Source organism: Mameliella sp. MMSF_3455, assembly GCF_030733205.1.
In the GTDB taxonomy this organism is placed as follows: Bacteria; Pseudomonadota; Alphaproteobacteria; order Rhodobacterales; family Rhodobacteraceae; genus Antarctobacter.
Genome location: NZ_JASHJL010000034.1, coordinates 1 through 55,104 on the forward strand (window position 1 = coordinate 1; position 55,104 = coordinate 55,104).

A 55,104-nucleotide genomic window follows, 5' to 3' on the forward strand; every position below is an offset into this window, starting at 1 on the left:
CGAGTTGATGAAATCCTGGCTCACCTTCGCCTTGTCGTGACCGTAGGGCAGCAGGTGCTCACCCGGAATGTTCAGCGAATCACCAATCTCCTGGATCGGCTTCTTGTTCGCCTCGCGGGCTATTTCGATATCCGTTTTATGTGCCATGATAAGTCCCTGTGGGTTGGAGCTTGGGTTACTCGGCTGCGGTTTTTGCCAAGGCCTCGACCCTCACGGCCGAGAACTTGAACTCCGGGATCTTGCCGTAGGGGTCGATCGCCGGGTTGGTCAGGACGTTCGCCGCCGCCTCGACGAAGGCGAAGGGGACGAAAACCATATCCTCGGACACGGCCCGGTCGGCCCGCGCCATGATCTCGATGCTGCCGCGCCGTGTGGTCAGGCGGATCATCTCTCCGGGCGTGACGCCAAGCGTGCGCAGCGTTTTCGGATGCAGCGAACAGTTCGCTTCGGGTTCCACCGCGTCCAGGACGCTGGCCCGGCGCGTCATCGACCCGGTGTGCCAGTGTTCCAACTGCCGGCCCGTGGTCATGATCATCGGGTAGGCCTCGTCCGGTGCCTCGTCCGGCGGGATGACGGCAGCGGGCGTGAACTTCGCGCGACCTTCCGGGCGCGGGAACCCGTCGCCGAAGACCACCGCCTGCCCGGGATCGGTCGGGCTGAGCGAGGGATAGGTCACGGTTTCGGTTTCCAGCCGGTCCCAGGTGATGTTGTCCAGCGACTTCATCACCAGTTTCATCTCGGCAAAGACCTCGGAGACATCCGAATAGTCCCAGGGCAGGCCAAGGCGCTGCGCCAGGTCGACGGTGATCGCCCAATCCTCGCGGGCCTCTCCCGGCGGCGCGACGGCCGGGCGCACGCGCTGCACCTGGCGGTTGGTGTTGCTGACGGTGCCGTTCTTTTCGTAGAGCGCGGAGGCAGGCAGGATCACGTCAGCGTAGTTCGCCGTCTCGGTCAGGAAGATGTCCTGCACCACCAGGTGTTCCAGCTTGGCAAAGGCCTCGCGGGCGTGGTCCACGTCCGGGTCGGACATGGCCGGGTTTTCGCCCTGGATATACATGCCCTTGATATTGCCCGCATAGACCTGATCGACGATCTCGGTGACGGTCAGGCCCTTCTTGTCGGACCAGTCCTCGTCCCGCCCCCAGACGCCGAAGATGTCCTCGCGCACCGCGGCATCCTCGACCGAACGGTAGTCAGGCACGAACATCGGGATCAGACCGGCGTCCGACGCCCCCTGGACATTGTTCTGGCCACGCAACGGGTGCAGACCGGTTCCCGGACGGCCGACATGCCCGGTCATCAGGGCAAGGCTGATGAGGCAGCGCGAGTTGTCGGTGCCGTGGATGTGCTGGCTGACACCCATACCCCAGAAAATCATGCCTGCCTTGGCGCCTGCGAAGGTGCGCGCCACGTCGCGGATCACGTCGGGCGCAATCCCGCAGATCGGTTCCATCGCCTCGGGCGTGAAGGCCTTGAGGTGTTCCTTCTCCGCCTCCCAGTTCTCGGTGAAGGCTTCGATGTACTGTTGATCGTAGAGCCCCTCTTCGACGATCACGTTCATGATCGCGTTAAGCAGGCTTACGTCCGCGCCCGGGCGGAACTGCACCATCTGGTAGGCATGGCGTTTCAGCCCCTGCCCCCGCGGATCCATCACGATCAGCTTGCCGCCGCGCTTGGCGAACTGCTTGAAATAGGTCGCGGCAACGGGGTGGTTTTCCAGCGGGTTGGCCCCGATGATGATCGCCACGTCCGCGTTCTCGACCTCGTTGAAAGTGGCGGTCACCGCGCCGGACCCGACGTTCTCGATCAGCGCCGAAACCGACGACGCATGGCAAAGCCGCGTGCAGTGGTCGACGTTGTTGTGCTTGAAACCCTGGCGGATCAGTTTCTGGAACAGATAGGCCTCTTCGTTGGTGCACTTGGCACTGCCAAAGCCCGCCACCGACTGCCCGCCATGCGCCTGGCGCAACTTGGCCAGACCACCGGCGGCGGCCTGCATCGCCTCTTCCCACGAGGCTTCGCGGAAGTGGGTCATCAGGTTGCCGGGATCGACGTTCAGACCCTTGGGCGGCGCGTCGTCACGGCGGATCAGCGGTTTCGTCAGGCGGTGCGGGTGGTGGATATAGTCAAACCCGAAGCGACCCTTGACGCAGAGGCGCCCCTCGTTTGCCGGGCCATTGATCCCCTCGACATATTTGACCTTGCCGTCCTTGACCTTGAGCGAAACCTTGCAGCCGACGCCGCAGAAGGGACAGACGCTTTCGGTTTCGCTGTCGAAATCCGCGCTGTCGCCCTGCTGCGCCTCGTCGACGACGGTAGAGGGCATTAGCGCACCCGTCGGGCAGGCCTGAACGCATTCACCGCAGGCAACGCAGGTAGAAGCGCCCATCGGGTCGGCGAAATCGAAGGTCGGATAGGCATCGTGGCCACGACCGGCCATGCCGATCACGTCGTTGACCTGAACCTCGCGGCAGGCCCGCACGCACAGGCCGCACTGGATGCAGGCATCGAGGTTCACGCTCATCGCGACGTGGCTGTCGTCCAGCAGCGGGATTCGGCCCTCCTCCAGTTTGGGAAAGCGGCTGGTATCGATGCCGTTTTCATCGGCCATGTCCCAGAGGTGCGAGGACCGGTCATGCGCGACTTCGCGCTCCGGCTGGTCCGCGACAAGCAGTTCCATGACCATGTTGCGCGCGGCCTTGGCGCGGTTGGTCGCGGTGTTGACGACCATGCCCTCGGACGGCTCACGAATGCAGGAGGCGGCGAGAGTGCGCTCGCCCTCGATCTCGACCATGCAGGCGCGGCAGTTGCCATCGGGGCGATAGCCCGGCGCCGGCTTGTGGCAGAGGTGCGGGATCTTGAGGCCGCGGCCATTGGCCACTTCCCAGATCGTCATCCCCTTTTCGGCGGTGACGTCCTGGCCGTCCAGCTTGAAGGTGATTGTCTCGCTCATCGCTCAGACCTCGTCGGGAAAATGCTTGATTGTCAGGCGGATCGGGTTCGGGGCGGCCTGTCCAAGGCCACAGATCGAGGCGTCGACCATCGTCTGGCTCAGTTCCTCGAGCAGGCCCTGGTCCCAGCGGTCGGCCTGCATCAGCTTGACCGCCTTTTCACACCCCGCACGGCAAGGCGTGCACTGGCCACAGCTTTCATCCTCGAAGAACCGCAGCATGTTCAGCGCGGCAGCGCGGGCGCTGTCCTTGTCCGACAGGACGACAACGGCTGCCGACCCGATGAAAGACCCATGCGGCTGCAGCGTGTCGAAATCCAGCGGTACGTCGTTCAGTGACGCGGGCAAGAGGCCCGAGGACGGACCGCCGGGCTGGTAGGCCTTGAAGGCATGACCATCCAGCATCCCACCCGCTGCCTCGATGATGTCGTTGATCGTCGAGCCCGCCGGCAGGAGATGCACGCCGGGGTTCTTGACACGGCCGGAAACCGAGTAGCTGCGCAGCCCCTTGCGGCCATTCTTTTCGACCGAGTTCAGCACGTCCGGTCCTTCGCGCAGGATGCGGGCGACCCATTTCAGCGTTTCGACGTTGTGAACCAGTGTCGGCCGGTCAAAGACACCGACCTGTGCGACAAAGGGCGGGCGGTGGCGCGGGATGCCGCGCTTGCCTTCGATCGACTCGATCATCGCGCTTTCTTCGCCGCAGATGTAGGCGCCGGCGCCGCGGCGCAGGTCGATATATCCGGGCGCAACGATGCCGGCCTCTTCCAGCGCGGCGATCTCACGGCGCAGGATTTCCAGAACCGCGGGGTACTCGTCCCGCATGTAGATGAAACAGGTTTCCGCCTCGACCGCCCAGGCCGCGATCAACATGCCTTCGAGGAACAGGTGCGGCGTGCGTTCAAGGTAATAGCGATCCTTGAAGGTTCCGGGTTCGCCCTCGTCGCCGTTCACCGCCAGGTAGCGCGGACCGGCATTGGCGCGCACAAAGCCCCATTTCTTGCCCGACGGGAAACCTGCGCCGCCAAGCCCGCGCAGGCCGGCAGACAAGACCTTGTCTTGTACCGCTTCCCAATCGCCACCCTGACGCAGGTCGGCCAGCACCTCGTAGCCGCCACCCGCACGATAGGCCTCGAACCCCTCGTAGTCTGGAATGCGGGCATGGGTCTCGCCTGCGGCGATCGCCGCCTGCACCTTTTCTGGCGTGGCATTGTCGATGTGGTTGTGGCCCAGTTCCAGAACCGGCGCGGTATCGCATCGGCCCATGCAAGGTGCGCGCAGAACGCGAACCTCGGTCGGGTCCATGCCCTTTTCCAGGGCCGCGCGGAGTTGTTCCGCCCCCGCCAGTTCGCAGGACAGCGAGTCGCAGACACGGATTGTCAGCGCGGGCGGCGGAGTTTCGTTTTCCTTGATGACGTCGAAATGCGCATAGAAGGTCGCGACCTCGTAGACCTCGGCCATGCTCAGCCGCATTTCTTCGGCAAGGGCACGCAGGTGTCGGGCCGACAGGTGTCCAAAGTGGTCCTGGATCCGGTGTAGGTGCTCGATCAACAGGTCACGCCGGCGCGGCGCATCCCCCAGAAGAGAGCGGACCTCGGCCAGTGCCTGGTCATCGTACTGGCGGCCCTTCGGCGTATGACGCCCTTTGCCTCGGCCTGTCTTCCAGATACCCACGTCATCGAGCGACATGTCCAACGATCCTCTCGGTTTTAGACCTTCAATACTTTCCCAATAATCAATTTATTTTACCCACGGTCAACACCAAATTTTGGCTTTGGAGGGAATCGGGCATCGCTGACGGAGACCGAACGGCGCCCTTTGCGCCGTTGATCCGTTCGTGCGGCGGCGCCGCGTCAAAACGGATCTCGCGGCCGAGAGGATCAGAATTAGACGCTTGAAATCAGTCTATTGAGATCAAAGGAACGCCAAGGCACCCCCCCACGTTGCACGCACATTGACAGTCTTCGCACGACAGGCCCGGTCGCCAAGGCCCCTTGCCTGCCATTGGCAATCGGCCGACGTGAAGCGCTTTGCCGACAATGCCAGTGAAATTCTTTCGCAAGCCCCGCGGCCTTGGCCTCATCCCGTCCATACCGCAAGGATTGGCGGCCTTAGCAGCCTGCCCATAGCAGGAAACGCCCTGCTGTTCTCAGCCTGACAGCGGCGGGAATCAGGCTAGAGAATCGCCCCAACGGCGAAGGCGCGCGCAGCGCCGGGTGGGCCTGTCTCAGGGCCTGAGCCGTGTTGGGGTCAGCCGGGCCAGTCCACCAATTCCGCCTCGATCTGGCCGCGCAAGGCATTGCACATCCGCAATCCGGTGGCTGTCCGCAGGTCATCTGGCGTCACACTGCCAACCCGCAGCTCTCCGCTCGCCAAGAGATGCGCTCGCATGACCCCGGGCAAGACCCCGTCCGACAGGGGCGGCGTCACCCACTGCCCCTCCTGTCGGACCAGCAAGTTGGTGATCGTCCCCTCGCAGACATGACCTTTCTCATTCACAAAGATCGCCTCATCCACACCGTCGGGAAGCGCGGCGCGCGTGTCATCGTAAAGCCGTCGACGGGTGGATTTCACCCGCAGCCAGGGGTCCGTCGAAGCCAGCCGTACCGGCGCGATGGCAACGCGCCAGACGCCTGCAGGGGACGGCATGGGCGCGGTTGTCGTCTCGATCCGCCCATTGCTGTGCAACACGGTGCGCACCCGCAGCGGTTCCGTGCCCGCAATCCCTTCCAAGGCGTCGTCAAAAGCCCAGGGATCAAAGGGGAAGCCAAGCTTGCGGGCCGAGAGGCAAAGCCTGTCGCGGTGCCGACGCGCCAGGATCACGCCCCGCCCCGGCTGCCACTGCATCGTTTCGATCAGGCTGGTTCCTGCTGGAACGTCGCGAAACGGCTCTTCCACAGCGCCTCCTCATATTCGCTCTCAGCGCGGCTGTCCCAGACGAGACCGCCGCCGACATTCAGCACCGCCGTGCCATTCTCGACCAGCAGCGTCCGGATCGCCACGTTGAATTCCGATCGACCGTCAGGCGCCGCCCAGCCGATGGCCCCGCAATAGGCTTCGCGCGGGGCCGTCTCCAGGTCGTTGATGACTTCCATCGCGCGGATCTTGGGGGCACCGGTGATCGACCCGCAGGGAAACAGGGCCCGAAAGATGTCGGAGAGTTCGGTGCCGGGAGCCAGGCGCGCCTCGATCTGGCTGACCATCTGGTGCACGGTTTCATAGGTCTCTACCTTGAACAGTTCCGGCACACGGACGGTTCCCGGCGTCGCGACCCGCGAAAGATCGTTGCGCAGGAGATCAACGATCATGAGATTTTCGGCCAGGGTCTTTTCATCGCCGAGCAACCAGCTGCGCAGATCCGCGTCCTCTTGCGCCGTTCGCCCCCGAGGCGCGGTTCCCTTCATCGGACGCGTCGCGATGCGGCCATGTCCGTCGACGCGAAAGAACAGTTCAGGCGAGCGCGACAGGATGGCCGGGCCGTCATTCTGCATGACCAGCGCACCATGCGACACAGGTTGGCGAGCGGTGAGCGCCCCGTAGAGAGCCCGAAGATCACCAGAGAACGGCGCACGAAGCGGAAAGGTCAGGTTTGCCTGGTAGATGTCCCCGGAACCTATCCAGTCGTGAACCTGGGTGAAGGCGCTGCCGTAGCGTGAAGCGTCCCAATCGGGCCGGAAGGCCCCCAGAGTGAAACCGCCTGTCGAAGGCGCTGTCGCGGATCGGGGCTCGGCATAGACGCCAAAGCACAAAAGCGGCATGCGCCGCGCGACCGGCATCCGTTCGGCAAGGCGCGGTTCCAGCGCATAGCCGAGTTCATAGCTGGCATAGCCGGCAATCCACTGCCCAGCCTTGCGCGCCGCATCCATGTCTGCGAGCGCCGCCGGCACATCCACTGCCCTGTCTGCACGGATCAGGCGCGACGGGCGCGCAAAGTCTGCCGCTGCGCCGCCGGGGCCGAAATCGAACCGTATTTCCATGCTGCGCCCTGCCCAGAAGACCCGTTTCCAGACTCGGGAGCGATACAGCAGCACAGTGCTTGGTTCAATTTATTTCACCAAAGGGAAATTCACCCGATGCCGGAGCAGCTCTGCCTCATGCGCTCGATCCCTTCGGCACATGGCCGTGCTTCAGAGAAGTTCGGGCAGGCTCTCCCGGGGCGGTCAGGCTGTCCCCTATGCCGCGACAGGACCGCGCCACTCATCAACGCGCCGGCGCCATTGATCTTGAAAGGCCCCGGCCAAAGAGCGCGCGTTTGGTCATGCGCTCGCGTCATCCAGCCAGTTGCCACGCCACAGGCAGACCTCTGTTGGCGACTCCACTTTTGGATACACTCTTAAAGTGTGATATTATCGCGCTGCGTGCAGAAGGTCTGCGCCACATGCTGCCATTTTCATATTTTTCGGATAATGTTCATGGTCCATGTTCTCACCCTTGGTATTTTTTCGATCCAGTCCGACCGCGAGAATTTGCCGGTCCGGCTTGGACGTGAAGCCAGTGATTTCGCAGCGTTTTTGTTCACCCACCCTCACAAGCTCCTGCGGCGCGAACGGCTGCTCGACATGTTCTGGGGCGAGTTGTCGGAAGGTCGCGCGCGCAAGGCAATGAGTCATGCTCTTTGGCAACTGCGCGCTCGGATCGAGGCCGCGAATCAACCAAAAGGCGACAAACGTATCGAGAGCGATCATACGCATGTCGTTCTCACGCTGGGCGACGAGGATTTCATCGATTGCCAGGCTTTCTCGCAAGGCATCACCGAGGCATTGGACCTGGCCTGCGAAGACAGGGCGATGGCGCAGCTTGATCAGGCGCTTCGCCTGTACAAGGGCGAATTTCTGGAACACCTCAGCGACGCATGGGCCGTCGAGATCAGGGAACGGCTGCAAGCGCTGTACGTGCGTGGGATGACCTGCAAGATCGCAGCCTATGCGCGCCGGTCCCAGTACGAAGAGGCAATCGAATGCTCGCGCAGCGTGCTTGCCGTGGATCCCATCCGGGAGACGATGCAGCGGAACCTGATGCGCCTGCACGTCCTTTCGGGCAACCGGGCACATGCGATCTGCGCATTTCAAAGCTGCGCCGACATGCTACGGCGTGACTACGGCATCGACCCGATGCCAGAGACCATTGCGCTTTACCAGCGTATCCGCAGTGGAGATGTCTTTGGGTCAATCGAGGATGAGCGGCGGCATCTGATAGGCTAGCCGCGCACAAATCCGGTCAGATCCACGACGACGCCGCCGGCCTTGCGCCGGTTTTTTTCTGCGCCCAGCTGCGCCGTGGAAATTTCCGAGAGATCCCTGAGAGAATTGCGCGTCTTCCCGGCAATCACGGTTCGTCAACGCCAAGAAATCTCCGGCGGGTCGTGGCGAAAATTCCGTGAACCCTCTGACATCGGCGCGCGACCGGCGCGAGAGTGCAGCCCTCTAGGCTGCCTGCCATGACCGACGATGAACGCCCTCGCAGTGATCCGATGAGCGACGATCTGGCCCGGCTGGATCTGGACGCCGATGCGGATGCCTTTCTGGTTATCCGGGCCTGGCACGAAACCGATGGCGGGAAATCCTCGGATGAGCACTGGCGAGGGCAGATCAGCCACGGCCAGACCACCAGCAAATTCGTCGGGATCTCCATGCTGTTCGACAGGATCTCGACACTGCTTGCCGGATTGGCGCCGCCAACGCGGCCGGAGGACAGGGAATGACGTGCGCGAGGTGCCCCAATGGCTGATACCCGTGCCATCATGGCGGTCGGCGAAGCGATCGCGAACCTGCTGCGCGCCGCCTACGACCCGGCGGATTTTCCGACTCCTCTGGATTTGACCACGACGACAACCGAGCAGATCCGCAATGGCGCTCCGAATGCCGGAGTGACCCTGTTGATCTATCGGGTCACGCCGTCAGGAACCCATCGCTCCCCCGTCGGGCGCACGGATACGAACGGGCGGCGGTTTCGCACGCAATTGCCGGTTGATGTTCATATCCTGATGACGGTCTGGGGCACCGAACCCACGTTGCAGCACGCGATTGCCGGTTGGGCAATGCGCACGCTGGAAGATACGCCCTTGCTGCCGTCCGGCGCCTTGAACGCCGCCGTTGGTGGGTCTTTCCGCGCCGAAGAGGCAGTCGAGCTTGGCCTTGCGGAACTGTCCAACGAGGACATGTTCCGGATCTGGGAGGTCCTGAACCTCAACATCTACCAGCTTTCGATTCCCTATGTGGCGCGCACGGTGCGCATCGAGTCGGTCGAATACCTGTCCGAGCGCGGAGGCCCGCCAGTGCAGGAGCGACGCCAGGACATCGGCGTTCTGGAGCCCGTCGACGCCTTCAACCCGCCCGCGGACGGGGGGCAAAGGCCATGAACGTGCGCATCCTCGAGAGGCTTTCGACGCATTCTGCCCTGGGCATTCGGTTCTGGGACGAGGATTTCGAGCGCCCGGTCGAGGACGCGGTAATCGCCACCGCCCGGCCTTGGGGGCAACAAAACCGGCGCGCCGTCATCGCGCAGCGCACGTTTTCCGGGGCGCTGGTCTTCCAGGGGCTGCCCGGGATGCGAGGTTTCGAACACGACGGACCGCCGGATGCCAATGCCTCGCCCCCCTCACCGCCGACGCAGCGGTTCCTGATCGAGGTCACGGACACCAAGGCGCGCTATGCGCCGGCTGCCTTCGGGGTCGACCTGCCCCTGCCCTACGATGGACCCTATCTGGGTGCGGTGCTGCCGTCCCCTGCCCCACCGGGCTTCATCCTGATCGGTGGGCCGGATCGCCCGCGCGATCCGTCACTGGCCCGCGTCACCGCGACGCTGGCGCGGGCCGCGACCGGAGAACCCGCCGCCTGGGCGCGGATGATCGTCGTCGATCCCGAAGGCCGGTCCTGGCACGGGATCGCGGGGCCGGACGGCCGATGTTCGGTACAACTTCCCTGGCCGGTGCTGGCCGAGGTTGTGCCGGGCTCGCCCCCGACGGGGGACGCGTCCTCGCTGCTAAGCCGCAACTGGCCCCTGACCATTGCCGTAGAGGCCGCCGCCGCCCCCCTGCCCCCGATCACGGCGAGCGAAATACCCGATTACGGCCAGATCCTGTCCCAGCCAAACGCCCAGATCTGGCCCGAGCCGCCGGACGCCTCACCAACGCCGGTGCCGACCCCGACCACAACCGCAACGCTCCATTTCGGCGAGACGCTCACGCTGCGCAGCGGCGCTCGTGCCTCCCGCCTCTTCGTGGGCCCAGGCCCATCACCTTAACGGAAACGCAAAGAAATCAAGTTTGATCAGGAGGTCTCATCCATGCCCGAATACCTGGCTCCAGGTGTCTTCGTTGAAGAGGTCAGTTTCCGTCAAAAGACCATCGAAGGCGTCAGCACCTCCACCACCGGCTTTGTCGGCCCGGCCCGTTTCGGCCCGACCGAGGGCGAACCGCCGCTCTTGACCAGCTTCTCGGACTTCGAGCGTATCTACGGGGGGCTTGATGCAATCCGCCCGGACGGAACCGAGGTCCCCAACTATCTGGCTCATGCGGTGCGGTCCTATTTTGATGAGGGCGGCAGGCGGCTCTACGTGTCGCGGATCTACAACGAGCCGGCTGCCGACAGCCCGCCAACCCATTCGGGCGGTCGGGCGATCTGGCCGGCGCCCGATGCTTCGCCTGCCAACCCGGGCTTCACGCTGATGGCGCGCCACCCCGGGCGCGCCGGGAACATGCGGGTGCAAGTGACGATGCGGGTTGGTCAGAACGTGCTGGCGACCGGCGCCAACGGGCCAGAGCTGCGCGGCATCCGCCCGTTTGACACGGTGATTGCCGTGAACCTGGCATCGCCACCCCCTGCTTCGCCGGGCACGGTCAACGCCGAATTCTACTGGGCAGACCGCTTTCGCGACGAGAACACGGGGCGCGAAACCTTTCGCTTGCGTCAGGACAGCGCCGGCACCGAGCCCGGCCCGGGTTCGCCATCGTGGGTCGATCTGGCGAACGTCTCGGACGTCCGTCTGGTCACCCTGTCGGTTGCCACTTTGCCGCCCGGACGCTTTGCGGACGAGATGGTGTTTGAACGCGTCGCCTTTCATTCCGAGCATCCGGGCGCGGCAGAGACCGTTTTTGCCCATCACTCCGACAGCCGGGCGACCGAGCTGTTCACGCCGCTGGTGCTGCAGACCACAACCGACAACGGCGCCGCTTTGGCTGCGGCCTTTGCCTCGCTCTCCAATGAGGCCGGGCACTCGCTCTTCGAAGTGCTCTCTGCGACGATCGGCGGATTGCCGATGCCTGCCGAGCTCGAAGCAGCCAATGCATCGCCAGCACGCACACCTGTCGTGCGCCTGCCCACGGACGCCGAACTGACCGCAACGCTGGTGTTGCAGGGCGGTTCGGACGGGGGACCACTGGGCAATATCCAGTATCAGGGCGATGAGGACGACCCGAAGTCGGGGCTCGCCGCCTTGGAAGACCTCGAGGATATCTCGATCGTCGCCGCCCCGGGTTCGTCGGCCGATGAAGAGGTCAGCCGCGCGGTCATGGGCAGCCTGATCACCCATTGCGAGCGCATGCGCTATCGGGTGGCGGTGCTGGATGCCGAAGCCGGGATGACACCCGGCGAGGTGCGCGAATTGCGCGGAACGCTCGACAGCACGCGCGCTGCGCTTTACTATCCTTGGGTCACGGTCGACGACCCGCTGGCCATCGGCGCCCCGATGGAGCTGTCGCTGCCGCCGTCCGGCTTCATGGCCGGGATCTACGCGCGCAACGACGTCGAGCGTGGGGTCCACAAGGCGCCCGCAAACGAAGTCTTGCGATCCGCGCTGAACTTCGAATTCCTGATCAACACCCGCCAGCAGGAGGCGCTGAACCCCGAGGGGATCAACTGTCTGCGCTTCTTCGAGGGGCGGGGGTTCCGGGTTTGGGGCGCGCGCACCGTTTCGTCGGACCCCGAGTGGAAATATCTCAATGTTCGAAGGCATTTCGCCTATCTTGAACGGTCGATCGAACGCGGCACGCAATGGGCGGTGTTCGAACCGAACGGTCACCGGCTCTGGTCCAACGTCCAGCGCACGATCGAGGATTTCCTCTACAACGAATTCGTGTCCGGACGGCTGGCGGGGCGGACCCCGCAGCAGGCCTATTTCGTACGCTGCGACGAAACCACGATGAGCCAGAACGACCGGGACAACGGTCGGCTTGTCTGCCTCATAGGGGTCGCGCCGCTCTACCCGGCCGAGTTCGTCATTTTCCGCATCGGACAGAAGACAGCCGACGCGCGATCCTGATCGTGCGCTCCAGAAGACGTCATAGGAGACAATCATGGCGACAGAACGCGAAGCGCTTCCCTACAGCCAGTTCAACTTTCTCGTCACGATCGGAGACGACCAGCCGGACCGGGCCCAGGCCGGTTTCCAGGAAATCTCCGGGATCGGGATGGAGATCAACGTTGCCGAATATCGCGCGGGCAACACCAACGACAACACGCCGATCAAGGTCACCGGCACCTACAAGGTCCCCGACATCACGCTGAAACGCGGGCTCATGGGCTACCTGGACCTCTACGGCTGGCTCGACAATGTCAGGAACGGCCAGCAGGACGACCTGCGCACGGTGAAGATCGACCTGTTGAGCGAGGATCGCGGCACCGTGGCGATGACCTGGAAGCTCTTGATGGCGCGGCCGATCAAATACACCGGTCCGTCGCTCAACGGCAAGGGCACCGATGTGGCCGTCGAAGAGCTGGTCCTCGCCGCGCAGCGGATCGAGGTGAGCTAAGCCGATGAACCTGCCGCTTGCCAGACGCGCTCCCAGGCTGCCCGGCGTCTATGTCGAAACCGGGCGTCCCCAGCGTGCGGACGCTTTGCCCCGGATGGACGTGGCAGGCTTTGTCGGCTTTGCGGCGTCAGGGCCGGTGGACGTACCGGTCCCGGTCGAGGATCTGTCGCGCTTCCGCGACATATTCGGGCCGGACGTCGTGCTGGCGCGCGACCTGGAGAGGCAGACCGATCAGACGAGCCTGCTGGGCCCGGCGGTCGAGGCCTTCTTCGCAAATGGCGGAAGGCGGGCTTTCGTGGTGCGGGTGGCAGAGCCGGAAGGGCCGCAAACGCTGTCGCTCGCCATTCCGCAACTTGTCGATACATCGCGCATCGGCGCGGTTGCGCTGGCCCGTTCGCCCGGACGCTGGATCGCACCGCTTGGAGCTGACACGCGGCTCGTACGGCGGAGATTGCTCCCGTTGATGGGGGGAGGGCTTGTACGGACCAGCGAAGTCCTCTCGATCCGGGTCACCCAGGCCGGCGACGCGCCGGTTCCGGGCGATTTGATTGAAGCAACCTTCAACGACGCCGAACTGCTCGCGCTGCTGGTGGTCGACCGGGTCGAGGGGACCCGGGTCATCGCCCGCGACGACCGGGTCTTCTGGTACCAGCGCCCCGCCTCACCCCCGCCCGAGGGGGCGATTGGCATGGGTGACGACGGGCTCTTTCCCGCGCCGGATGCAAACGTCGATGCGCTCTTTGCGAGCCCGCCGGAGCCGCAACCGGACAGTCTCAGCGTCCTGACCTTTGACCTTGTCCTCTGGGAAGGCGCGAGGATCAGCCGCCGTCTGGACGGGCTTGGCTTTGCCGCCGCCCATCCGCGCTACTGGGCGGCCCTGCCCGATGACGCGGCGCATTTTGGTCCCGCATTCGGGCGCCCGGTGCCGAGCCTTTCTCCGGGCCGTGCGCGGTTCCTGTCCGAGGCTTCGGTCCCGCGGTTTCCCCTGGCAGGACCGGCAGCCGACCCGAACGGTGTCTGGTTGCCGCATGCCATGAAAACCTATGTCGATCGCGAACGGTGCGCCTTCGCGACCCTGCCCCCGGGCCCCCGGCTGGAGACGGAGGGGCTGGAGCACTTTTCCAGCGAGATTTTCCTCGACCCGCGTTTTGCGGCGATCCAGACCCATGCACTGTCCGCCGAGCTTGCGGCGCGTCACTCGATGGAACTGACCGAGGGCGGGCGACCGCTTCGCGGGCTCCATGCGCTTTACCCGGTGGACGAGGTCGCGATGATCGCGCTGCCGGACGCGGGGCATCGCCCCTGGAACCGGCGGCTGGTCGCAGCGCCCGCGCCATTGGGTGCGCCCCGTCTCGGCGTGCTGCCGAATGCGCTGGATGCCTTCGACCGGATCGCACTCAGTTGGACCCCGGTGCATGGCGCGACGCGCTACAGGGTCGAGCTTTCCCCCGATGACAGCTTTGACCCACCCGAGGTCCACATCGTCGAAGCGCCAGAGGCCTTCGTCCCCCGCGCCCCGGATTGCCCCGCGATTGTCTTCGCGCGGGTGCGCGCCGAAACCGCCAGCGAGATCGGCCCCTGGTCGAATGAGCGCGCCTCGATGATCCCCGAGGAAGATTTCGAACCTTGCGCCTACACCGACCCGGACCTGCTGTCGCTTCTGCCAACGCTTGATATCGGCGCGAGCCCCGGCCCGCGTCTAACCTGGACGTTCGAAAGCGGCGCGCTCGCACCGGGCGACGTCTTTGAGGTACAGACCGGCCAGGCCCCGACTCTCGGGGACGCAAGAACCACCCTGCTGGACCCCGGCACTGTCGACTTCTTCCCTGCCCCGGCCATCGACCGCCCGAGCTACATGCGGGTGCGCGTGCTCCGGGACGAAGTCCGTGGACCCTGGTCGATCACGCTGCGGCTTGACCCGGACGCGGTTTCGGCCTTCACCGTGGATCCGAAAGAGGAATACGCCACCGTCGGGACCGCGCCCGAAAGCGGCGAAGAGATCCTGACCGCCGTCCACCGCGCCGCGATCCGGTTTGCGGCGGCGCGCGCCGATGCGGTCGCACTTCTGTCGATGCCGCGCCACTTCCGCGCGGACGAGGCGAAGGCACACCTCGCCCGGCTTTCGCCGCTGTTCGAGGATCTGGAGGGCGATCCCGGCCCCGCCGGTATGCTGCGCGTTCCCGCCCTGCGCTTTGGAGAAGAGACGGCGCTTTCCTATGCTGCGCTGCTCCATGGCTGGATTTCGACGGGCAGCGCCTTCCACCCGCCAGATGGCGCCGCTGCGGGGCTGATCGCGCGGCAGGCCAATGGGCCGGGGGTCTGGATCGCCTCCGCGAACCTGCCTGTCACGGATGCGCTGGCCCTCACGCCGCACCTCGAGGACGCGACCCTTGCCGATCTGATCGCTCATCAGATCAACCCGATCCGCGACAATCCCCGAGGCTTTCTTTTCCTGAATGCCGAGACCCTGTCGGCAAGCGCCGAGCTTAGCCCCCTGCCCGTGCGCCTTCTCATGATCCTGCTACGCCGCCTCGCCGTGCGTGAAGGCATGGCCTATACGTTCGAACCGAACTCCCCCGATTTCCGTGCCCAGGTGCAGCGTCGGTTTGAACGCGTGCTCTCGCTGATCCACCAACGCGGCGGATTCGCAGGGGCACGGCCCGTCGAAAGCTTTCGGGTTGTCACCGACAGGAGCGTAAACCCGCCCGGTGCGATCGAGCTTGGGCGCTTTACCGTCGAACTGCGCGTCGCCCCCTCGCGTCCCATGCGGTTTCTGAACGTGCGCCTGCTGCGCACCGGCGCTCGGGATCTGGCCGTGGAGGAGGCGACATGACCACTCCCTTCACCGCCTTCAATTTCAAGGTCCGCCTCGAGCTTGAGGGCGAAGACGGCATCATCTGCGACGGCGCCTTCTCTGAGGTCTCGGGTCTGGAAGCCACGCTGGAGACCGAGACCATCCGCGAAGGCGGCAACAATGCGCGCCAGATCCACCTGGCAGGCGTCACCAGTTATGGCGAGATCACCTTGAAGCGCGGGATGGCCAAGGGGCTTGGTCTCTGGGCCTGGTTCCGCGCGGTGCAGGAGCGCCGCGAGGCGCGCGCCCATGGCGAAATCGCGATGCTGTCGGCTGACCGTGAACGCGAGGTGGTGCGCTTCAAGCTCACGGGCTGTCTGCCCGTAAAGCTGAAGGCGCCGGCGTTGAATGCCTCGGACGGGCTGATCGCCATCGAAGAAGCCCAGATCGCCTTTGAAACGCTGGATGCGGAGGAGGTGACCGATGCCTGAGCCGCAAGCCCTGCTGAAAGCCCAGATTCAGCCGGTGACCTGGGACGAACAGCAGACCGTGTCGGAGACCGGCGATCCGATCAGCGTCCAGTTCAACCCCGAAACCCTGAAGGTCGCCTATTCCAACAAGAGCGCAGGCGGCGACCAGCGGGGCGGCTCGGCGATCCAGTTCGTCGGCTCGGGGACGACAAAGCTGACGCTGGACCTTTGGTTCGACGTGACGGCCCCGGCGCCCGATCGCCCGGAATCCGAAGGCGAAACCGTCGACGACGTGCGCCGACTGACCCAGCAGGTGGTGCGCTTCATCCAGCCCGAGCCGAGCGACGAGGAAGGCAAGTTCACGCCGCCCGGAATCCGCTTCCTTTGGGGCACCTTCCTGTTCGAGGGCGTGGTGGACTCGATCAACGAAGAGCTTTTGCTGTTCTCGGAAGATGGCAAACCGCTGCGCGCGAAAATCGCGCTGGCGCTGTCCAAGCAGGAAATCCAGTTCCAGTTCGGCAATCAGGGCGGCGCCGGGCTTGGCGGAACGGGGCGTGGCAGCACGCCCCCCACCGCGTCGCAACCCGCCCCCGCCACCCGCGAGGGCGAGAGCGTGCAGGAGGCCGCCGCGCGCGAAGGCCGCCAGGATGACTGGCAGGACATCGCCCGCCAGAACAACATCGACAACCCGCGCAACCTGCCCGCAGGCACGCCGCTTGACCTTAGCCGACCAGGGAGACGCTGATGCCCGTGATCATCAACGACCTCGAGATCATCCTTGAAACCCGGGCCGAGCCCCCCGCCCAGACCGCCAGCGATGGCGGGGCCGGTGCAGAGGCCGATGCGACGGGGCGCGCCATCGCGCCGACCACCCTGGCCCGGGTCGAGACGCATCTGCGTGAACGTGCGGCGCGACTGCGCGGCCACTGAGGACCAATCATGCCCGACCTTGGAACCGTTCCCCTTCTCTACAATGCCCGGCCCAGGCTGACGGTTGACGGCGCTGCGCAGCCCGACCTCGACGCCGGGCTGATGGCGCTGACCATCGAAGAAGACTTCGACGGCATGGCGCGCTGCGAAGCGACATTCGGGAACTGGGGGACGGCCTCGGGCGGGATCGGGTTCCTGTACTTCGACCGGGCGCTTCTGGACTTCGGCACGCCGTTGCGCATCGCCATCGGCGGCGGCCAGGGCGCGGGTGCGGTGTTTGAAGGGCGGATTTCCGGAATCGAGGGGCGTTTCCCGAAATCGCGCCCTCCCGAGGTGCTGGTCCTGGCCGAAGACCGCCTGCAGGACTTGCGCAAGACACGGCGCACCCGGGTCTTCGAAGAGGCCAGTGCCGAAGACGTCATCCGCGCAGTCGCACAGGATCACGGGCTGACCCCGAACACCGATATCGAAGGTCCGACCATGCCGATCGTGGCGCAGTTGAACCAGTCGGATTTGGCGTTCCTGAGGACCGTTGCGGCAAACGTCGGTGCCGAGATCTGGGTGCGCGGCGACAGCCTTTTTGCGCAATCCCGTGCCAACCGCCCCACCGATCCGATCGTGCTGACCTATGGCCAGGGCCTGCACGAGATGCGGCTGTGCGCCGACCTCGCGCACCAATGTTCGAAACTGGTTGTCGGCGGCTGGGACCCAGGCGCCAAGGAGGCCGTGGAAAGCGAAGCGGGGCCAGACAGTCTCTCGGGCGAAAGCGAGGGCGACACCGGCAGCAGCGTCCTTGACGCGGCAATCGGCGAAAAGGTCGAGCGCGTGGTTCACCCGCTGCCGATCAGCACCGCCGAGGGCGACGCGCTTGCGGGTGCCGAATATCGCCGCAGGGCACGCCGCTTCGTTTCCGGCGACGGCATCGCCGAAGGCGACAGCCGGATCTCGGTGGGCTCGGCGCTGACCTTCCAGGGCCTCGGGCCGATGTTCGACGGTGACTTCACGGTCACCGCGGTGCGCCACGTCTTCGACCTGGAACGGGGCTATCAGACCGAATTCTCGGTCGAACGCCCATGGATCGGATCATGAGGGAGCGAACCTGATGTCACCCTTTGACCTTCACCCGCTTGCGGACACCCGGCTGCCCACCGGGCTGGGCGGGCTGTTTTATGGCGTCTATCCGGCGATCGTGACCGATCTTGCCGACGAGGACGGCCAGGGACGGGTGCGGGTGCGCCTGCCCTGGGCGATCGACGCGGACGGCGGGCACGAGGCCTGGGCACGGATGTCGACGCTCTTTGCCGGTCCTGACCGGGGCAGTTGGTTCATGCCGGATGTAGACGACGAGGTGCTCGTTGCCTTCGGCGGCGGAGACCCGCGCCACGCCTTCATCATCGGCGGCCTCTGGAACGGCCAGGACACACCGCACGAGGAAATGGACAGCAGTTCCGAGAACAACATCAAGTCGATCCGCACCCGCAACGGGGTCAAGGTCACGCTCGACGACAGCTCGGGCTCGGAAGAAATGATCCTGGAGACCCCGGCGGGCCAGAAGATCACCCTGCACGACAGCGAGGCAGGGATCACTCTGGAAGACTCCAACGGCAACACGGTGACGATGGAGGCCGCGGGCGTGTCGATCGATGCGTCCTCAAAGGTCTCGATCAGCGCAAGCCAGGTCGAGGTTTCGGCGGGGATGGTCACGGTCGATGCGGGGATGTCGAAATTCTCGGGTGTGGTCAAAGCCGACACGGTGATCTCGAACTCGGTGATCTCATCCTCCTACACGCCAGGGGCGGGCAACATATGGTAGCGCAGGATCGGCACGAAAACCTGCGCTGGATGGCGCCTCACCCGATGTGGCTGAACACCTCGCCGGGGTTGAACGGCGAGGCCCGACGCCCGGCGATCCTGCGCTTTGCAAGCGAAGACTTCATGGAAGAACTGGCGGCGCTGACCGCGACGCGGCCAGAAGCGTTGCCAGCCTGGTTGGCGGTGCCCGAGACCTGGCGCGAACCGGCGCCCACGCCTCCGAAAGAGGGCCTGGCGACCGCGGCGCCGTTGTCGGCGGCACGCGCGCGGGCGACGGCGCTGGCGCGCAAGAAGGGGCTCGTTGGCGGGGCAGCGGCAAAGCCCGTGCCCCAGGTTCAGGCGGATCTAAAACTTTTTCAGCCCGCGCAGGACCGGTTCTACATGGTGGCGGCCCAACTCGTCTGCCCGCGCCCGGGACTGCCGGACCGGACCATCAGCTCTGCCAAGCAAGAGCGCCCCCGCTTCGTCCTGCGCCAATTGGTGCAGAAAGTTGCAAGCGAGGGCGAATTCGACCCCGAAGGCAAGGATGCGAACGGTCTGGACGAAGTCGACGAATACGCCTTCATCCCGCACGGCGAAGACGGCGGCCACTGGCGGCTCCTGGCGCCCGAAGAGCGCGGGCGCCTGATACCGGATGAAGAGCGCCACGGCCTTTTCCCTACCACCTACCACACCGACGGGCGCAGGCGCCGATTGCTGCTGGGCGCCCTGCCGATTGCCCGGCGCGAGACCTATGTCGGCGCCACCCGGTCAAACGAGACGCCCGATCCTGAAATCACCCTGGATGAGTCTCCGCAGGACCCTGTTGCGCTGCTCTGGCATGCAGAGGTGACCGCCCCCTGGACCGTGCTGATTGACCAGGCTGCCATTGTGCAGGAGCAGATCGCGGATCGCCCCGGCGAACCCAGTATGTCCATAGCCAGCGACGGCCACCCGGAGCGGTTCGCTGCTGCCGAGAAGCTGCTGTTCGATTATCGCGCGGGGGCGGTCCAGATTGGCTGGCTGATCCTCGCGGACGCGCGGCGCTTCCTGCAAACTCACCTGCCGGTGCTTTGGGACAATCTGCAAGGGCTACCCACTCCGCGCAGCCTGACCGCTCCCGAAACCATGGTGAAGGGTCTCTTGCAGAGCATCACGATCCACAACCTGCTGGTCAGTGAGATCGGGACCGAGCACGGCGGTTCCGCCGGCCCGGTCAAGGCCGGTTTCGTCGAGGCGCTGCTGGCGCTCAGCGATGACGATGTCCTGGAGCTTGAAAAAGCTGCGACACCATTCGACTGGGATAACCCGCCGAGCCGCCCCGCGTTCCTCTGGATCCCGGCACACCCGCCGGTCAACCCCTCCGCGGTGACAGCCACGGACACCTGGAACAACTGGCCAAGTCGCGCGGGCACATCGAGCGAGACGGTGGCAGAGCTTCAGGCTCTGATCGAGGTCGCGCTGGTCGAAAACGCCGCGACCGAAGGCCGGGCTGGTCCGGTCCCCGATTTGCGCCCGCCCCGCGACGTCAGCCGTCGCGAGGACACTTGGTTCACGGTGCGCTGCGTCTTCGAGAGGCCCAATTGCGTTGGCTTTGCCGCCCCGGTGGTCTCGACACCGACGGCACCGTTCCAGATGGCGTCCTTCTTCGACCCCGATGCACCCGCGCGCGACATCAGGATCCCCATGCCGATTGATCTCTCACCCGCGGGGCTTCGGAAATTCCGCAAGAGCGCGGGGTTTGCCGTTTCCGACATGTTCTGCGGGGAAACGAACCGCTTCAAGAAGGTGACACTCGGCGATCTGATCCGATCGGTCCTGCCCTGGCCGCTGCACAAGGACCTGCCCTCGGCTGACAGCGCGGCCTGCAAGACCGCCGGGGGGAGCGCTTTCGGGCTGATGATTTCGCTGTCGATCCCGATCGTCACGATCTGTGCGTTCATCCTGATGATGATCATGGTCACGCTGCTGGACATGATCTTCAAGTGGCTGCCGTACCTCATGACCGTGATCCCCATCCGACTCAGGAAGGGGGCCAAGGAATGAGCATGGGCGAAAAGAGCCTGGGTCGCGGATTCGCCTTTCCCCCGGGGATCGGGCCGGATGGTCGTTGGGCCTGGTCGACGGGCGTCGACAACATCCACCAGTCGATCGAGCTGATCCTGAGAACCGATCGAGGCGAGCGCCTTATGCGCCCGGCTTTCGGCGGCGGGCTGTCCCGCTTCCTGTTCCAGCCCAACACAGCCGCCACGCACCGGCTGATCGAAGAGGTCGTTACCCAGTCGCTCGGCCGGTTCGAGCCCCGCATACGCCTCCAGTCCGTCGATGTCGGACCGGACCCCGATGAAGCCGACGCGGCGCGCGCCCTGGTGCGCTACCGCGTCATCCGCACCGGCGCCGCGGACAGCGTCGCCCTGCGTGTCCAACTGAGGTGATCAAAGGCCATGCCCCTGCCACCGCCTGCAATTGACACCCGCACCTGGCGCGAGCTGATGGAAGAGGCCCTGCGCCGCAACGCGGTGCATACGCCCGAATGGACCAACCAGTCGGACGCCGACCCGGGCGTCACGCTGTTGCAGCTCTTCGCCTATATGAGCGAGAGCATTATCTACCGCACAAACGCGATCCCCGAGCGCAACCGCCGCGCCTTCCTGCGTCTTCTGGGACTTGCCCTGCGCCCGGCAGGAGTGGCCCGGGGGCTCGTGGCTTTCGAGAAATCCTCGGGCGCGGTCGAGGCACAGACGCTTGACGCAGGCGCCGACCTGCGCGCCGGACAAACGCCGTTCAAGGTCACGCGCGGGCTCGATGTGCTGCCGGTCGTTGCCTCGGTCTTCTACAAGCGCCGCCTGGCGGGGGTCGCCCTTGAAAACGCGCGCGAGTCCTACGGCGCACTTTATGCCAGCTTCACCGATCCTCCAGGGAGTGCGGCAGCGGTGAACGCGCTTGATTTCTACAAGACCGTGGAATTCGAACCACCGCACCCGGGCGACATCGGACCAGGCTTGGACGTCGGGGCAGAGACGATAGACGGCCTCTGGATCGCGCTATTTGCGCAGCGTGAGAACAAGGTCGTGGAGGCACGGGACGCGCTGCGCGGCAAGTCTCTGAGCCTTGGAGTGATGCCGGCGCTGGACGAAGAAGGGCTGTCGCATCTGCCGATCGACAGCGATCCCGAAACCCTGCGTGCGCTGGTCGTTGAAACGCCGAATCCCGCCGCCCCCGGCGCAGGCGCCAACTACCGCGCGCTCACCGCCACGCCGGATGCGAACCCGCTGACGATGCCCGCGCTTCTCGAGGTCTCGCTTGGGGACGCGGAACTCACCACCTGGGACAATCTCGAACCATTGGAACCGGGCACCGGGGCCTACCCGCCGGATCTCGAGGACGACCCGCGGGCCGCGCGGCTGGTCTCCTGGCTTCGTGTCCGGTTGAGGAACGACGGGAATGCCGTGGCGGCGGGCGGGCAGATGTCCTTCAAACTGTCCTGGATCGGGATCAACGCCAGCCGCGTGGAGCAACGCGCGCATGTCACCGGAGAACTCCTGGGCCGGGGCAACGGCGCTCCGGACCAGGCGGCGCGGCTGACCAACACGCCGGTCATCGCTGATAGCCTGGAGCTGCGCATCAACGGCCAGCTTTGGCAGCCGATCGACGATATCCTCGCGGCCCCCGCCGAGGCGGGAGCGCGCGGCGGCGACAGCGAGGCCGACGGGACCGAGGCGATGGTCTATGCGCTCGACCCCGCCACGGGCGAGATCGCCTTTGGAGATGGTCTGCACGGTGCGCGCCCTGCCCAGGGCGCGGTGATCCTGGCAAGCTACGATCACGGCGGCGGGCCCGCGGGGCTCGTCAGCATCGGAGCGATCAAGTCCGGATCCGGGCTGCCGAGCGGGCTGAAGGTTACCAATCCGGTTCCGACCTGGGGCGGCAGCGCGGGCGAAACCGTCGCCGAGGCCGAGCGCCGCGCACCCACTGTCCTGGCCAACCGCGACCGCCTGGTGACCGAAGAGGATTTTTCGACCATCGCCGCCGGAACGCCCGGGGTCGACATGGGCCGGGTCGAGGTTCTGGGGCTGGTGCGCCCCGCGAACCCGGCGCTTGTCGCGCCGGGTGCCGTCACGGTCATGGTGATCCCCGCCAACGATGCGCTGACCCCGCGCGCGCCCAACCCCGATCGACTGTTCCTGCAGGCGGTTTGCGAGCACATGGCCCCGCGCCGCCTGATAACGACCGAGCTTCACGTTCACGGCCCGGTCTACGTCGATGTCTGGGTCTCGATCTCGATCGAGGTGACGCCCGGGCGCGACACACCAACGGTGCGCAACGCGGTCACCGCCGCCATCGAGACTTTCCTTTCGGCGCTCGAAGGCGGCTTTGCGGGGCGCGGCTGGCCATTGGAAACCGCCGTGGACCCGGCCGAAATCCTGGTGCAGGCGGCGCAGGCCGAGGGCGTGCGCCGGGTCGATCAACTGATCGTCGGAGGTGCTTCGGGCCCCTTCACCACGCCCATGGCCCTGAGCGGACTGGAACTGCCGCGCCTCGCGGGCGTGTCGGTGGTCGCCGGAGGAGACCCGATCCCGCTTGATGAGCTACAGGGCCAGGCCCCGCCAGTCGATACGGTTGTCGCGGCGACGCCGGTGCCCGTGATCCCGGACGAATGCTGAGGGCGACATGAAAGACGCAAACGGCACCTCCTTTCATCTGATGCTCGGGCGCCGGGACTGGCAGGCCGCGCTCACCCACGAGGCGCCGTCCTCGGTCATCTGGGACCAGACCGCGGGCGCCGCAGTTCTGCGCCCCGAGGCCAAGCACTTCCCACCGCGCGTGGGTGCGGTACGCCTGTCCCCGGAGGACCGGCGTGGGGCGGATCGCGACGGTTTCGGAAATTGGTATTGGATCACCGAGGACCGGCGCGGGATCCGGACCTGGAGGATTGGTGGCAGCGCCGCAGATTTCTTCGACGCAAGCACGCTGGAGCAAACCGTCTGCCCGCCGAAGGACGGCAGCTTTGCAGATAGCGCCCCGCCCGAGCCTGCCTTCGCCGATCTGACGCTCTCGGGCCTGTCGGTCAGCTGCCGCCATTTCCTGCTGGTCGGTACGCTCTCCCCGAACGGTTTCCTTCTGTTCGACCTCCACAGTGGCGGCACGCCGACGTTCCAGCCCTGGAGCACCCCGGCAGAGATCGCGGTGCGAGACCTTGCGCGGGCGCACGACGGCGGGACCTGGATCCTCGACCGAACGGGACCAGCGGATGCCGGGCGGGTCTGGAAGCTCGACGAGCGTTTCTGCCTTGAAGGTTTCGCCGGGACCACCGCGCTCCCCCTGCCGGCACCGCCCGACTTCACCCCCGAAGGCGCGCCGCCCGAGCCCGTCGTCGCTTCGGAATTCCCCAGGGCGCTGGATCTCGGTGCATCTGGCCCCACGGGCGTGCCCGGCGCCGCCGCCCCGGTTTCGGTTGCCAGCCTGCCGGACGAGACGTTTCTGATCCTCGACGCGCCCGAGGGCGTGCCCTCGCGCATCATCCGCTATTCGCCCGATGGTCCGGCGGCCGAGGTCACGCTGGACCAGGACAAGCTGAGGGAGTTCGAAGACCCGCCGCTCGCCTACCGAGGTCACGACATCGCCTTTGTCGCCAATTTCAAGGCCCCCCCGGGCCGTCTCGAGGGTGCCCTGCTGATCGTCGATGACCACGGGGACAAGGCGCTGCACTTCGACCTCACGGCGGATAGTTGGGCGCCCGAGGCGCCCGCGGTGTCCGAGCTATCGCTAACGCTTGCCCCCGATTACCTGCCGATGCGCCATTTCGCGGGCCGGGCCCTGGTCGAGGCGGGGGGCAAGACCCACTACGACCTTGGCGAGACCTGGATCGCGCTGGCCCCACACCCGCGTCAGAACAGGGTGACCGAGGGGACGATCCGGCCCGCCGTCTTCGATTCAGGCCGACCCGGGACCGTTTGGCACCGGATCATCTTCGACGGCTGCGTGGCGCCGGGAACCTCGGTGACGCTTTCGGTGCGGGCCGCCGATAGCCCGGACGCGCTTCTCGGGACCGAGTGGTCGGTCCTGCCCCGCCCCTACAAGCGCGGCGACGGGGCCGAGACCCCGCATTGGAGCCCCTTCCCCGATGCCGACCCCGAAAGCGCGGCGGGCAGCTATGAAACGCTGATCCAGTCGGCAGAGGGCCGTTTCCTGCAACTGGGGATCGACCTCACCGGCAATGGCAGCACCACGCCGCGCCTGCGCGCGCTGCGCATCTACATGCCCCGGTTCAGCTATCTCGACCGTTACCTGCCCGCGGTCTACCGCGAGGACGAAGTCTCGGGAGACTTCCTGGAGCGCTTCCTGGCCAACGTCGAGGGGCTCTTCACCACGATGGAAGACCGGGTCGCCACGGCGCATGGGCTCTGGGATACGCGGATTGCACCGCCAGAGGCGCTGGACTGGCTTGCAACCTGGATGGGTGCGGCACTGGAGACCGACTGGGACGACGCGCGGAGACGTCTCTTCATCGACCATGTCGAGCTTCTGTTTCGCTGGCGGGGCACGCCCGCCGGGCTGAAGGCAATGATCGACATCGCGACGGATCCCTGCCCGGATGAATGCCTCTTCGACGGCTTGAAGAGCGGCAACCCGCCCGAGCCCGACGGCGCGCGGCAGGGGGTGCGGCTGTCAGAGACCCATGCGCTGCGCGCTTTCAAGAGCGTCACGCCAGACCCTATGGAGACGCTGGTGGGCTGGACCTACGAGGACGGCGCCGAGGCGTTGCACCAGGCTTTCGCGGCCTTCGCCCTCGACCGGCGCGGGGCGACGGTGGCCGAGCTGTCGACGATTTGGGGCGAAAGCCCGGCGTTGCAGTCGCAAAACGAGATCCGCTTTGCACCTCTGGTGCCCGCCAACCCCGCCAAGGCCGAGGATTGGCGGGCCTTTGCCGCCGGTCCGATCGGGTTCACCTATGCGGCGGCCACGGCGGCCGACACGATCCATTGGCAGGCCTACCTGACCCGCCGCCATGGCGCGCCGGATCGCGTCGCGGCAGCCCATGGGCTGACCAGCGCCGACCCTCATCCCCTGTCCCTTCCCGCAAGCCTGCCCCCGGGGGGACCTCGGCTCGAAGACTGGATCGCCTTCGTCTCGGCCATCCTGCCGGTCGAGCGCGACGCGCATCGTTTCACCGTACTGGCCCCGGTTTACCCGGGCGAAGACCGCCAGCGTCGCGACGACCGCATCGGGCAGATCGCCCGCGTGGTCGAGCGCGAGCGCCCGCTTCACACCGCATACGAGGTGCGCCCCTACTGGGCGCTCTTCCAAACCGGCTCGGCCCGACTGGGCCTCGATACCGCGTTGAGCGAGGGCGCGCGGTTCACGGCGATCGAACTCGGTCGCAGCGCGCTCAGCGAGGGATTCATCGGCTACGGCCACCCATTTGCCGTTCGGGACCGCACCGTGGTCGGACGCGACGCAGCAGGAGAGGTAAGACTATGACTTGCGAAACAGGATGCGGATGCCACGGCGCCTGTACGCCTTCTCTGACGCTCGATCCGCACAAGCGGGTGCACTACTCTCAAGGCCAGGTGCTGGGCGTGGATGAGTTCGTGCAGGAGGAGTACTACTTCCTCGAAGGCGCGCGCAGGCACCATCGGACCTTGCACGGTTATGGCACGGTCTGCGGTCTTGGGGTGTCGGCATCGGACAAGGGCAACGAGGTCGAGATCCGGGTCGCGCCCGGCCACGGCATCGACACCCACGGCCGCGAGTTGCACGTCACCACCGCGCAATGCGCAAGCCTTGACGCCTGGATCGCGGGCCAGGCGGCCAGTTCGCCGCCTCTTGCCCTGCCCTCACCGGCCGAGCTCGATGTCTGGGTCGTGCTCTGCTACCGCGAGTGCCTGACCGATCAGGAACCGATCCCGAGCGGCCCTTGCCGCACCCCTGAGGAATCGATGACGCCCACGCGTGTCACCGAAAGCTTCTCGATCCGTTTTGACCTGCAGCGCCCCGATATGGCGCGCTTCGATGCGATCCGCGCCTTTGCTGCGCTGATCGGGCGGCTGGATCCCATGCCTGGCGGCTCTCCCGCGATGTCGATCGACGATTTCCTGGACGAAGTCGAAGCGATCGGGACCTTCACGGGCTCGCCCCCGAGCCCCGCCTCTCCGGCAACCGGGCCGATCGAGGTGCCCGAGGACCAGATGGGGGAGTACCTTGCGGCAGCTTTCCACGCCTGGGTCACCGTGGTGCGGCCCGCGCTTCTGCCGGATGGCACCAATTGCGCGGGCAGCCCGGGTGGCGATGGCTGCATCGCCCTGGCCCGGCTTCGGGTGCCGGTAACGGACGCGGGCGGCGGCGCGGTCGCGCTTGCCGGCAACGCGGCGGCGATCACCGTGGAGGATGTCGATCGTCCGCTGCTCCTATCGACCCAGCTGATCCAGGAATTGCTGATCCCCGCTTCGGATGACGGCGGTGTGATCGACCATGACGCTCTCAACGGATTGGCGGATGACGACCACCTTCAATACCTCCTGATCCAGCCACGCACCGGGGCCGGGCCAAGCACCCTGGTCGAGCACCTCTCGGGCAATGGCACATTCAGACTGCAAGACATTCCACAGGCCGCCGTGCCAGGCGACGCGATGCCATGGGGCCAGGGCGCCGGCGGCGACCTGACCGACAACTACCCGACCCCCACAGTCAAAGGGCTGCACGGGCTCGACATCCCGGCCCCTGACGACACTGGTGCCAACGACGGCATGCACCTGACCGTCGAAAACAATGGGACCCAACTGGTATGGGCCGCAGCCGCGGCCCCTGGCCCCGGAGACGGGGCCGGCGAGGAAAACCTGGTACGCCTTCAGGCGCTGTCCTGGCTGCATGGGGGGGCAAGCGATCTTCGGTTTGACCTGCAGTTCCTGGGGGGCGCCGTCGAAACCCTTCCGGGAATCGCGGTGGCCTTCTGGAACGAACAGGTCGGGGACTCCGTGGTCGAGCTTGGCGTCGATGGTGAGAGAAATCTGGATCTCGGTTCGCTCGACGCCAACAGTTTCCGGATCTACGCGGAGGTTCCCGACGATCGCCTTGGCGCGTCTTTCGCAGAAACCCAACCAAGGGCAAGGCTTCGTCTGCCCCCGGTCGCCCTGATCCCGATCAAACCCGACGTTGCAGTTGGACAGACCCTGTTCGGCTCGGGCTCGCAAATGGACACGAACCTTGCACCGGGCGCCTTCCTGCGCATCGACGACAACACGCATGCCGAGATCGTGGATCGACAGCTCAAGATCTGGGTCGAGCTGGACGGCGATCATGTCCGGGCTTTCACCGACAGTGTGGACCCCGACATTACGCGTGCGGTGGATACGGAATTCCTGCGCTCGCGCCTGCCAACAGGGGATCGCCCGGAAGGCGCGAAACGCGGCACGCAAGGGGGACTGTTCTCGAGCTGGATCAACTTCGCCGACACCGACGGCATTTCCGCCGGGTGGGTCAACGTAAACGAAGCGGACGCCAGCGTTCTCAGCGCGCTCGGGATCGCGAACACTTCCATCGAAGCCTTCCTGCAGCGGCGACGTGCGCTCGGACGGTTCTCCACCTTCGACGAGATCAACGCGATCAACGGGATCAGCGACCGCGCGCGCCGCGTGCTGACCAACCCCGATCACATCATCCTGGGAGCGAGGTAGCGCGATGGCCATCGAACTCGAACAAGCTGTCTTGGATGGCGGCCGGCGTTTCGTCAACTTCTTCGAGGGCCGTATCCTGACAGGCCGCGACCTGCGTGACGAACAGGGCGCCGCGCGACAGGGGCGCACCGCGCTTGGGCGCGCGATCGGTCACGGCATCGTCGAAGGGCTTGAGGTGCGCGATGTCACCCCCTCGGGCGCAGGACAAGTCGCGACGGTCGAAGTCACCGCCGGGTTGGCGGTCAGCCGCACCGGCCAGACGCTTGATCTGGCAGAGACACGCAGCGTGCGCCTTAGTGTCCTGGACGAGGACAGCCCGAACCGGGATGCCGGGGCCTTTGACATCTGCCTAGATCAACCTCCGCCGTCAGAGTCGTCGACGGCGGAAGGCTTTCACATCCTGACCCTGACCACGGCCTCGGGATACGAGGAGGAAGCTCCGAAATCAGGGCTGGAGGACGGCGGGATCGCAGCAGGGTGCGGACGGCGCTACGCGACACTCGGTCTGCAGTTCCGCCTGGTCCGCTTTGACCCCGCGTTGATCGCAGGGGACATGGGGGGCACCGAGATCGGAAATCTCGCGCTTGGATCGAGCGACCAGCAAAGCTCACGCCTGCGAAACCGTGTTGCGCATCTCGGGCTTGGCACGGCGCCGCGCGCGCCTTTCCCTCTGGACCCGTTCGCCGAGACGCCCTCTGGCGCTTCGGCCTGGGCGGACTGGGAACTGGAAACCACTCTTGGTCAGGGCAGCCCGCCGAAACTCATGTCTTGCGAGGTTCCGCTGGCGGTGCTGCGCCTGCAGGGCGGGCAGATCACCTTTGTCGACATGTGGTCAGTGCGCCGCCGCCCACGCACGGACGCGCGTGCCAGCGATTGGCCGCTGATCGCGGCCAATGCGCGACACGCGAGCGACGCGGCCACCCTCTACCAGTTTCAGGAACAGCTCGACTGGCTCTTTGACGGGATCACGGTCCCGGCCAGCACGGCGGCGGTGGACTACTTCGATATCCTGCCACCGGTCGGCTTCCTGCCGATGCCCTCGGCCAGCACATTCCTGCCCGCCGCACCGCCCCCGGTCGACCTCGCACCGGGGCGGCTTATCCCCCTTGTGGAAGAGGCCATGCGCTACCCTGCGGTGGACCTCACCGCCTCGCCGGCGCCGGGGTTCGTGATCTATCGCGTCGATCCCTCCGCGGACTGGCTCTTGTTCGTCTCCGACATCGTACCATCGCCCGAGCTGGAAGCGATCAAATGCGCCGAGCTCGAAGACAGGATCGAGGAACTCGAGGACATCCTGAACACGCCCGGAACGATCACGGGGACGGTCGCCATAATCTACCTCTTCGGCACCGGTCCAATAGAACAGGTGGTCCCCGGCGCAATCGTGACGGCAACCCTGACCGGATCCCCAGCCGGATCCCCGGCAGACACTTTTGCCGCGACCACCGACGCGAACGGCGAGTACATTCTGACCCTGCCCGCCGGAGACTACGAGTTTGTCGTCTCCTTTCCCGGATCGGCGCAGAACTTCGCAAGCAGCATGGTCACGGTTGAACGGGCCACGCCTGCGACGGTGGATTTCAAGCGCAACATCGGGAACTTCATGACGATGATCCTGAACACGTAATGACCGAGCTGACACTAGATAAGGTGCATTTGCACGCAAGCCGGGCGGCGGCTCCAAAGCGCCGGGCGCTGAGGCGGCTCGAACGTGCCTCCCCCACCCAGCCCGGGGCGCCCTCCGAGGTCCTGATCCTGCGCCGTCTTGCGGATCCTGCACCGGGTGCGCTTGGCCGCGCTCTGGGCGAAAACGGGCTGGGGGATTGGGACCGGGCGCTGACCGGGGCGCTTGAAAGGGCCCGGGCGCGGGCACTCAGGCCCACCCCAGGGGTATCGCTGTCCAATGCCGAAGCGGTTGTCTTCGCCGATGAGGCGGAAATGTACGCTTGCCTGGTCGAATGCCTTGCAGGCACCGCAGAGCAGGCCTGGTGGACGAAGGCGCTCTTGCGCCGGGTTCCGACGGGATCCGGCCCCGAGGCGGTGCTGCGCCAGCAGTTCCACCTGCTGCCCGCGATCACCGAGGTGCTGGTCTCGCGCAATAGCGCAAGCAGCGTGTTCTCGGCCCTGCCGCCCGCGGCGGCAGAGGCACTGGCCCGCGACCTCGGGCCATTCGGTGCGGGGCGCCACTCAGGGCCGTCGGACAATGACCAAACCGTTGACACGGGCGATCCATCAGATGACTGCGGTGAGAGCCCCGTAGCCGTAGACGCCCCGCCCGCCTTGAAAAATTCACTCGCCACGCTGTTGCCCCCCCAGGCACGGCTATTGGCAATCGCGTGGGTGCGTCGCAAACGCCCCGACCTTGCGGGGGCTCTGCTGACCGAAGCGGCCGAAACCTTGATGCGCACCGCCCGTGGACACCGTGTTCCCGACGAACCGGCCACAACACGCAAGATGGATCAATCGCAGAGCATCCAGGACAGGTTTGACAGGGGAGCCTTGCCCACGCCCGATGGTTCCGATCCCCAGTCACGCGACCTTGACGCCGAAATCGGAACGGACGGCGCCGACCCCACCGATCAAGGCGGCAGGTCTTCGAAAGTTCCGCCATCCTTGGAACCCGCCCCGCCGCTTGCAGGCGCGCCCTTGGCACAGTCACCGGACCCCGCGGTGGGCCTCGGGCCGGAGGTGTCCCAAGACCGCTCGCCCGCAACAGACGCGGAAACCGCGCCGGTGACTGACCTTGGCGGGATTTTCTTTCTGATCAACGTCTTCTCGACCGATTTTGCCCTGCGAGCCAGGTCATTTGCCAAAGCACTGAAAACGTCCAAGCTGCCAGAAGACGGCCCTTGGGCACGGCTCGAAAGACTGGCGCGGGCGACGTTGGATGAGACCGCCCCCCATGTCGACCCGATCTGGGGGCTTCTTGCGACGCTCGACGGACGCCTGGTCGACACACCGGCCCGTCCTGCCGAACTCGACCGGATCGCGGCCCAAGAACTATGCGCCTGGATCGGCCGTGTGGCCTGGGGTCCGGACGGGCCATCCGAGGGACAGAGCCCGTCAGGCCTCCTTCGTCGTCGCGCCCGGATCTTCGTGGCGCCGATGCACATCGATGTGGTCTTTCCTGCTTCCGCCCAGAGTCTGCCGGTGCGTCGGGCCGGGCTCGATCTTGATCCCGGCTGGCACCCTGCCTTCGGCCGCATCGTCGCCTTTCACTACCGCGAACATGAGGTGATCTGATGAGGAATCCCCCCCCTCCCCCCGATGCCTTCGCGCGGTCCCGACGTGTTACGCCGCCAGCAGCGATGTCACTCCTGCCGCAGGACCCAGCCACGCAGATGTCGCTTTGGTTGACCGCAGCCGCCCTGCGGATCTGCGACTGGGTGGCGCGGGAGCATCCCGCGCTTGGCCTCCACCACCCGTTCCTCGAAGGATATCGCGCCGCCGCCGAGGCCGCTTTGCCAGGCGTTGCGACCACCGCCTGGCCGGCACATTTGATCAGCCGCGAAACCCACGCGCTTCCCTTTGCCCGGACCGCCGACACTCTGGCCTTGACCGACACGCAACGCCTGGCCTTTGCGCTGGTTGCCTTGGCCGAAGAAGACGCGCGCGTCGGCGCATTTCTGGTCGAAGCGCAGGGAGGCGGCGCGCCCTACCCCTCGATCGAGACGCTGGCGCGGGTTCTGTCCGATGGTCCCCCCGTGCTCGGAGCGGGCTGGGATCTCGCAGCGCCGTTGATCGCGGCGGGTCTCTTGATACCAACCGAAAAGACCGGACCACGGGCGCGACAGACACTTGCCCCAGAGCCCCTTGCCTGGGACCTGATACGTGGGGCGGCGCTGCCGGCCTGGCCAAGAGGGGTCCGTCTGAGCACCAAGTCGACAGCGAGGAAATGCGATGGCCTGGCTTACAACCAGTCATTCCGGGACCAGCTGACGCGGGTGCCAGCCGCAATTGCCGCGATCAATGCGCCCCTGATCGTCTTGCGCCACATGCCCGGTGCGGACATCGAAGAGATCTCGGCGAGCCTCGCCCTGGCAATGGACCGCAACCTGCTGATTGCCGGGGCTGCAAACAATGAAAATGCCCATGCCAGGACGATCGGCGCTGCGGCGATCCTATGCGACGCGATCCCGCTGTTGAGTTGCGATCTGGGACCCGGCGAAACGCTGGAGCCGCCCGAACTTGGGCGCTGGATCGGCCCGGTGATCCTGTCGATGGGTCAATCAGGGGGCCTTGACCCGTTATCCGCCGCACGGGCGATCACCCTCGCGGTGCCATTCCCGCGTGCCACGGACCGGGCGCGCGCCTGGCTTGAGGCCTTCGAAGAACGCCCTGTCACGGGAATGGAGGAAATCCGCGACGGTTTCCAATTGCCCTTGGGCTATGTGCGACGCGCGGGCCGCGCCGCGGCCTCGGCGGCGACACTTGCCGGGCGCGCCACGATAACCCCAAGCGACGTCCAGGTCGCGGCACGCGCGCTTGGCCGCGAGCAGCTTGACGGGCTGGCCGAATTCATGCCCGCCAGCGACGGATGGGGAGAGTTGATCGCCCCCGGACAGACAAAGACGCTGCTCGACGAACTCTGCGCCCGTTGCAAGAACCGCGAAAGGCTGCCGCGCCACCTTGGCACCGCGCGGGATGGCTCTGCCGGGCGCGGTGTCCGCGCGCTCTTCACCGGGGCCAGCGGCACCGGCAAGACACTGGCCGCACGGCTTCTGGGGGGCGCGGTGGGGACGGATGTCTACCGGCTGAACCTCGCCGCTGTCGTCGACAAGTTTGTGGGCGAGACCGAAAAGCGGATGGACCAGATCCTGGCGCAGGCCGAGGCGCTGGACGTGATCCTTTTGGCGGATGAAGGCGACGGTCTCTTGGCGCAGCGCACCGACGTGCGTTCTTCCAACGACCGCTTTGCAAATCTCGAAACGAACTTTCTCCTGCAACGCCTTGAAAGCCACGAGGGCATCGTCGTCGTCACCACCAACGCCCCGGACAATATCGACAGCGCCTTCCAGCGCCGTATGGACGTGGTGGTGCCCTTCCCGCGCCCCTCGGCCGAGGCGCGTCTTGCACTTTGGGAACTGCACCTGCCCGATAACCACGCCGTCGATCCCGCCCGTCTGCGCGATTTCTCGACACAGGCCGCGCTCACGGGCGGCCAGATCCGCAACGCGGTGCGCGCCGCCGCCAGCATCGCGCTGAGCGAAGGTGGCCCGATCGACGCCGAAGCCTTGCGCCGTGGGCTCGAACGCGAGTTGCAAAAGGCGGGCGCAATGGGCGGGCTCGCCCCGGGCAGGGGTGGGAGCGGCGCGCAGACCACACGCCTCTCCGCCTTTGCGAAGGCCCTGAACGGAGAAGGATCATGACTCACAAGTCTCGGCGCCCGGCCCGAAAAGTCACTTCTAGCCCTGCACCTTCCAAGGGATCATCCCCCTCCAAGCCTGCAAAAAGCGGCGCCATTGCCACCCAAGGCCCGGCCTTCGCGATCCCGGGTGTTCAGACCAAGCTCGCCGTCGGAAAGGCCGACAGCCCCTTTGAACGCGAAGCCGACCGGGTGGCGGACAAGGTGATCCAGGGCGGCAAGGCTCCGGGCATTACCCCCCTGCCTGCGGACGGTCTCGGCGCGCATGCGCAGCGGGCCAGCAACAAGGAGGAAACCGAAACCGAGGAAACCGACAAGGCGGAAGAAGAACAGGACACCCAGGCCAAGAAGACCAGCGAAGAAGAGGAAAAGCCCGACGAGGAACCGGCCCAAACCAAGATGGCGGGTGGAGAGGAAGAGGAAGAGGCGGCACAGGAGAAATCCGGGGAAGGTGAAGAAAAGGAGGAGGAAGAGGAGGCCGCACAGCCCAAGTCCGTCGAGGGCGAAGAGGAAGAAAAAACCGCCCAGCCCAAGGTCCAGGATGAGGGCGAACAGGAGACCGCCCAGAAAAAGACTGCCGGCGCTGAACGCGATCGCTCGGTCGCGCAGGAGGCGGTCCGGACCCCAGGTCGGGGCGACGAACTTGCAAGCGAGGTCCGCGGTCCGATCGAACGCTCGACCGGCGCCGACCTGAGCGATGTGCAGGTGCACCAGGACGGCCGCGCAGCCCGCGCCGCAGAAAGCATCGGCGCCCGCGCCTTTACCCACGGGCGCGACATCTGGCTTGGCGCTTCGGAAAGCGCGCGTGACACGCGGCTCATGGCCCATGAGGCCGCACATGTGATCCAGCAGACCGGGACCAAGGCAAAAAGCGGCGCGGCCCGTGCCCGACAAGGCCCCTCGACCCCGGGGCCTTCGATGGCGCCAGCCATGGGTCGGGCAGGCCCAGCCCCGCTTCAGCGCGCCAAGAAGAGCGCCGCTGCCCCCCCAGCTGCCCCGGCAGGTCCCCCCACCGGTCCCGCAACGGTGACTGCTGGCGGACATTCCGCCACGCTGGCCACTAGCGCCGAGAAATCCGCGCTGACCGTCAAGGACATCCGCCTGCCCGCCGAAGCGAACAAGCAGTCGGTGTCCGGCCCACTGAAAGCGAAGCGCGAAAAACGGACCTCGGCAGAAAGCAAGCAACGTTCTATCTGGAAGAGCAAAATCAAGGTCGACGCCAACAAGATAAAGCTCAACCAAGACGAGGGCGTCGAATCCAAGAACGGAACAAAGCGCTTTTTTCTGAAAGTCGCCAACCAAAAATCCTACGTCATCGGCACCCCCGATCAGATCGCGGCACAATCGCTCATCCCCAACTGGGCCAAGACCGGCAAGAACGAGATCTTTGAGGTCGACCACATCCACGAGGTCCAGCTGTCGGGCGACGCCAGCGCGATGAGCAATTTTCAACTGCTGGACCCGGCCACGAACGGTGCTTCGGGCTCTGCCATACAGGCCGAGATACGCAAGAAGATCGCGGCCGCCGCAACAAAGCTGAAGGCCAAGGCCACGGCGGACGGTGTCCACCCCGCCTTGATCAAGCAGCTCGACATGGATGCGGGCGACCTGAAGTCCACGTTCAAGGACGTCACTTTCCAGACTGTCTCCGCCTCGCCCCTGAAGCTTTCGAAATCGCGCAACAACTTCTGGCTTGTGAGCGAAATCCAGGACGCAAAGCACATCAACACGCTGAAACAGCTGACCAAGGCGGAGGCAAACAAAGCCGATCTGGTCGGCAGCAACACCAACATCCTGGTCATGCTCGGACGCGGCGCAGGCAAACCGCGACGGATCAACCTTCCAGGCGGACTGGAAAGCCTGCCGACGGGCAAGCCCAGCTTCAAGAACCCCAAGGGGCTCAACATTACCGGCGTTCAGGGCACCAAAGACGGGATCACGAGCTTCTCGGTCGATCCACACGGCAAAGCCCCGAAGATCGACTCGAAAACGACACAGGCCACGCCCTCGATGCTGGGCGGAGACCCCTTCTCCTATTCCCTGATCGATCTGAGCGCCGCGCTGAAGAACAACGTCAAGATGGTCGGCATGAGCCCGATCGACGTCAAGGAATCCGCGATCGAAAATGACCGGCTGGTGACGCGGGCGGTCCTGTTGCCGACATCGAAGATTTTTCGTGACGGGCTCGGGATCGACTTGGCGATCAACGGACACCGGCTTGAGCTGTCCAAGACATTCTCGGGCGGGGATTTCGACCTGCCGGGACCGATCAATGTGACTGGCAGCGAATTGACGCTGACTGCTGGCGCCGGTGCGGGCGGTGCGTCGCTTTCGGCCACGGGCAAGCTCGACTTCGAGGTCGAGCGTGTCGGCAAGGGTTATCTTGAAGGCATGGGCCGGATCGGGGCCGAGGCCGGGTTCTCGGTCAAGGGCGGGTTCGAATTCGACCCCGCGCTCTTCAAGGGGGCCAACGCAAAGATCGACGTGGCGTATGCCAATGACAAGTTTACCGGGAAAGGCACGCTGAAAATCGGGTCCGATCAAATCAAGGGCATCCAGTCCGCGACCCTCAACGTCACCGTCGAAGATGAGACCTGGGAGGCGGCGGGAACGGTCGTGCCCAAGGTTCCGGGTGTCTCCGAAGGTTCGCTTTCAATGAAGTTCGACCCCAAGGGCGGGTTCGAGATCGCGGGCGAATTGACCCTTGGCAAGGGGATACCAAGGCTGAAAAGCGGCAAGCTCAAGGCCAAGCTGGTCAAGGAAAGCGAGGCCTACAAGCTGTCGGGAAGCGGCGATGCCGAGCTTGATATCCCCGGCGTCGCCGCCAAGCTTTCGGCCTCTTACGATGATGGCAAGTTCAAGGCCGAGGCCAGTGCCGGCTATGCGCGCGGGATTGCATCGGGCAAGGTCACCGTCGGCGCGACGAACATGCCCGTCGACCCGGAAACCGGCAAGGTTTCGGACGGCGACCCGGGCGATGCCATAACCATCTTCGGCTCGGGTTCGGTCACGATCAAGTTCACCCCCTGGCTGCAGGGCACCGCAGGATTGAAGATCAAGGCAGACGGCTCGATGGAGGTCAAGGGCAAGGTCGAACTGCCCGACAGCATCGAGGTCTTCCCCGAGAAGAAGCTGGAGAAGGAGCTTCTGTCGGTCAGCGCCGATATTCCGATCGTCGGGGTCGCGGTCGCGGGCCAGCGGATCGGAATTTTCCTCAACATCACGGGCGGGCTCACCGCCAAGGCCTCGATCGGCCCGGGCGAGTTGAAAAACGTCTCGGTCGAAGTGACCTACAACCCCGAAGACGAAAGCTCTGCCAAGATCACCGGATCGGCGCGGTTCGAGGTGCCGGCCGAAGCGGGCCTGAGGCTGACCATCCAGGGTGCCCTTGGGGCCGGTATTCCGGTGGTTTCGGCCCGCGCCGGTCTGGAACTGGGCGCCGAACTTGGGGTCAAGGGGCTGGCCTCGGCCAATGCCGAGGTCGAATGGACGCCATCGACCGGCATCTCGATGGAGGCAGACGTGGGCGTCAAGGCCTCGCCCCAGTTCACCTTTGACGTCACGGGCTTTGCCGATGTGAAGGCAGACCTCTGGCTGACCACGATCGAACTCTATTCCAAGAGATGGAAGCTGGCCTCCTTCACCTATGGCTCCGGCATGGAGGTCGGCGCCAAGCTCAAGGTGAAGGTCGAAAACAACGAGGTGAAGCCGATCTCGATGAACGACGTCGAAATTACCAAACCCGATATCGACCCCATGCAACTCGCCAAGGGCGTGATCAAGCAGGTCGTGTGATGGAGGATCAACAAATGAGCGAACCACAATCCGCAATCGACCGCAGCCGCCAGTTCAACAATGCCGCAGCGATGCTGCACATGAACGGCGAGGCCGAGGCAGCGCGTGCGCAATACGAAGCCGCGCTGGAAGCCGACCCGGAAAACGCCTCGGCGCTGAACAACCTTGGCTTCCTGCTGGCGCAGGAGGGGCAGATCGACGAGGCGATCGAAGCCTATGACTCCGCGCTCCGGCTCGATCCCGAGAACGTCACATGCCTCACCAACCTTGCCTCGGCCCGGGCCACACAGGGCGATCTGGAGATGGGCATGACGCTATTGGCGCGTGCCCTGGACATTGCGCCCGATGACCAGCAGGCCTGGGCCAACCTTGGCCGCCTGTCGCTGGCTGCGGGCGCGTTGGAGCAGAGCGAGAACGCCTTTCGCAACGCGATCTCTCTGTCCGAGCCAAACGTCGACCACCTGGTTCAGCTTGGCGCGGTGATCGCGGCCCGGGGCCGGTACGCCGAGGCGATCGAGGTGCTGGAGGCCGCCTGCGCGCTCGACCCGGCCGACGCGGATGCCTGGCGCCAGCTTGGCGTTGTGCGTTTCGTGCGCCACGATTTCGGCTCGGCCCTCGAGGCGCTCGAGACCGCGCGACGTCTTGCGCCCGAGGACGCCGAGGTGCTGCGCCACCTCCATCTCACCAACATCGCCTGCGGAAAGCGGATTGAGGCCGAGGCCGCGCTGAACACGCTGTTGAGGATCGCGCCCCACAGCGCGGGGCCGCTGACCGATCTCGCGATCATGCGCCTTGACCAGGGTGCCTTTTCGGCGGCCGTCGAACTGCTGACATCTGCTGCCAGCAAGAATGATGCCGGAGCGCGGACGCGCTTCTACCTGGGGCTTGCGCAACTCCTTGGTGACCAGCGCACCGAGGGTACCGCAACACTGAAGGCGCTTGCGGCAGAGGGCGGTTCCTACGGCGAAAGGGCGCTGCAACAGCTTGACGATTTCGGGGCGGCATGACGGCGAAGCACGACATCAGGGCCTGGCGCAATTGCCACGCGGGTGAAACGATCCTCGTCTGCGGCTGTGGCACCTCGCTAACGGACCTCACGAGCAAGCCCGAGATCACGACGATCGGCGTGAACGACATCGGGCGGCACTTTGATCCGGACTATCTTGTCGTGCTGAACCCCAAGTCACAGTTCAAGCCCGAACGGTTCACCGCAATCGAGGCCACGCGCGCGCGCGCAGTCTTCTCGTCCGTCGCCGGCTTCAGCTTGCCGGGGGTGGAGGTTGTGCCGCTGCGCCTTGGCAAGCGCGGAGGGACCGAGGTGTCTGCCGATGGGCGCATCCCCTACACCCGGAACTCGCCCTACGTCGCACTGACGCTTGCGCTGTTCTTCGGAGCGAAGCGCGTAGGCCTCCTTGGGGTCGATTTCACCGAAGATCATTTCTTTGGCAAGACCGGCCCCCATCCGCTCGCCCGCGAATTGCGCGCGATCGACAAGGAGTACCGCAGGCTCTTCGAATTGGCCGCGCAGAATGGCGTCGAGATCGTGAACCTCTCGCGCCGAAGCCGCCTGAGTGCTCTTCCCAAGGCCGACCTCGCGGGTTTCGTGGCGCCCCGCAGAACGCCGACGCGGGTCCTGCACATCGCTTCGACCAATTGCGCCGGGGCGATCTGGAACCTGCACCAACTGATGCAGGCCGACCCGCGTTTCGAAAGCAGGGTTGCGACCGCCTCACCCGTGACCCGTGGGCGGTCCAAGCCACGGACCTTTCCCCATGATCTGCTTTGGAGCCAGAAGTCCGCCGTGCAGGCCGAGATCGAACGTGCCGACATTTTGCATTTCCACAACTTCGTCGATGCAAAAAGCCCGACTTTGTCGCAGTTCGCGGGCGCAATGCGCGGCAAGCGCGCGGTGCTGCAGGTCCACAGCGAGCCCGCTGTGCTCGCCCCGCATTTTCGGGGGCGCGACCCGGTCACACGCACGGACATTCCGGTTCTGGTCATTGCCCAGAAACACGCGCGCTTCTACCCGCGGGCGACGCCGGTGCTGAACGCGATGGATCCGGCGCGCTTTACCCCGCAGGGGGCGAACAACGGTTTTGGCGGCGCCCTGCCCCGCGTCGTCTTCACGCCTTCTGACCTTCACGACTATCCGCAGACCCCGCCAACCTGCCGTGGCAAGGGCTATCGGGCCACGCGCGCAATCCTCGAGCGGTTGGCCCGATCGGGTAAGATCCAGCCGGTCATCGGCTTCGATCTCAGCCATAGAGAGGCGCTGGCCCTGTCGGCAGGCGCCGCGGCCAAGATCGACGAGTGCGTGACCGGGGGTTACCACCTGACCTCGCTGGAAGCGCTGTCTCAAGGCTTGGCAACCTTCGCCTGGCTCGACGAGGCCACCCGCCAGCTCCTTGCCAGGATGACAGGATCCAACGAGACCGCGCTGCCCTGGGTATCCGTCAAACTCGACGCGCTGGAGGCCAAGTTGACCGAGATGGCGCATGCGCCCGAGAGCTTTGCCAAGGCCGGCGAGGCCGGTCGTGCCTGGATGCTGCGGCACTGGACACCGAATGCGGTCCTCGACCCGATCCTCAAGGTGTATGAAACGGAGGCGTGCAGGGGCGTGCGCCCGGTTCGGTCACCGCCTCGCGCCCCGGTCTGTGCGACCGGTCCCGCCCCGGATACGCCCGGCGCCGACGGGGCCGTGCGGGGCCATGTCAAGGGATCGAAACACCCCAGACGGTCTGAAGACTTTGAGCAGCGTGTCTACCTTTCCGCCAAGCTGCTTGCCGCCCGCGGAACGGCGCAAGGCCGCGTCGCTCATGTGTTGGGCAACGGGCCTTCGCTTGCAGACATAGATCTGGCACCCCTGCGGGGGGACATCGTGATCGGTGTCAACGCCGCGCAGATCCTGGCGTCGCGCCTTGGGCGCGCGTTTGATTACTACTGCGTGTCTGACCGCCGCTTTCTGGCAACCTCTGAGGGTCACGAAATGGCCAGGGCCGCGAAGAACGCAACCCGGGTCTTTGCGGGCTATTGCGCGGGTTTCCTGAAGGACGAGGCCGAGATCAACTATGTCCGTATCCTGCCCGGAGATGGCGCCTCAGACGATCTTGCCAGCGGGCTCCACCACGGCTGTTCGGTCGCGCTGTTTGCGGCCCAACTCGCGGCCTGGCTCGGGGCCGATGAGATCCGCCTGCACGGGATGGAGTGCAACTACGATGCCGGGCGTTTCTATTCAGGTGCCGGGTCCAAGGCCCGCAGGCCCGACCCCGGAACCTACCCGCGCGTGGCCCGGTCGGCGGAAGCCCTGGCCGCCCTCCTGGCCCGAAGTGGGCGGGTTCTGAGCGTTTCCGGCCCGTCCCGCCTCACCGGGTCTTTCGGCTCCCCCGCGGTCCAGGGCATCAAGGCCGTTCCGGTGGTGCACAGTAGGGCGCACCCGAAGGTCGCCCAAGCGCTCGGGGAGGATTGAGCGTGGCCGGGAACATGGCCCTATCGCGCACCCTACCTAGCCGGCCCGATGCACAAGCATTGCTCGGCGGAAGAGAAGTTCAGGACCGGGCCGGTAACCCGGCTTGACCAAGAGGACATTGCGGTTTTTTTGCTGCAGTAGCTGCATGGGCGCGGGCATGTCTTGCAACTGATCAAAGCATTCCTTTGCAGTGGGCAAGCAACGCCTTGGCCGCGGATACAGCCTCACTGCAAAGACCTTCGGAAAAGGTTGTACGCCTGATCAATCGACACTCGACAGGAACCTGGCGAAATCTTCGACATGCTTGCGAATGGGGCGGCCCGAACGATGCACGAGGAAGTACCCTTTACCCGTCACGTCGCGGTCTTCGCCAAGCGGCATGAGCGCCCCTGACGTTATCTCGTCTTTCAGCAGCGCGGAACTTGCCAGGGCGATACCGTCGCCCGCGATCGCCCGGCCGATGGACTGGCTGTAGGTCTGGCAGACCTCTCGTCGCAGCTTCGACAGAACGGATGTGTCGTGACGCTTGAGCCAGACCTCCCAGTTGATCCAGTCCGGTGCGATGCGGTGATAATCCAGCAGGCTCAGCCTTTGCGGGTCGGCCTTGAAGGCGTCGAAACGGGCCGGGGACAGCACGGGTGTCAACGCCTCTTCCATGAGCCTCGCGCCCTGCCAGCCATCGGGCGGCGCGCTGGCATAGATGATCGCAAGGTCGTGATCGTCGGAGAGCAGGGTCGCCGGGTCATCCGACACGACGGTCTCGACCGGGCAGGACGTTTCGCTGATGGCAAAGGCCTTGATCCGGGGGAACAGCCAGAAGACCGAGACCGCGTTATTGGCCGCAATCCGAACGGCAGGGTTGGCGGGCGACCTCACCCCATCCAGAGATGCGTTGAGATAATCGAGCGCCATCGCCACCGGCTCGGCCAGCTTTGCGCCGGTTGGCGTGGCTGTCAGGCTGCGCGCGCCGCGCTCGAACAAGGGGGTGCCAAGCCAATCCTCAAGTTGCTTGATCCGTTTCGAGACAGCCGCCTGCGAGACATAGAGCTCGGACGAGGCGGCGGTGAACCCTCCGTTGCGCATGACCGCGTCGAAGAAGACCAGCGTATCCAGAGGCGGCAGAGATTTTCGGGACCGTTCCATTCCTTTTGGTTATCCAGATGCACGATTTTTTCAAGCGTTTACCGAGACTCTGAGTTAGCAGAGGTTGCGCTGAAAACGCAGGAGATCACGACATGGCGAATCTTGATTGGCACGCGGAGCGCAGCGATCTGTCCGGTATTGCACTTCTCGATCGCGCCCCCGAAAGCGAAGGCATCGACCTGCGGGCCGTGCGTCTCTACAGGCAAGCGCGGGTACGCCAAGAGATGGCGCGATACGGCGTCGACGCGGTGATCCTGTCGGACCCGGTCAACATCCGCTACGCGACCGGTGCGCGCAACATGCAGGTCTTTTCCCAGCGCAACGCCCCTTCGCGCTACTTGCTCATGACAGAGCACAAATCCATCCTCTTCGAGTTCACCGGCTGCCTGCACCTGGGCGAAGGCTTTGAGACGATCGACGAGGTACGCCCGTCCAGGACCGCCAGTTTCGTCGCGGCGGGGCCGGAGATCGCGGCACGCGAAAAGACCTGGGCGATCGAAATGACCGCCCTCATCACCGAGCTTGTCGGTGCCGGGGCCACCGTTGGGCTGGAGCGTCTGAACGCGGGTACGGCAATTGCGCTGAAAGCCTGCGGTTTGAACATCGTCGATGCGCAACAGCCCGTGGAAATGGCCCGCGCGATCAAGTCGGACGAAGAAATGAAATGCGTGAACGCCTCGCTCCGCGCGACGGAAAACGGAGTGGCGAAGCTGCGCGCCGCCATCCGTCCCGGCATGACCGAGAATGAACTTTGGTCCGTGCTGCATCAGTCGGTCATCGCGCAGAACGCCGATTACTGCGAGACGCGCCTGCTGAACGCCGGGGCGCGTTCGAACCCGTGGTTCCAAGAAAGCTCCAGCAATGTGATTGGCGAAAACGAGCTTATTGCGCTCGATACAGACGTCGTCGGTTGCCACGGCTATTACTCGGATTTCTCGCGGACGTTTCATTCCGGCCCGGGCAGACCCACCGACACGCAGTGCGAACTTTACAAGGTCGCGCATGAGCAGGTGCATCACAACATGGGCATCCTAAGACCCGGGATGAGCTTTCGAGACTACGCCGACCGGGCCTGGGATATCCCGGAGAAATATTACGCGAACCGCTATTACCTGTCGGCCCACGGCTGCGGCATGACGGGTGAATACCCCTATCTCTACCACCGCGGCGACTTTCCCGATGCCGGCTATGACGGCGAGATCCTGCCCGGCATGACGCTCTGCGTCGAAAGCTATATCGGGGTCGAGGGCGGCAAGGAGGGTGTCAAGCTGGAGCAGCAGGTTCTTGTCACGGAAACCGGGATCGAGCTTTTGTCGCGTTTTCCCTTCGAGGATGATTTGCTGCGGTAAGAGACCGCGGGGCGGAGGCCAGTTCCTGCAAATATCCCGGGTCACCGGTCATCGACCGGTTCGCAAAGGTGGCCAATCCCCGAATTGGCGCTTGCAACGAATGGCCGGAAAGACGGGCCGCAACACGGCGTACATGCCCATTGGTGGACGGCACATTTGCTTGTTTCTCGATGGCTTGAGCGATTGTCAGGCCACTCTCAAGCTCGACGCTGAGGTATCTGGCGGTGCTGTCCTTCTTCGGATGGCCAAGGGCAACTGAACCTTCCTGCGCCGCATCCAGTGGGTGCCATTGGCGCTGGCCTTCAGACCGGTCGAGGTGACCCAGTCGCGGACAATCCGCGTATAGTGGCAGATCGGGATGTGCAGCCACCCGTGCAATCGGCCCGGTCAAAGAGTCTCCGTCCCTATCATCAGCGATTCACGCATCCATCGTTTGAGCATCGTTTGGACGCGCTTCGAGATCTTGAAGGCTACCGGCTTGCGGATCTTGCGTTGCAGTACCGAAGCGCCTGCCTTGATCTGGCCCGACGCCATGACATCGACGGTTTTCATTTTCCCAAGACCATAGCCATGCTGCTTGCTGTCGATGGACAGATTGGACAAGGCCAAATCGCGATGGTTTTCGGCCAACTCGAGTCAAAACCAGATCGCCCAAACGTGCTTGGGCTTGAGCGGTCGACTCTGACCAACGGAACTGGCCCTGTGTCGTGTCTTTCGCAGCATCGTCAAGTCGACCGAATTGCGGACCGCGAGCAAATCTCTCATCGGCTGGTTGGCAGATCTCCAAAGAAGTTCGGATTTCGGCGACGAATTTCCGAGCTTGCCGCGTTTAACACAGGCGAACAAAAGGATTGCCTCATGAAACGCACCACCGCCCCGTCTTTGATACTATTGATCTCCACATCCGCCCTCTCTGCCGAGACCTTTTCCGCTGACGTCTGGGCAGACAACTGGTTCGCGATGCGGATCAACGGGGCCCAAGTCGCCGAAGACAGCGTGCCCATCACAACCGAGCGGTCCTTCAATGCCGAAAGCTTTGATTTCGAAGCAGAGCGCCCCTTCGTGATCGGGCTTGTCGCCAAGGACTTCAAGGAAAATGACACCGGTCTGGAATACATTGGCACCCGTCGCCAGCAGATGGGTGATGGGGGCCTGATCGCGCAGATCAAGGATGCGACAGGCGCAACGGTCGCGGTCAGCAATTCCGACTGGCAGTGCCTGGTCATCCACACCGCGCCGCTGGACAAATCCTGCGAAGGCGCCGCAAACCCCGTCGCGGGCGAAGGGGCCTGTGCCTTCGAGGTGATGGATGAACCGGATGGCTGGGATCAGGCGGGTTTCGATGCCTCGCACTGGCCGCAGGCCAGCATCTTTTCCGAACGCGAGGTCACCCCCAAGGATGGCTATGACCGGATCGACTGGGTGTCGGAGGCCCAACTGATCTGGGGTCCCGACCTTGAGCAAAGCAATACGGTCCTGTGCCGCCTGACGGTCAGGTAAGGCGCATTGAAGGTATCCCACAACATGACACGCCTCCTCGCCGTTTCGATCACCACCTCAATGGCGATTGCCACCGCCTCTGCGGTCTTGGCCCATGACGATCATTGCACAGCCGTCAAGGACTCCGTGACCGACGCGGGCTTTGACGACAGCGTCACCGTCACCTGCACCGACAGCCACGCGATCATCCAGTCCGATACCTACCCCGACCATGAAAAGATGACCGGGATCATCGGCACGAACGAGCAGGTTCCTGTGCCGGGCGACTATGCCGCGCCGATCCTGCTGTCTCCGACGCTTGGCACCAGCCCGCTGACCCGGGATGCCGCCTTGGGCGTCGCCGTGAACGGGGTGCCGATCTACGACTACACGGCGGGCGGTGAGATGACCGAGGCCGACCTGGCCCATCATCAGGCCCGTCACGACACGCTGCAGACACATCAGCTCGATGTTTGCGGCGGCCATGCCGGTCGTGGTGACGACTATCACTACCACGCCAAGCCGACCTGCATGATCGATCAGATGAAAAATGCGGGCGACAGCGCAATCATCGGCTGGGCCTTCGACGGTTTCCCGATCTACGGCGACAACAATCCCGACGGATCGGTGATTGCCGCAGGCGATCTGGACGTCTGCAACGGTCAGGCCGACGAGACCTTTGGCTATCGCTACCACACCTCGGAAGACGCGCCCTATATCGTGCAATGTCTGATGGGCGTCGTGGCAGATTTCGACCGGCTCCCCCGTGTGTCGCCGCTTGTCGCCGCCGATGGAGGTGGCGCCGCGCCGGGCAGGCCACCGCAAGGTGGTGTTCAAAACCTCGTCTTTACCGAAAACCCGGATGGAAGCCGAAGCATGGATTACACCTACGAGGGAGAGGATCACTATATCCGCTACACCCCCTCCGGGACGGCCGGCTGTTACGACTTCACGACCCAAACCGTGACCAACGGCGGCAAGGTTGTTACCGGCGAATTTTGCCGGTAGCACCGCCCCATCCGGGTCGGATCAGCGTTTCGTGACGGAACCGAAAACGTGGATTGCGACCGTCTGAGTGTTGCGAGGGTCAACCGTTCTGGCCGCAGTTTTGCAACCCGCCGACTGATCGGTTGCGAGACCGCAGCGAAAGTCTCCTTTGACGGGCCACATCGCAAAATCCGGTTCCCGATGTGAAAGGCAGCCTAGCGCCGACCTTACCCGCGCGGCTTCGCCTGCGGTTGCGATTTCCGCAACTGCATGTTCGGCAAGGTGGGTTCGCTTACCCGCGCCATCTACAGTGCAGCCCCCGAAGCTGTCTCTCGCGTCGGGCTTGCAGCGAGGCGCAATCAGCGAGCACCAAAGTCGGCGCTGGTCCCGTGGTCGCCCGAAAGGCAGCGTTCCTCGTCCTGGAACTCATCCGTAGTCGGTCAGCGAGCGCCGGTGACCAGAGAGGCTCCTGCCCACTTGGAACAGGATACCAACTCCAGAGCCGCATCGCGGGTCAAGTCAACAACAACGTTGCGGGCCTTGTCGGGCGGAAGCCGTTTGGAGGAAGCCAGACAGACAGTTCGCTGGATGGGCGGATCGACGATTTCCGCGGCACGGATCGATCCGCCAAGCACCTCATGCGCGATGGCTGCCTTGGACACGATCGAATAGCACGAACCTTCCGAGGCGAGTCTGACCAGGACCGACGGTGCGTCTGCCTCGAACCGGAAGTTCAAAGTGATGCCGGCGTCGCTCGACCATCGTTCCAGGACGAGCCGCAACCCGTGCGGCGGTCGCGTGCCGACCAACGGCACGTCGGCAAGCTGACGCGCGCCCACCGTCTCGCCCTGAACAAGAGGTGCGTACGCCGCGCCGATGAGATGCAATCGCTCGGTCAATAGGGCTTCGGACGTGTAATCCTCGGTTTCCTGTACGTTGAACAGCACCGCGATATCCGCACGACCCTCGCGCAGGTACTCTGCCAGATCGCCGCTCATGAGCTCGAATATCTGTAGCCGCACTCCCGGATATTTCTGCGCCGCAGCGAGCATCAGCGGCGGTGCCAGCACCGGACAGACCGACCCGGGCAAGCCCAGCCGGATCTCGCCGGTTATCTCATCGGCGCCGCGGCGATAGCGTCGCTCCGCCCGGTCGACAAGCGTCAGGATCTGGCGCGCATGGGTGCTGAAATCCCGCCCGTTCGCGGTCGCCGAAACACCGTGCGCGCTGCGGTCCAGCAGCCGTGTTCCCAGCGCGTCCTCCAACTTTCGCACATGCTGGCTGAGCGCGGGCTGCGCGATGTTGAGCGACTTTGCCGCCTTCGAGAAACTGCCAAGGTCCAGAACGCGCAGGAAGCTTCGAATATGTTTGTTCTCGATCACGAGGCCATAATGTTTCGGCATACTATAAATATCAATATTGTATTTCTGTATTACTCTGCAGTCACCTACGATGTGGGCAAGGCACGTGCTCTGCGTGCGATTTGGGAGGAGCCAACATGAAACATTCACAGACCCTCGCGTTTGCCGCTGCCATAATGGCGTCTGCCGCACCGGCATGGGCCGATTTCCCGGAAAAGCCCGTCAATCTCGTGGTTGGCTTTCGCGCGGGCGGGGGCAGCGACACCGCAGCGCGTATCCTGGCGACCGAGATGGAAGCCGCGCTGGGACAGAAAATCATCGTCGAAAACCGAGGTGGCGCCGGCGGTGCGGTCGCGACAGAATACGTCCGCGCGCAAGACCCTGACGGCTACACCATCGGGTTTGCAGTGGCGACGACGTTCTCGTTCACTCCGCTCACCGGCAGCGTCGCCTACACGCCGGAAGACGTGACCTTCATCGCCACGACGCATGGCTATCGGACCGTGATGGCCGCGCCGGCGGATGCCCCTTTCGACGACTGGGCCGGTATGCTGGACACCGCTAGGGAACGCGGCTGGATCAATTACGCGTCGATCATCCCGCTGGACCGCGCGATCATGCAGTATGTCGGCAAGAAGGAAGACATCGCCGTCAACATCGTGCCGACCCGGGGCGGTGCCGGTGCGCGGCAGGCCGTGCTGGGCGGTCACGTGGACCTGGCGTTCTCAGGCTCGAACGCGCTGCCGATGATGGAAGACGGCGCCCTGAAGATCGTCGCGGCCCTGAACCCGGAGGGGATCGAGGAACATCCCGACATTCCGACGCTGGACGGGCTTGGCTATGGCGTCAGCGCTGCCGAGGCCGCCGTGTTCTTCGGACCGGACGACATGGATGCCGACGCCTTGGCGATGCTCGAATCCGCGCTGGCGAAAGCCGTGCAATCCGACAGGTTCAAGGACTTCGTGAACAACAAGTTTCGCGGTTTCGAGACCTTCAAGACCGGGTCCGAAACCGCCGAGGGCATCACATTGGACGCCGAGGCCTACCGCGACCTGCTCGACTTCATCTCGGAGTAAGGCGCGATGTCGCATTTTTCCAAAGGGCCCGGCGACGCCGCGGGCCCTGCGACCGACCTGATCCTCGGGATCGTGATTGTCCTGTTCAGCCTGTTGCTGCTGTTCTGGATCATCCCGGCACAGGTGAATGACGCGGGGGCCTTCGGACTTCCGCCCAGCCTTGCCCCCCGCGCGCTGGCCTGGCTCATGGCCGGACTTGGCGCCGTGCTGATTGCCGGGAACCTGCAGCACGGTGGGGATGACCCGCTGGCCGGCAAACTGACATGGCAGGATACCGGGCACCTCGCGCTTTGCATCCTTGCGGTCGTGCTGATGCTGATCGTGATGGGGGTGGTCGGAGACGTGATCGGAAGGCCCTATTCGGGGTTCTGGATCGGCGCTCCCTTGGGATTGATCGCATTCACGCTGATCCACACCCGCGCCCCGCTTTGGGCCTATGCATTCAATGCACTGGCCGCGCCTGCCGTGATCTATGCCGGGTTCTGGTGGGGCCTGGAACTGCCTTTGCCCTGACAGGAGGCATGACATGGATATCATTTTCGCAGCCATGCTCGACGCGCTGTCGCTGACGACGTTTCTGTCGGTTGTGCTCGGCGTCATGATCGGGATCGTGATCGGCGCGGTGCCGGGGCTGAATGCCCCCATGGCGATCGCGGTGGCCATCCCGCTGACGTTCACCATGGCTCCGCTCGCGGCGATCGGCATGCTGGTGGGCGTGATGAAGGGCGGCGGTTTCGGCGGTGCGATCGGGGCCATCCTGCTCAACACGCCGGGTGAGCCGCACTCGGCCGCGACGACCCTCGACGGTCATCCCCTTGCCCGGGGTGGCAAACCGCGCAAGGCGTTGCAGACGGCGTTATATTCGTCTGTCGCGGGGGACAGTTGCTCGGACCTCGTGCTGATCCTGCTGGCGCCAACGCTTGCCGTATTCGCCCTTCGGGCCGGACCGGTCGAGCTTGCGGCAATCCTCGTGATCTCGCTTACGCTGATTGCTTCTCTGTCGGGCCGGTCGCTGACCAAGGGGATTTTTGCCGCGGCCCTTGGCGCTTTCCTGGCCACGGTCGGGGTCGACCCGGAAACCGCCTCGCCGCGCTTTACTTTCGGGCAGGTCGAACTCTTCGACGGACTTCCCCTCGCAGCGGTTGCCATTGGCGTTCTCGCGGTGCCCGAAATCATTCTGAGGTTGCAGGAGGGCCGCCGCCACCGCCCCGAGGCCACCAGCGTCGTCACACCAAGCGAAGGCGATGACCGCCTGCCGTTCCGCGAATTCCTGACCCTGAGACGCACGGTCTTCCGCGGCGCGGGCATCGGCACGGCCATCGGCGCCCTGCCCGGCCTCGGCACGACGCTCGCCGCTTTCCTGAGCTACGCCGCCACCAAGCGCTTCTCGACAGCGCCCGAGAAACTGGGAACCGGCGCGACCGAAGGCATTGCGGCGACCGAAAGCGCGAACTCGGCCGTCTCCGGCGCAAACCTGATCCCCCTTCTGACGCTGGGCATTCCGGGCAACCTCACCGCCGCCCTTCTGGTCGGCGCCTTCCTGATCCATGGCGTGACGCCGGGCCCCTTGATCTTCCAGCGCGACACGTCGCTGGTCTACGGGCTCTTCGCGGCGATGATCATGGCCAATGTCATGGTGCTGATCATCGGCAGCCTCGGGCTGCGCGTCTTTGCGCTGATCGTGAAGGTCCCGCCCTTCGTCATCTATCCGATCGTGCTGCTGCTCTGCGTTGTGGGCATCTACGTGAGCCAGGGCGGGTTCTTTGCCGTCGGGGTAATGCTGACCTTCGCAGTGCTGGGCTTCTTCATGCTGAAGCTGGAGATCTCCATCGTCTGCTTCATCATCGGGCTCGTGCTCGGCCCGATGATCGAACTGTCGATCCGGCAATCCGTGATCCTGCTCAGCCGCAACCCCGCTGCCATCTTCGATCATCCCTTCGCGCTGGTCCTGTTTGCCGCATCGCCCTTCGTGGCGTGGCTGTTGATCCGCGACCGAAACCGCCTGTCCGACGGCTAAAGGAAAGGAATTTCATGAAGACCCCTTACGCACCTGATGCCCAAGGCCCGCTCGACGGCCTGCGGGTCGTCGACATGACGCGACTCGCCGCTGGCAACATGATGACCCACATGCTGGCCGATTTCGGCGCCGACGTGATCAAGATCGAACGCCCCGGCAAAGGCGATGACCTGCGCCGCTTCGGTGAGGCCGAAAGCTGGTGGAAGGTCTATGCCCGTTCCAAGCGGAGCATGGAGCTTGATTTTCGCTCGGAAGCGGGGCGGGCCGTGCTCGACAAGCTGATCGCCAGCGCCGACATCCTCTGTGAGAACTTCGTTCCCGGCACGCTGGAAAAATGGGGGATGGGGCCGGAGGAGCTTTGGCAAGCCAATGAAAACCTGATCATCGTGCGGGTGTCGGGGTGGGGGCAGACCGGACCGTACAAGGACAAGCCGGGTTTTGGCAGCCTGATTGAAGGCATGTCCGGCTTCGCCGCGATGACGGGCTGGGAAGACAAGCCGCCGCTTCTCCCGCCGCTCGCCCTGGCCGACATGGTTGCCGGGCTTGCCGGCTTCGGCGGAGTTCTGTCCGCCGTGATTGCCCGCGACAAGGGCCAGACGAAAGGCCAGGTCGTGGACCTTTCGCTCTTCGAACCGCTGTTCGGCATCCTCGGTCCCTGGGCGGCGGCCTACGAGGCGACAGGCAAGGTGCCGCAGCGTATGGGCAACTCCAGCGAAGTCGCGGCCCCGCGCGGCCTCTACCCTACGAAGGACGGCAAATTTATTGCCATGTCGGCCTCCATGCAGTCGATGTGGGAAAAGCTCGCCGCCGCCATCGGACGGCCCGAGTTGAACGACGATCCACGGTACGCGACCTCGCGCGCGCGGGTCGAGCATGCGGCAGAGCTTGATGCCATCATTGCCGAGAACATGAAGACCCGGACGCTCGACGAGAACCTCGCCTATTTCGAAGCGCAAGGCGTCACCGTCGGCCCGATCTGCGACATCTCGGACCTTGTCGATCATCCCTATATCCGTGGCCGCGGCGTGTTGCAGGATTTCGAATACAAGGGCATGGAGCGTCTGCCGATGCACCAGACCTTTCCGCGTCTGAGCGCCACCCCGGGCGCCGTACGCGCCCCCGCGCCAAGGCTGGGCGAGCACACCGCGGAGATCCTGGCCGAGCTTGGCATCGAAGATCCGGGCAAAGCCTGCTCCGCCAAGGAAGGCGCGTGACCATGTGGCGCTCCCTCCTGTTCGTACCGGTTCTGGAAGAGAAGTTCCTCGCCAAGGCCGCGAGCCGCGGCGCCGATGCCATCGTGCTCGATCTCGAAGCCAGCGTTGACCCCGCCCGCAAGGACGAGGCGCGGGCCGCGCTGCCGGGCGCGGTCTCGCGTCTGGCGTCGCAAGTCGCTGTGACGGTGCGCATCAACGCGCTTTGGGCGCAGGCTTTCCGCGACCTCGAAGCGAGCGTGATCGAAGGCGTCTCGGCGATCCATCTGCCGCTTTGCGAGAGCGCAGCCCAGGTTCGTGCCGTCTGTGCGATGATCGGCGAGTTGGAACAGGAACGCGGCCTTCCGCAAGGACAAATCCGTCTCGTCACCTTGCTTGAATCGGCCGGCGCGGTGCTGAATGCGCCGCAGATCGCGACCGCGTCCCCACGGCTTGTCGCCATGACGGTCGGCGTCGAAGACTACGCGACGTCGATGGGCGTCGCCGCCACGCCTGACGTCCTGAAGCCCGCTGTGCAACAGGTCAACCAGGCCGCGCGGGCGGCCTCGGTCGCCTCACTCTCCATCGCCACGAGCATGTCCGATTTTCGGGATATCGATGGCTTACGGGCCGCTGCCACATACGCCCGCGCCATCGGGTCCACCGGTGGCTACGCGGTGCATCCAGCACAGGTGGCGGTTCTCAACGAGGTCTTTTCGCCCACCGCGGCAGAGCTTGACTGGGCGCGGCGTGTCGTCGAGGCCGCCGAGATCGCCGCGAGGCAGGGTCAAGGCATAACCCAGGTCGACGGCCGGATGATCGATTTGCCGCTGGTGTCCCGCGCCCGGTCCATCATCGCGCGCGGACAGGCGTCTGGCTGATCTATCGGACACACAGCACCGAACTGCGCCCGCGACCAGCGACATCCAAGACGCCAAACAATCGCAACCACAAGGCTGCACACCTAAGGGGTTCCCCGCTTACACCATGCGAGGTTTCCCAATGCGGATTGATCGGACACCAACACAGTCCACACGATGTAACCTGTATCCGGAATTTGACCGCTACACTCAGATCCAATGGTGCTGCGAATGGCGATAATCTCTGGCTGTGCCGCAGCACACTTGGTCAATGGAGGACGACGACCCTGGACCGAAAGGCCACGAGCATCGAAACATCTGTCGACGGACAAGCATCGGTCGATGGGATCAGCTCTCAAGTCCAACACGGGACGTGGCAGAGGGCGGCTGCCCTGGTAGTTTTTATGCCGATAAGCAGCGAGGCAGGAAATCAATCTTCCGCTTGCGACGCACTCGTGGCAAAAGGGTGCCATGCGAAACAGGGCGGCTCTTGTGGCGATCTTGGCCCTCGGCGTGCTCATGGCATTGTCGAGCGTGATTTCTGCTGCGCGGATGGCGCCGGATCGCACGACTGTCCAATTCGAGACACACGCCTTGCTTTTTGGAAGCTCGGCTGCCGATTTGTGCGGCACGGAAACTGGTCACGACCATCACTGTCCGCTCTGCCACGGCCTCCCCGAAGCACCGGTGAGCGCCCACTGCGGCCAGCTTTTCCTGCTCGATCCGCATGATGCTTGGTATCGCCGCGACGATCTTTACCGGGCCGCACAGGCCCGCAATCTCTGTCATTCACCAAGAGCGCCGCCGGTCCAGGCCTGACCGCCCTGCCCCGACTTAACGGACCCACTCCTCGACGAACCTTCGGCCGAGGCGCTTTTCCCATGCCCGGCGTTCTGCCGGCCAATTGGACATTCGAAATGACAGAAAAAACTCCACGCGCTGCTTCCGCAGCGCTCTATCGCGCCGTTTGGCGCTGGCACTTCATCGCAGGGCTGATGATCCTGCCCTTCGTGCTGATCCTCGCAGTCACCGGCGGCATCTATCTCTTCAAGGACGAGATCAACGACGTCGCCTATTCCAAGCTGCGCTTCGTCGAACCAGCTTCCTCGCAACTTGCCCCGTCGACCCTCGTTGCCGCGGCTCTTGGCGCCCATCCCGGCTCGCTGACGGCCTACACCCCGCCCGCTGCCGAAACCCGCACCGCCGAGATCGACATCTTGGGCAAAGACGGTCTCAAGGACACGGTGTTCGTGAACCCCTACACCGGCGACGTGCTGGGAACGCTCTGGGATAGCGGCCCGGCCGGCAGCCCCGCGATGTACGTGGTGCGCAAGCTGCACTCGCTGGAATATGTCGGCTGGATCGGCAACCGCCTGATCGAGATGGCCGCAGGCTGGATGGTGCTGCTGGTTGCTAGCGGCGTCTACCTGTGGTGGCCCCGGGGCAAAGGCCTCGGCACCACGACCATCAAGGCTCGGCGCGGGCGCCCCTGGTGGCGTGACCTTCACGCGGTCACCGGGATCTACACCGGACTTTTCATCGTCTTCCTCGCGCTGACCGGTCTGCCCTGGTCGGCCGTCTGGGGCGGAAAATTCTATGATACCGCCAATGCGCTCGGTCTTGGCATGCCAGAAGGCTACTGGTCCGACCTGCCGGCATCGACACAGCCCTTGTCCGAGGCCACCGATCGGGCGCCCTGGATCATCGAAAAGCAGCCGGTGCCGCTTTCCGGTGCCGCACAAGGCGTGCCGCAGACGCTCGACCAGATTGTCGCAACAGTAGAAGAGATGGGCATCGTGCCGGGCTATTCGGTTTCGATGCCGAAGGGGCCCGAGGGTGTATTCACGGCGTCGATCTATCCGGACGATATCACCTACGAGCGAGTGATCCACTTGGACCAGTACAGCGGCGCCGTGCTCTACGACGCGGGTTTGGCAGATCTCGGGACACTCGGTCGCTGGGCCGAGTGGGGCATCTCGGTCCACATGGGACAGGAATGGGGGCTGGCAAACCAGATCGGGCTGCTGCTCGCCTGCCTCGCCATGGTCGGGCTCTGCGTCTCGGCTGCCGCCATGTGGTGGAAGCGCCGGCCATCCGGGGCACTCGGTGTGCCGACGGTGCCGGCCGACTGGCGTATTCCCCGCACCCTGCTTGTGATGGCCGTGGCAGCAGGCCTGTTCTTTCCGCTGGTTGGCCTTTCGATGCTGGTACTGGCTGCGGTCGAGGTGGCGGTCCATTTGAAAGGACGGGAAAAGAGACTGGCTTGATCACGCGCAGGCGCTCGCGACTGCGGGCGCCTGTTCAACCGCGGCCCGACGCTTGCAGTCCCAACCGGTTTGTTGCCCTCTCGGATTTGTTTCACCGGACTTCGATCTGTCTCGCACCGCTTCGGCTGATATTCCGGGGGACTCGCAACCGCGGCGGGTACTCTCTTTTCACCCGCGAAGGCCTTTGACCTGCCGGAACATGAGGCAGGGCGATCCCCGCAAGATCACCCGTTTGGTGCATGAGGACGCGCGGCAAGTCGTTCCGGACACGGCCAAGACCTCCAACTTGTGAACAGGCGTGCAATTTTGACCCTGTAGAGGGGTTATCGGCGTCCAAAAATGACCCCCTTACACTGATGTGGATGATGCCCCCGAGGTCATCGGGGAGCACA

Annotated in this window: 41 protein-coding genes; 33 read left to right on the forward strand and 8 right to left on the reverse strand. The window is 64.8% G+C overall.

Going from position 1 to position 55,104, the window contains the following annotated elements; translation table 11 throughout:
* The 5 genes from RBB42_RS20465 to RBB42_RS20485 all read right to left on the reverse strand — a co-directional run.
* On the reverse strand, positions 1–147 hold a 147-nt coding region (locus tag RBB42_RS20465), incomplete at its 3' end, for a formate--tetrahydrofolate ligase (protein ID WP_305972051.1).
* A 28-nt stretch (positions 148–175) separates the two neighbouring features.
* Entirely contained in the window at positions 176–2,953 is a 2,778-nt protein-coding gene (gene fdhF, locus RBB42_RS20470) for a formate dehydrogenase subunit alpha (RefSeq protein ID WP_305972050.1), read from the reverse strand.
* 3 nt (positions 2,954–2,956) lie between these two features.
* Positions 2,957–4,639: an NAD(P)H-dependent oxidoreductase subunit E gene (locus tag RBB42_RS20475; RefSeq protein WP_305972049.1), complete on the reverse strand. Its 1,683-nt coding sequence runs from the start codon at positions 4,637–4,639 to the stop codon at positions 2,957–2,959.
* A 561-nt stretch (positions 4,640–5,200) separates the two neighbouring features.
* Entirely contained in the window at positions 5,201–5,848 is a 648-nt protein-coding gene (locus RBB42_RS20480; protein ID WP_305972048.1) for an aminotransferase class IV family protein, read from the reverse strand.
* Entirely contained in the window at positions 5,806–6,927 is a 1,122-nt protein-coding gene (locus RBB42_RS20485; protein WP_305972047.1) for an aminodeoxychorismate synthase component I, read from the reverse strand. Before RBB42_RS20485 ends, RBB42_RS20480 begins: the two co-directional genes overlap by 43 nt.
* A 435-nt stretch (positions 6,928–7,362) precedes the next feature.
* On the opposite strand from RBB42_RS20485, the gene RBB42_RS20490 reads away from it, so the two are divergent.
* From RBB42_RS20490 to RBB42_RS20600, 23 genes are all read left to right on the forward strand, one after another.
* Positions 7,363–8,151, forward strand: coding sequence for an AfsR/SARP family transcriptional regulator (locus RBB42_RS20490; protein ID WP_305972046.1), 789 nt, complete (start codon positions 7,363–7,365; stop codon positions 8,149–8,151).
* A 236-nt stretch (positions 8,152–8,387) separates the two neighbouring features.
* Positions 8,388–8,651: a hypothetical protein gene (locus tag RBB42_RS20495; protein ID WP_305972045.1), complete on the forward strand. Its 264-nt coding sequence runs from the start codon at positions 8,388–8,390 to the stop codon at positions 8,649–8,651.
* 18 nt (positions 8,652–8,669) lie between these two features.
* The gene (locus tag RBB42_RS20500; RefSeq protein WP_305972044.1) at positions 8,670–9,308 is read left to right on the forward strand and encodes a Pvc16 family protein; all 639 of its coding nucleotides are present in this window, start codon (positions 8,670–8,672) and stop codon (positions 9,306–9,308) included.
* On the forward strand, positions 9,305–10,192 hold the full coding sequence (locus tag RBB42_RS20505) for a hypothetical protein (protein ID WP_305972043.1): 888 nt from the start codon (positions 9,305–9,307) through the stop codon (positions 10,190–10,192). The genes RBB42_RS20500 and RBB42_RS20505 overlap by 4 nt, the downstream gene beginning before the upstream one ends.
* A gap of 42 nt (positions 10,193–10,234) precedes the next feature.
* Complete coding sequence (locus tag RBB42_RS20510; RefSeq protein ID WP_305972042.1) at positions 10,235–12,208, forward strand: phage tail sheath family protein; 1,974 nt, start codon at positions 10,235–10,237, stop codon at positions 12,206–12,208.
* Positions 12,209–12,242: 34 nt separating this feature from the next.
* Positions 12,243–12,698, forward strand: coding sequence for a phage tail protein (locus tag RBB42_RS20515; RefSeq protein WP_305972041.1), 456 nt, complete (start codon positions 12,243–12,245; stop codon positions 12,696–12,698).
* Positions 12,699–12,702: 4 nt separating this feature from the next.
* The gene (locus tag RBB42_RS20520; RefSeq protein ID WP_305972040.1) at positions 12,703–15,531 is read left to right on the forward strand and encodes a hypothetical protein; all 2,829 of its coding nucleotides are present in this window, start codon (positions 12,703–12,705) and stop codon (positions 15,529–15,531) included.
* Entirely contained in the window at positions 15,528–15,983 is a 456-nt protein-coding gene (locus RBB42_RS20525) for a phage tail protein (protein WP_305972039.1), read from the forward strand. The genes RBB42_RS20520 and RBB42_RS20525 overlap by 4 nt, the downstream gene beginning before the upstream one ends.
* Complete coding sequence (locus RBB42_RS20530; protein ID WP_305972038.1) at positions 15,976–16,707, forward strand: CIS tube protein; 732 nt, start codon at positions 15,976–15,978, stop codon at positions 16,705–16,707. Before RBB42_RS20525 ends, RBB42_RS20530 begins: the two co-directional genes overlap by 8 nt.
* The gene (locus tag RBB42_RS20535) at positions 16,707–16,892 is read left to right on the forward strand and encodes a hypothetical protein (RefSeq protein ID WP_305972037.1); all 186 of its coding nucleotides are present in this window, start codon (positions 16,707–16,709) and stop codon (positions 16,890–16,892) included. The genes RBB42_RS20530 and RBB42_RS20535 overlap by 1 nt, the downstream gene beginning before the upstream one ends.
* 9 nt (positions 16,893–16,901) lie before the next feature.
* Positions 16,902–17,981 carry a phage late control D family protein gene (locus tag RBB42_RS20540; RefSeq protein WP_305972036.1) on the forward strand — a complete coding sequence of 360 codons (1,080 nt, stop codon included), beginning with the start codon at positions 16,902–16,904 and terminating at the stop codon, positions 17,979–17,981.
* A gap of 13 nt (positions 17,982–17,994) precedes the next feature.
* The gene (locus RBB42_RS20545) at positions 17,995–18,705 is read left to right on the forward strand and encodes a phage baseplate assembly protein V (protein WP_305972035.1); all 711 of its coding nucleotides are present in this window, start codon (positions 17,995–17,997) and stop codon (positions 18,703–18,705) included.
* Positions 18,699–20,729, forward strand: coding sequence for a hypothetical protein (locus RBB42_RS20550; protein ID WP_305972034.1), 2,031 nt, complete (start codon positions 18,699–18,701; stop codon positions 20,727–20,729). The genes RBB42_RS20545 and RBB42_RS20550 overlap by 7 nt, the downstream gene beginning before the upstream one ends.
* On the forward strand, positions 20,726–21,118 hold the full coding sequence (locus RBB42_RS20555) for a GPW/gp25 family protein (protein WP_305972033.1): 393 nt from the start codon (positions 20,726–20,728) through the stop codon (positions 21,116–21,118). The genes RBB42_RS20550 and RBB42_RS20555 overlap by 4 nt, the downstream gene beginning before the upstream one ends.
* A 9-nt stretch (positions 21,119–21,127) precedes the next feature.
* A complete protein-coding gene (locus RBB42_RS20560; RefSeq protein WP_305972032.1) occupies positions 21,128–23,347 on the forward strand; it encodes a putative baseplate assembly protein in 2,220 nt (739 codons plus the stop codon).
* 7 nt (positions 23,348–23,354) lie between these two features.
* Complete coding sequence (locus RBB42_RS20565; RefSeq protein WP_305972031.1) at positions 23,355–26,165, forward strand: phage tail protein; 2,811 nt, start codon at positions 23,355–23,357, stop codon at positions 26,163–26,165.
* Positions 26,162–28,357, forward strand: coding sequence for a ComEA family DNA-binding protein (locus RBB42_RS20570; protein WP_305972030.1), 2,196 nt, complete (start codon positions 26,162–26,164; stop codon positions 28,355–28,357). The genes RBB42_RS20565 and RBB42_RS20570 overlap by 4 nt, the downstream gene beginning before the upstream one ends.
* Before the next feature lie 4 nt (positions 28,358–28,361).
* Positions 28,362–29,984: a carboxypeptidase-like regulatory domain-containing protein gene (locus tag RBB42_RS20575; RefSeq protein ID WP_305972029.1), complete on the forward strand. Its 1,623-nt coding sequence runs from the start codon at positions 28,362–28,364 to the stop codon at positions 29,982–29,984.
* Positions 29,984–31,600, forward strand: a complete 1,617-nt coding sequence (locus RBB42_RS20580) for a hypothetical protein (RefSeq protein WP_305972028.1) — start codon at positions 29,984–29,986, stop codon at positions 31,598–31,600. The genes RBB42_RS20575 and RBB42_RS20580 overlap by 1 nt, the downstream gene beginning before the upstream one ends.
* Positions 31,601–31,710: 110 nt before the next feature.
* Entirely contained in the window at positions 31,711–33,726 is a 2,016-nt protein-coding gene (locus tag RBB42_RS20585; RefSeq protein ID WP_306043540.1) for an ATP-binding protein, read from the forward strand.
* Positions 33,723–37,517 carry an eCIS core domain-containing protein gene (locus RBB42_RS20590; protein WP_306043822.1) on the forward strand — a complete coding sequence of 1,265 codons (3,795 nt, stop codon included), beginning with the start codon at positions 33,723–33,725 and terminating at the stop codon, positions 37,515–37,517. The genes RBB42_RS20585 and RBB42_RS20590 overlap by 4 nt, the downstream gene beginning before the upstream one ends.
* Before the next feature lie 14 nt (positions 37,518–37,531).
* Entirely contained in the window at positions 37,532–38,524 is a 993-nt protein-coding gene (locus tag RBB42_RS20595) for a tetratricopeptide repeat protein (protein ID WP_305972334.1), read from the forward strand.
* Positions 38,521–40,983 carry a hypothetical protein gene (locus RBB42_RS20600; protein ID WP_306043823.1) on the forward strand — a complete coding sequence of 821 codons (2,463 nt, stop codon included), beginning with the start codon at positions 38,521–38,523 and terminating at the stop codon, positions 40,981–40,983. The genes RBB42_RS20595 and RBB42_RS20600 overlap by 4 nt, the downstream gene beginning before the upstream one ends.
* A gap of 261 nt (positions 40,984–41,244) precedes the next feature.
* On the opposite strand, the gene RBB42_RS20605 is transcribed toward RBB42_RS20600, so the two are convergent.
* A complete protein-coding gene (locus RBB42_RS20605; RefSeq protein WP_305972336.1) occupies positions 41,245–42,126 on the reverse strand; it encodes a LysR family transcriptional regulator in 882 nt (293 codons plus the stop codon).
* Positions 42,127–42,218: 92 nt separating this feature from the next.
* Between RBB42_RS20605 and RBB42_RS20610 the strand changes: the two genes are divergently transcribed.
* On the forward strand, positions 42,219–43,475 hold the full coding sequence (locus tag RBB42_RS20610) for a M24 family metallopeptidase (RefSeq protein ID WP_305972337.1): 1,257 nt from the start codon (positions 42,219–42,221) through the stop codon (positions 43,473–43,475).
* A gap of 387 nt (positions 43,476–43,862) precedes the next feature.
* Here the strand turns inward: RBB42_RS20610 and RBB42_RS20615 are convergent, their stop codons facing one another.
* The gene (locus RBB42_RS20615; RefSeq protein WP_305972338.1) at positions 43,863–44,078 is read right to left on the reverse strand and encodes a hypothetical protein; all 216 of its coding nucleotides are present in this window, start codon (positions 44,076–44,078) and stop codon (positions 43,863–43,865) included.
* Between the two features lie 255 nt (positions 44,079–44,333).
* Between RBB42_RS20615 and RBB42_RS20620 the strand changes: the two genes are divergently transcribed.
* Positions 44,334–44,975, forward strand: a complete 642-nt coding sequence (locus tag RBB42_RS20620; RefSeq protein WP_306043824.1) for a PEBP family protein — start codon at positions 44,334–44,336, stop codon at positions 44,973–44,975.
* A gap of 24 nt (positions 44,976–44,999) precedes the next feature.
* Complete coding sequence (locus tag RBB42_RS20625; RefSeq protein ID WP_305972340.1) at positions 45,000–45,962, forward strand: YHYH protein; 963 nt, start codon at positions 45,000–45,002, stop codon at positions 45,960–45,962.
* Positions 45,963–46,381: 419 nt separating this feature from the next.
* On the opposite strand, the gene RBB42_RS20630 is transcribed toward RBB42_RS20625, so the two are convergent.
* Positions 46,382–47,323 carry a LysR family transcriptional regulator gene (locus tag RBB42_RS20630; RefSeq protein WP_305972341.1) on the reverse strand — a complete coding sequence of 314 codons (942 nt, stop codon included), beginning with the start codon at positions 47,321–47,323 and terminating at the stop codon, positions 46,382–46,384.
* A 116-nt stretch (positions 47,324–47,439) separates the two neighbouring features.
* On the opposite strand from RBB42_RS20630, the gene RBB42_RS20635 reads away from it, so the two are divergent.
* The 7 genes from RBB42_RS20635 (at position 47,440) to RBB42_RS20665 (ending at position 54,712) form a co-directional block, all read left to right on the forward strand.
* Positions 47,440–48,378, forward strand: coding sequence for a tripartite tricarboxylate transporter substrate binding protein (locus RBB42_RS20635; protein ID WP_305972342.1), 939 nt, complete (start codon positions 47,440–47,442; stop codon positions 48,376–48,378).
* A gap of 6 nt (positions 48,379–48,384) precedes the next feature.
* Positions 48,385–48,891, forward strand: coding sequence for a tripartite tricarboxylate transporter TctB family protein (locus tag RBB42_RS20640; RefSeq protein ID WP_305972343.1), 507 nt, complete (start codon positions 48,385–48,387; stop codon positions 48,889–48,891).
* Positions 48,892–48,904: 13 nt separating this feature from the next.
* Positions 48,905–50,395 (forward strand): tripartite tricarboxylate transporter permease, encoded by a 1,491-nt coding sequence (locus RBB42_RS20645; protein ID WP_305972344.1) that lies wholly within the window; start codon positions 48,905–48,907, stop codon positions 50,393–50,395.
* A gap of 14 nt (positions 50,396–50,409) precedes the next feature.
* Positions 50,410–51,609, forward strand: coding sequence for a CaiB/BaiF CoA transferase family protein (locus RBB42_RS20650; RefSeq protein WP_305972345.1), 1,200 nt, complete (start codon positions 50,410–50,412; stop codon positions 51,607–51,609).
* A 2-nt stretch (positions 51,610–51,611) separates the two neighbouring features.
* Positions 51,612–52,466: an HpcH/HpaI aldolase/citrate lyase family protein gene (locus RBB42_RS20655; RefSeq protein WP_305972348.1), complete on the forward strand. Its 855-nt coding sequence runs from the start codon at positions 51,612–51,614 to the stop codon at positions 52,464–52,466.
* A 471-nt stretch (positions 52,467–52,937) separates the two neighbouring features.
* Positions 52,938–53,264 carry a hypothetical protein gene (locus RBB42_RS20660; protein WP_306043453.1) on the forward strand — a complete coding sequence of 109 codons (327 nt, stop codon included), beginning with the start codon at positions 52,938–52,940 and terminating at the stop codon, positions 53,262–53,264.
* A 98-nt stretch (positions 53,265–53,362) separates the two neighbouring features.
* Positions 53,363–54,712 carry a PepSY-associated TM helix domain-containing protein gene (locus RBB42_RS20665; RefSeq protein ID WP_305972347.1) on the forward strand — a complete coding sequence of 450 codons (1,350 nt, stop codon included), beginning with the start codon at positions 53,363–53,365 and terminating at the stop codon, positions 54,710–54,712.
* The last annotated feature ends 392 nt before the right edge of the window (positions 54,713–55,104 follow it).

Excerpts from the sequence above, each read along its gene's own strand:
- RBB42_RS20605 (WP_305972336.1), bottom strand. The coding sequence starts at position 42,126 with ATGGAACGGTCCCGAAAATCTCTGCCGCCTCTGGATACGCTGGTCTTC.
- RBB42_RS20590 (WP_306043822.1), top strand. The coding sequence starts at position 33,723 with ATGACTCACAAGTCTCGGCGCCCGGCCCGAAAAGTCACTTCTAGCCCT.
- RBB42_RS20600 (WP_306043823.1), top strand. The coding sequence starts at position 38,521 with ATGACGGCGAAGCACGACATCAGGGCCTGGCGCAATTGCCACGCGGGT.
- RBB42_RS20565 (WP_305972031.1), top strand. The coding sequence starts at position 23,355 with ATGAAAGACGCAAACGGCACCTCCTTTCATCTGATGCTCGGGCGCCGG.
- RBB42_RS20495 (WP_305972045.1), top strand. The coding sequence starts at position 8,388 with ATGACCGACGATGAACGCCCTCGCAGTGATCCGATGAGCGACGATCTG.
- RBB42_RS20525 (WP_305972039.1), top strand. The coding sequence starts at position 15,528 with ATGACCACTCCCTTCACCGCCTTCAATTTCAAGGTCCGCCTCGAGCTT.
- RBB42_RS20595 (WP_305972334.1), top strand. The coding sequence starts at position 37,532 with ATGAGCGAACCACAATCCGCAATCGACCGCAGCCGCCAGTTCAACAAT.
- RBB42_RS20645 (WP_305972344.1), top strand. The coding sequence starts at position 48,905 with ATGGATATCATTTTCGCAGCCATGCTCGACGCGCTGTCGCTGACGACG.
- RBB42_RS20475 (WP_305972049.1), bottom strand. The coding sequence starts at position 4,639 with ATGTCGCTCGATGACGTGGGTATCTGGAAGACAGGCCGAGGCAAAGGG.
- RBB42_RS20540 (WP_305972036.1), top strand. The coding sequence starts at position 16,902 with ATGCCCGACCTTGGAACCGTTCCCCTTCTCTACAATGCCCGGCCCAGG.
- fdhF (WP_305972050.1), bottom strand. The coding sequence starts at position 2,953 with ATGAGCGAGACAATCACCTTCAAGCTGGACGGCCAGGACGTCACCGCC.
- RBB42_RS20520 (WP_305972040.1), top strand. The coding sequence starts at position 12,703 with ATGAACCTGCCGCTTGCCAGACGCGCTCCCAGGCTGCCCGGCGTCTAT.
- RBB42_RS20570 (WP_305972030.1), top strand. The coding sequence starts at position 26,162 with ATGACTTGCGAAACAGGATGCGGATGCCACGGCGCCTGTACGCCTTCT.
- RBB42_RS20560 (WP_305972032.1), top strand. The coding sequence starts at position 21,128 with ATGCCCCTGCCACCGCCTGCAATTGACACCCGCACCTGGCGCGAGCTG.
- RBB42_RS20650 (WP_305972345.1), top strand. The coding sequence starts at position 50,410 with ATGAAGACCCCTTACGCACCTGATGCCCAAGGCCCGCTCGACGGCCTG.
- RBB42_RS20500 (WP_305972044.1), top strand. The coding sequence starts at position 8,670 with ATGGCTGATACCCGTGCCATCATGGCGGTCGGCGAAGCGATCGCGAAC.
- RBB42_RS20635 (WP_305972342.1), top strand. The coding sequence starts at position 47,440 with ATGAAACATTCACAGACCCTCGCGTTTGCCGCTGCCATAATGGCGTCT.
- RBB42_RS20545 (WP_305972035.1), top strand. The coding sequence starts at position 17,995 with ATGTCACCCTTTGACCTTCACCCGCTTGCGGACACCCGGCTGCCCACC.
- RBB42_RS20535 (WP_305972037.1), top strand. The coding sequence starts at position 16,707 with ATGCCCGTGATCATCAACGACCTCGAGATCATCCTTGAAACCCGGGCC.
- RBB42_RS20550 (WP_305972034.1), top strand. The coding sequence starts at position 18,699 with ATGGTAGCGCAGGATCGGCACGAAAACCTGCGCTGGATGGCGCCTCAC.
- RBB42_RS20655 (WP_305972348.1), top strand. The coding sequence starts at position 51,612 with ATGTGGCGCTCCCTCCTGTTCGTACCGGTTCTGGAAGAGAAGTTCCTC.
- RBB42_RS20620 (WP_306043824.1), top strand. The coding sequence starts at position 44,334 with ATGAAACGCACCACCGCCCCGTCTTTGATACTATTGATCTCCACATCC.
- RBB42_RS20625 (WP_305972340.1), top strand. The coding sequence starts at position 45,000 with ATGACACGCCTCCTCGCCGTTTCGATCACCACCTCAATGGCGATTGCC.
- RBB42_RS20485 (WP_305972047.1), bottom strand. The coding sequence starts at position 6,927 with ATGGAAATACGGTTCGATTTCGGCCCCGGCGGCGCAGCGGCAGACTTT.
- RBB42_RS20490 (WP_305972046.1), top strand. The coding sequence starts at position 7,363 with ATGGTCCATGTTCTCACCCTTGGTATTTTTTCGATCCAGTCCGACCGC.
- RBB42_RS20515 (WP_305972041.1), top strand. The coding sequence starts at position 12,243 with ATGGCGACAGAACGCGAAGCGCTTCCCTACAGCCAGTTCAACTTTCTC.
- RBB42_RS20505 (WP_305972043.1), top strand. The coding sequence starts at position 9,305 with ATGAACGTGCGCATCCTCGAGAGGCTTTCGACGCATTCTGCCCTGGGC.
- RBB42_RS20640 (WP_305972343.1), top strand. The coding sequence starts at position 48,385 with ATGTCGCATTTTTCCAAAGGGCCCGGCGACGCCGCGGGCCCTGCGACC.
- RBB42_RS20555 (WP_305972033.1), top strand. The coding sequence starts at position 20,726 with ATGAGCATGGGCGAAAAGAGCCTGGGTCGCGGATTCGCCTTTCCCCCG.
- RBB42_RS20530 (WP_305972038.1), top strand. The coding sequence starts at position 15,976 with ATGCCTGAGCCGCAAGCCCTGCTGAAAGCCCAGATTCAGCCGGTGACC.
- RBB42_RS20665 (WP_305972347.1), top strand. The coding sequence starts at position 53,363 with ATGACAGAAAAAACTCCACGCGCTGCTTCCGCAGCGCTCTATCGCGCC.
- RBB42_RS20610 (WP_305972337.1), top strand. The coding sequence starts at position 42,219 with ATGGCGAATCTTGATTGGCACGCGGAGCGCAGCGATCTGTCCGGTATT.
- RBB42_RS20580 (WP_305972028.1), top strand. The coding sequence starts at position 29,984 with ATGACCGAGCTGACACTAGATAAGGTGCATTTGCACGCAAGCCGGGCG.
- RBB42_RS20510 (WP_305972042.1), top strand. The coding sequence starts at position 10,235 with ATGCCCGAATACCTGGCTCCAGGTGTCTTCGTTGAAGAGGTCAGTTTC.
- RBB42_RS20575 (WP_305972029.1), top strand. The coding sequence starts at position 28,362 with ATGGCCATCGAACTCGAACAAGCTGTCTTGGATGGCGGCCGGCGTTTC.